This window comes from Exiguobacterium sp. s40 (assembly GCF_018617905.1).
Classification (GTDB): domain Bacteria; phylum Bacillota; class Bacilli; order Exiguobacteriales; family Exiguobacteriaceae; genus Exiguobacterium; species Exiguobacterium mexicanum_A.
On record NZ_JACSLC010000007.1, the window covers coordinates 1 to 57147 of the forward strand.

The 57147-nt window shown below is 50.2% G+C and carries 60 protein-coding genes and 1 rRNA gene (1 of these 61 only partly in view); 42 read left to right on the forward strand and 19 right to left on the reverse strand.

From position 1 onward, the window contains the following. From KNP02_RS08160 to dnaA, 8 genes are all read right to left on the reverse strand, one after another. Window positions 1–193, reverse strand: a 16S ribosomal RNA gene (locus KNP02_RS08160); the annotation flags it as partial. Window positions 194–418: 225 nt separating this feature from the next. Next, on the reverse strand, window positions 419–1408 hold the full coding sequence (locus KNP02_RS08165) for an HD-GYP domain-containing protein (protein WP_214708176.1): 990 nt from the start codon (window positions 1406–1408) through the stop codon (window positions 419–421). A gap of 62 nt (window positions 1409–1470) precedes the next feature. Then, window positions 1471–4041 carry a DNA gyrase subunit A gene (gene gyrA, locus KNP02_RS08170; RefSeq protein ID WP_034780292.1) on the reverse strand — a complete coding sequence of 857 codons (2571 nt, stop codon included), beginning with the start codon at window positions 4039–4041 and terminating at the stop codon, window positions 1471–1473. Between the two features lie 22 nt (window positions 4042–4063). Beyond that, entirely contained in the window at window positions 4064–5992 is a 1929-nt protein-coding gene (gyrB, locus tag KNP02_RS08175) for a DNA topoisomerase (ATP-hydrolyzing) subunit B (protein WP_034780293.1), read from the reverse strand. A gap of 54 nt (window positions 5993–6046) precedes the next feature. Beyond that, on the reverse strand, window positions 6047–7165 hold the full coding sequence (gene recF / locus KNP02_RS08180) for a DNA replication/repair protein RecF (RefSeq protein ID WP_034780294.1): 1119 nt from the start codon (window positions 7163–7165) through the stop codon (window positions 6047–6049). 1 nt (window position 7166) lies between these two features. Beyond that, window positions 7167–7382 carry a S4 domain-containing protein YaaA gene (gene yaaA / locus KNP02_RS08185; RefSeq protein WP_034780295.1) on the reverse strand — a complete coding sequence of 72 codons (216 nt, stop codon included), beginning with the start codon at window positions 7380–7382 and terminating at the stop codon, window positions 7167–7169. Between the two features lie 135 nt (window positions 7383–7517). Beyond that, the gene (gene dnaN, locus KNP02_RS08190) at window positions 7518–8657 is read right to left on the reverse strand and encodes a DNA polymerase III subunit beta (protein WP_034780296.1); all 1140 of its coding nucleotides are present in this window, start codon (window positions 8655–8657) and stop codon (window positions 7518–7520) included. Window positions 8658–8854: 197 nt separating this feature from the next. Continuing rightward, window positions 8855–10228, reverse strand: coding sequence for a chromosomal replication initiator protein DnaA (gene dnaA, locus KNP02_RS08195; RefSeq protein ID WP_214708178.1), 1374 nt, complete (start codon window positions 10226–10228; stop codon window positions 8855–8857). A gap of 771 nt (window positions 10229–10999) precedes the next feature. Between dnaA and rpmH the strand changes: the two genes are divergently transcribed. The 4 genes from rpmH (at window position 11000) to KNP02_RS08215 (ending at window position 13282) form a co-directional block, all read left to right on the forward strand. After that, complete coding sequence (rpmH, locus tag KNP02_RS08200) at window positions 11000–11134, forward strand: 50S ribosomal protein L34 (protein ID WP_015880216.1); 135 nt, start codon at window positions 11000–11002, stop codon at window positions 11132–11134. A gap of 167 nt (window positions 11135–11301) precedes the next feature. Continuing rightward, the gene (rnpA, locus tag KNP02_RS08205; protein ID WP_034780297.1) at window positions 11302–11655 is read left to right on the forward strand and encodes a ribonuclease P protein component; all 354 of its coding nucleotides are present in this window, start codon (window positions 11302–11304) and stop codon (window positions 11653–11655) included. 102 nt (window positions 11656–11757) lie between these two features. After that, complete coding sequence (gene yidC, locus KNP02_RS08210) at window positions 11758–12618, forward strand: membrane protein insertase YidC (protein ID WP_034780298.1); 861 nt, start codon at window positions 11758–11760, stop codon at window positions 12616–12618. Window positions 12619–12739: 121 nt separating this feature from the next. Beyond that, on the forward strand, window positions 12740–13282 hold the full coding sequence (locus KNP02_RS08215; protein ID WP_214708180.1) for an HdeD family acid-resistance protein: 543 nt from the start codon (window positions 12740–12742) through the stop codon (window positions 13280–13282). Window positions 13283–13298: 16 nt separating this feature from the next. Here the strand turns inward: KNP02_RS08215 and KNP02_RS08220 are convergent, their stop codons facing one another. Next, window positions 13299–14051, reverse strand: coding sequence for a nucleotidyltransferase domain-containing protein (locus KNP02_RS08220; RefSeq protein ID WP_214708182.1), 753 nt, complete (start codon window positions 14049–14051; stop codon window positions 13299–13301). 170 nt (window positions 14052–14221) lie between these two features. On the opposite strand from KNP02_RS08220, the gene mnmE reads away from it, so the two are divergent. The 5 genes from mnmE to KNP02_RS08245 all read left to right on the forward strand — a co-directional run bounded on the left by mnmE (window position 14222) and on the right by KNP02_RS08245 (window position 20014). Then, complete coding sequence (gene mnmE / locus KNP02_RS08225) at window positions 14222–15601, forward strand: tRNA uridine-5-carboxymethylaminomethyl(34) synthesis GTPase MnmE (RefSeq protein ID WP_214708184.1); 1380 nt, start codon at window positions 14222–14224, stop codon at window positions 15599–15601. A gap of 15 nt (window positions 15602–15616) precedes the next feature. Continuing rightward, entirely contained in the window at window positions 15617–17503 is a 1887-nt protein-coding gene (mnmG, locus tag KNP02_RS08230; protein WP_214708186.1) for a tRNA uridine-5-carboxymethylaminomethyl(34) synthesis enzyme MnmG, read from the forward strand. 4 nt (window positions 17504–17507) lie between these two features. After that, a complete protein-coding gene (gene rsmG / locus KNP02_RS08235; protein ID WP_214708187.1) occupies window positions 17508–18224 on the forward strand; it encodes a 16S rRNA (guanine(527)-N(7))-methyltransferase RsmG in 717 nt (238 codons plus the stop codon). 79 nt (window positions 18225–18303) lie between these two features. Beyond that, on the forward strand, window positions 18304–19182 hold the full coding sequence (gene noc / locus KNP02_RS08240; RefSeq protein WP_034780308.1) for a nucleoid occlusion protein: 879 nt from the start codon (window positions 18304–18306) through the stop codon (window positions 19180–19182). A gap of 49 nt (window positions 19183–19231) precedes the next feature. Then, entirely contained in the window at window positions 19232–20014 is a 783-nt protein-coding gene (locus KNP02_RS08245; protein ID WP_034780310.1) for a ParB/RepB/Spo0J family partition protein, read from the forward strand. Here the strand turns inward: KNP02_RS08245 and yyaC are convergent. After that, window positions 19987–20613 carry a spore protease YyaC gene (gene yyaC / locus KNP02_RS08250; protein WP_138860245.1) on the reverse strand — a complete coding sequence of 209 codons (627 nt, stop codon included), beginning with the start codon at window positions 20611–20613 and terminating at the stop codon, window positions 19987–19989. The two genes, KNP02_RS08245 and yyaC, sit on opposite strands and share 28 nt — an antisense overlap. A 169-nt stretch (window positions 20614–20782) precedes the next feature. Here yyaC and KNP02_RS08255 point away from each other — a divergent pair, with 169 nt between their 5' ends. The 19 genes from KNP02_RS08255 (at window position 20783) to KNP02_RS08345 (ending at window position 38641) form a co-directional block, all read left to right on the forward strand. Continuing rightward, on the forward strand, window positions 20783–21721 hold the full coding sequence (locus KNP02_RS08255) for a mechanosensitive ion channel family protein (protein WP_214708189.1): 939 nt from the start codon (window positions 20783–20785) through the stop codon (window positions 21719–21721). After that, a complete protein-coding gene (locus tag KNP02_RS08260) occupies window positions 21711–21914 on the forward strand; it encodes a DUF951 domain-containing protein (RefSeq protein ID WP_034780313.1) in 204 nt (67 codons plus the stop codon). Before KNP02_RS08255 ends, KNP02_RS08260 begins: the two co-directional genes overlap by 11 nt. Window positions 21915–22066: 152 nt before the next feature. Continuing rightward, window positions 22067–23167, forward strand: a complete 1101-nt coding sequence (gene ychF / locus KNP02_RS08265; RefSeq protein WP_034780315.1) for a redox-regulated ATPase YchF — start codon at window positions 22067–22069, stop codon at window positions 23165–23167. Between the two features lie 130 nt (window positions 23168–23297). Further along, a complete protein-coding gene (gene rpsF / locus KNP02_RS08270) occupies window positions 23298–23585 on the forward strand; it encodes a 30S ribosomal protein S6 (RefSeq protein ID WP_021067861.1) in 288 nt (95 codons plus the stop codon). A gap of 37 nt (window positions 23586–23622) precedes the next feature. After that, window positions 23623–24132, forward strand: coding sequence for a single-stranded DNA-binding protein (ssb, locus tag KNP02_RS08275; RefSeq protein WP_024371077.1), 510 nt, complete (start codon window positions 23623–23625; stop codon window positions 24130–24132). 40 nt (window positions 24133–24172) lie between these two features. After that, window positions 24173–24403 carry a 30S ribosomal protein S18 gene (gene rpsR, locus KNP02_RS08280; RefSeq protein ID WP_015880232.1) on the forward strand — a complete coding sequence of 77 codons (231 nt, stop codon included), beginning with the start codon at window positions 24173–24175 and terminating at the stop codon, window positions 24401–24403. A 150-nt stretch (window positions 24404–24553) separates the two neighbouring features. Then, a complete protein-coding gene (locus KNP02_RS08285; protein WP_214708191.1) occupies window positions 24554–26545 on the forward strand; it encodes a DHH family phosphoesterase in 1992 nt (663 codons plus the stop codon). Next, window positions 26542–26985, forward strand: a complete 444-nt coding sequence (rplI, locus tag KNP02_RS08290; protein WP_214708193.1) for a 50S ribosomal protein L9 — start codon at window positions 26542–26544, stop codon at window positions 26983–26985. The genes KNP02_RS08285 and rplI overlap by 4 nt, the downstream gene beginning before the upstream one ends. A gap of 17 nt (window positions 26986–27002) precedes the next feature. Beyond that, window positions 27003–28355, forward strand: coding sequence for a replicative DNA helicase (gene dnaB, locus KNP02_RS08295; protein ID WP_021067865.1), 1353 nt, complete (start codon window positions 27003–27005; stop codon window positions 28353–28355). Between the two features lie 236 nt (window positions 28356–28591). Beyond that, window positions 28592–29881 (forward strand): adenylosuccinate synthase, encoded by a 1290-nt coding sequence (locus KNP02_RS08300; RefSeq protein ID WP_214708195.1) that lies wholly within the window; start codon window positions 28592–28594, stop codon window positions 29879–29881. A gap of 120 nt (window positions 29882–30001) precedes the next feature. Beyond that, window positions 30002–30712 (forward strand): response regulator YycF, encoded by a 711-nt coding sequence (gene yycF, locus KNP02_RS08305; protein ID WP_034780323.1) that lies wholly within the window; start codon window positions 30002–30004, stop codon window positions 30710–30712. A gap of 3 nt (window positions 30713–30715) precedes the next feature. Beyond that, window positions 30716–32557 carry a cell wall metabolism sensor histidine kinase WalK gene (walK, locus tag KNP02_RS08310; protein WP_214708197.1) on the forward strand — a complete coding sequence of 614 codons (1842 nt, stop codon included), beginning with the start codon at window positions 30716–30718 and terminating at the stop codon, window positions 32555–32557. Continuing rightward, a complete protein-coding gene (gene yycH / locus KNP02_RS08315; protein WP_214708199.1) occupies window positions 32557–33942 on the forward strand; it encodes a two-component system activity regulator YycH in 1386 nt (461 codons plus the stop codon). Before walK ends, yycH begins: the two co-directional genes overlap by 1 nt. Beyond that, entirely contained in the window at window positions 33929–34753 is an 825-nt protein-coding gene (locus KNP02_RS08320) for a two-component system regulatory protein YycI (protein WP_214708201.1), read from the forward strand. The genes yycH and KNP02_RS08320 overlap by 14 nt, the downstream gene beginning before the upstream one ends. A gap of 13 nt (window positions 34754–34766) precedes the next feature. Then, window positions 34767–35558, forward strand: a complete 792-nt coding sequence (locus KNP02_RS08325) for an MBL fold metallo-hydrolase (protein ID WP_034780331.1) — start codon at window positions 34767–34769, stop codon at window positions 35556–35558. A 51-nt stretch (window positions 35559–35609) separates the two neighbouring features. Beyond that, the gene (locus KNP02_RS08330; protein WP_214708203.1) at window positions 35610–36878 is read left to right on the forward strand and encodes a S1C family serine protease; all 1269 of its coding nucleotides are present in this window, start codon (window positions 35610–35612) and stop codon (window positions 36876–36878) included. A gap of 37 nt (window positions 36879–36915) precedes the next feature. Further along, window positions 36916–37077 carry a CxxH/CxxC protein gene (locus tag KNP02_RS08335; RefSeq protein WP_021067873.1) on the forward strand — a complete coding sequence of 54 codons (162 nt, stop codon included), beginning with the start codon at window positions 36916–36918 and terminating at the stop codon, window positions 37075–37077. Window positions 37078–37160: 83 nt separating this feature from the next. Further along, window positions 37161–37640, forward strand: a complete 480-nt coding sequence (gene rlmH, locus KNP02_RS08340) for a 23S rRNA (pseudouridine(1915)-N(3))-methyltransferase RlmH (protein WP_029596433.1) — start codon at window positions 37161–37163, stop codon at window positions 37638–37640. Between the two features lie 338 nt (window positions 37641–37978). Further along, the gene (locus KNP02_RS08345) at window positions 37979–38641 is read left to right on the forward strand and encodes a DUF4230 domain-containing protein (protein ID WP_214708205.1); all 663 of its coding nucleotides are present in this window, start codon (window positions 37979–37981) and stop codon (window positions 38639–38641) included. Between the two features lie 58 nt (window positions 38642–38699). On the opposite strand, the gene KNP02_RS08350 is transcribed toward KNP02_RS08345, so the two are convergent. Together KNP02_RS08350 and KNP02_RS08355 are read right to left on the reverse strand one after the other, a co-directional pair. Then, entirely contained in the window at window positions 38700–39071 is a 372-nt protein-coding gene (locus tag KNP02_RS08350; protein WP_214708207.1) for a VOC family protein, read from the reverse strand. Window positions 39072–39124: 53 nt separating this feature from the next. Then, window positions 39125–39388 carry a hypothetical protein gene (locus KNP02_RS08355; protein ID WP_214708209.1) on the reverse strand — a complete coding sequence of 88 codons (264 nt, stop codon included), beginning with the start codon at window positions 39386–39388 and terminating at the stop codon, window positions 39125–39127. A gap of 84 nt (window positions 39389–39472) precedes the next feature. On the opposite strand from KNP02_RS08355, the gene KNP02_RS08360 reads away from it, so the two are divergent. Continuing rightward, complete coding sequence (locus tag KNP02_RS08360) at window positions 39473–39946, forward strand: peptide-methionine (S)-S-oxide reductase (RefSeq protein WP_214708336.1); 474 nt, start codon at window positions 39473–39475, stop codon at window positions 39944–39946. Window positions 39947–39975: 29 nt separating this feature from the next. On the opposite strand, the gene KNP02_RS08365 is transcribed toward KNP02_RS08360, so the two are convergent. Continuing rightward, entirely contained in the window at window positions 39976–40218 is a 243-nt protein-coding gene (locus KNP02_RS08365; protein WP_214708211.1) for a hypothetical protein, read from the reverse strand. A gap of 18 nt (window positions 40219–40236) precedes the next feature. Next, window positions 40237–40869, reverse strand: a complete 633-nt coding sequence (locus KNP02_RS08370; protein ID WP_034780347.1) for an HNH endonuclease family protein — start codon at window positions 40867–40869, stop codon at window positions 40237–40239. Between the two features lie 255 nt (window positions 40870–41124). Between KNP02_RS08370 and KNP02_RS08375 the strand changes: the two genes are divergently transcribed. Continuing rightward, window positions 41125–42318 carry a DUF4317 domain-containing protein gene (locus KNP02_RS08375; protein WP_214708213.1) on the forward strand — a complete coding sequence of 398 codons (1194 nt, stop codon included), beginning with the start codon at window positions 41125–41127 and terminating at the stop codon, window positions 42316–42318. A gap of 24 nt (window positions 42319–42342) precedes the next feature. Beyond that, window positions 42343–42762: a hypothetical protein gene (locus tag KNP02_RS08380; protein ID WP_214708215.1), complete on the forward strand. Its 420-nt coding sequence runs from the start codon at window positions 42343–42345 to the stop codon at window positions 42760–42762. Between the two features lie 209 nt (window positions 42763–42971). Here the strand turns inward: KNP02_RS08380 and KNP02_RS08385 are convergent, their stop codons facing one another. Both KNP02_RS08385 and KNP02_RS08390 read right to left on the reverse strand, forming a co-directional pair. Further along, entirely contained in the window at window positions 42972–44417 is a 1446-nt protein-coding gene (locus KNP02_RS08385) for a DEAD/DEAH box helicase (RefSeq protein ID WP_214708217.1), read from the reverse strand. 188 nt (window positions 44418–44605) lie between these two features. Beyond that, a complete protein-coding gene (locus KNP02_RS08390; RefSeq protein ID WP_214708219.1) occupies window positions 44606–45379 on the reverse strand; it encodes an aminoglycoside 6-adenylyltransferase in 774 nt (257 codons plus the stop codon). A gap of 556 nt (window positions 45380–45935) precedes the next feature. On the opposite strand from KNP02_RS08390, the gene KNP02_RS08395 reads away from it, so the two are divergent. From KNP02_RS08395 to KNP02_RS14910, 3 genes are all read left to right on the forward strand, one after another. Beyond that, complete coding sequence (locus KNP02_RS08395; protein WP_128123832.1) at window positions 45936–46202, forward strand: CD3324 family protein; 267 nt, start codon at window positions 45936–45938, stop codon at window positions 46200–46202. A gap of 131 nt (window positions 46203–46333) precedes the next feature. Continuing rightward, window positions 46334–46531: a hypothetical protein gene (locus KNP02_RS14905; RefSeq protein WP_251129221.1), complete on the forward strand. Its 198-nt coding sequence runs from the start codon at window positions 46334–46336 to the stop codon at window positions 46529–46531. An 18-nt stretch (window positions 46532–46549) separates the two neighbouring features. Next, entirely contained in the window at window positions 46550–46987 is a 438-nt protein-coding gene (locus KNP02_RS14910; RefSeq protein ID WP_256441044.1) for a FusB/FusC family EF-G-binding protein, read from the forward strand. Window positions 46988–47065: 78 nt separating this feature from the next. Here the strand turns inward: KNP02_RS14910 and KNP02_RS08405 are convergent, their stop codons facing one another. Continuing rightward, window positions 47066–47371, reverse strand: coding sequence for a hypothetical protein (locus KNP02_RS08405; protein ID WP_251129217.1), 306 nt, complete (start codon window positions 47369–47371; stop codon window positions 47066–47068). A 249-nt stretch (window positions 47372–47620) separates the two neighbouring features. On the opposite strand from KNP02_RS08405, the gene KNP02_RS08410 reads away from it, so the two are divergent. From KNP02_RS08410 to KNP02_RS08420, 3 genes are read left to right on the forward strand one after another with little or no spacing between them, the layout of a single operon-like run. After that, window positions 47621–48115, forward strand: a complete 495-nt coding sequence (locus KNP02_RS08410; protein ID WP_214708221.1) for an LURP-one-related/scramblase family protein — start codon at window positions 47621–47623, stop codon at window positions 48113–48115. A gap of 13 nt (window positions 48116–48128) precedes the next feature. After that, window positions 48129–48659, forward strand: coding sequence for an NUDIX hydrolase (locus KNP02_RS08415; protein WP_214708223.1), 531 nt, complete (start codon window positions 48129–48131; stop codon window positions 48657–48659). Next, window positions 48643–49215, forward strand: a complete 573-nt coding sequence (locus tag KNP02_RS08420) for a DUF1349 domain-containing protein (protein ID WP_214708225.1) — start codon at window positions 48643–48645, stop codon at window positions 49213–49215. The genes KNP02_RS08415 and KNP02_RS08420 overlap by 17 nt, the downstream gene beginning before the upstream one ends. A gap of 148 nt (window positions 49216–49363) precedes the next feature. On the opposite strand, the gene mprF is transcribed toward KNP02_RS08420, so the two are convergent. Then, window positions 49364–51862 carry a bifunctional lysylphosphatidylglycerol flippase/synthetase MprF gene (mprF, locus tag KNP02_RS08425; RefSeq protein WP_214708227.1) on the reverse strand — a complete coding sequence of 833 codons (2499 nt, stop codon included), beginning with the start codon at window positions 51860–51862 and terminating at the stop codon, window positions 49364–49366. Between the two features lie 193 nt (window positions 51863–52055). Between mprF and KNP02_RS08430 the strand changes: the two genes are divergently transcribed. The 4 genes from KNP02_RS08430 to KNP02_RS08445 all read left to right on the forward strand — a co-directional run bounded on the left by KNP02_RS08430 (window position 52056) and on the right by KNP02_RS08445 (window position 54951). Then, on the forward strand, window positions 52056–52643 hold the full coding sequence (locus tag KNP02_RS08430; protein WP_214708229.1) for a bifunctional transcriptional activator/DNA repair enzyme AdaA: 588 nt from the start codon (window positions 52056–52058) through the stop codon (window positions 52641–52643). Beyond that, window positions 52600–53499: a DNA-3-methyladenine glycosylase family protein gene (locus KNP02_RS08435; RefSeq protein WP_214708231.1), complete on the forward strand. Its 900-nt coding sequence runs from the start codon at window positions 52600–52602 to the stop codon at window positions 53497–53499. Before KNP02_RS08430 ends, KNP02_RS08435 begins: the two co-directional genes overlap by 44 nt. Continuing rightward, a complete protein-coding gene (locus KNP02_RS08440) occupies window positions 53486–53998 on the forward strand; it encodes a methylated-DNA--[protein]-cysteine S-methyltransferase (RefSeq protein ID WP_214708233.1) in 513 nt (170 codons plus the stop codon). Before KNP02_RS08435 ends, KNP02_RS08440 begins: the two co-directional genes overlap by 14 nt. 89 nt (window positions 53999–54087) lie before the next feature. Next, window positions 54088–54951, forward strand: a complete 864-nt coding sequence (locus KNP02_RS08445; RefSeq protein ID WP_214708235.1) for a DegV family protein — start codon at window positions 54088–54090, stop codon at window positions 54949–54951. 49 nt (window positions 54952–55000) lie between these two features. On the opposite strand, the gene KNP02_RS08450 is transcribed toward KNP02_RS08445, so the two are convergent. Beyond that, entirely contained in the window at window positions 55001–55552 is a 552-nt protein-coding gene (locus KNP02_RS08450; RefSeq protein ID WP_214708237.1) for a histidine phosphatase family protein, read from the reverse strand. A gap of 111 nt (window positions 55553–55663) precedes the next feature. Between KNP02_RS08450 and KNP02_RS08455 the strand changes: the two genes are divergently transcribed. Further along, window positions 55664–57147, forward strand: partial view of a DEAD/DEAH box helicase gene (locus KNP02_RS08455; protein ID WP_214708239.1) — the 5' portion only. 1396 nt of this gene lie beyond the right edge of the window; the window shows 1484 of its 2880 coding nt (coding positions 1–1484); the start codon lies at window positions 55664–55666; its stop codon lies beyond the right edge, outside the window.

Sequence of the window (57147 nt, forward strand, 5' to 3'; positions counted from 1 at the left end):
CCATCCGGTATTAGCCCCGATTTCTCGTGGTTATCCCAGACCTGAGGGCAGGTTCTTTACGTGTTACTCACCCGTCCGCCGCTCATTCCATCGACTTCCCCCCGAAGGGTTCCGTCGACTTCCTGCGCTCGACTTGCATGTATTAGGCACGCCGCCAGCGTTCGTCCTGAGCCAGGATCAAACTCTCCAAAGAATTTGATATAGCTCTTTAAAAATGACGAAGCTTGCGCTTCATTCAAAAATTGTAAAACTTTTTTTGCCTCATCGTTCAGTTTTCAAAGTTCGTCTGCCGCTCTTAGCGACTCATTAATAATAGCACCTGCTCTACTATTCGTCAACTATAAAAATAAAATATTTTAAAAGAATAAAAATGTGGTGTGTTCTCGGTCGCCACTATATAGAAGAAACACACCACAGATCATTGGAATGCAATGATTCGAACTTCATCTAAACAAGTCAAATCGTACATTTCTTGCGTCGGTTCAGATATGACAATCGGTTGTTCGACGTTCGGTGTATAGTTACAGATTGTACCTCGAACCCCACTACTCAACAACACGGTTCGACCAACTTCATAAAATCCAAGCAATGTCGCCAAAAGGGTAAGTGCTTCCCCATCGTAAGCTTCATTTTGCCACATATAGAAATATGCCTCTTCCGGTGTCAAAGCGTCTCGAAATGTTCGTGGGGCTGTCAACTGACAAAATCGATCTGCCACAATGAACAGCGGCGAGGCCGGATGGAGCGACCGCTCCTCGAGACGATTCGGAAAGCCAGAACCATCAAGACGCTCATGGTGTTCCGCAACCAATTTACTGACGCGCTGGCGCAACGTCTGATCTTGAGGCAACATCACCATCGATACGAGTGGATGTTGATACAATAACTCTCGTTCCATTTTTGTGAAATAACGCATATGCGACCATTTTCGAATTTTTGCGTAGCTGGCGTCTGCAAAATACGAGGCGATGCCGTAGTCGAACTGGAGTCGATGTTCATCCCCCCGATACTTGGACAAGGTCCTTGCAACGAGTGCACGATAAATCGCATGATGAATGACGTGATTTTTTCGGAGTGGTTGTTTCGTGAAAAATGTAACGATAGCTGATAATGGATAATCACGACGAAACAATTGATGGATAAACTCTAAGGCTTCATAGGGATTCGGAGCAATCCGTTCCTCCCATTGATTATAGTGACGTTCATATTGGAGGATCTTCTCACACAAATCGCGTTCTTCTTCTTGCGTGAAGCGACGACGTTCCACAGGAGCAACTTCAATCGTCTCCACTTTTAAAAACCGAAGCAAGCGTAAATGTTCATTCGTCAGTCTAATGCCAGCCTCTAATGAAGAGACCGATGTTTTTAGGACCATCCCTACGTGAACGTTTGAAATAGCGAGTCGCATGCTCATCCCTCCTGATCGTATGAAAACAGGTCGAACGGAAGCTCCGTTCGACCTGTTTCGCCTTATTCGGTCACTTCAGACGATAGGTCGGTTTCTGGTGCTTCACCATCAAATCCATTCTCCATCTCATCTGCTGATTCCTCTTCTAGCTCATCTTTTTTCAATTTTGCGATGGTCGCTAAGCGATCGCCGTCCTCGATGTTCATGACTTTCACACCGCGCGTACTGCGACCCATTTGTGAAATCGTCTGTGCGTCAATTCGAATGGCGACACCGAGCTCGGTCATGAGCATGATATCGTCGTCCTCATCCACGACTCGCATACCGACGACGGTACCGCGGTCGGTCTTGATTCCGATGATTCCAGAACCACCTCGACCTTGCGTACGGAATTGCTCCATTGCGGTACGTTTTCCGTAACCTTTTTCCGTGATGATCAATACGTCTTGTGTCGGTCGTACGATTTCCATCGAGACAACTTGATCATCGTCCTTTTTCAATCGGATGGCACGAACGCCGCGAGCTGTACGGCCCATCGAACGCACTTCCCCTTCAAGTGGGAAACGAATCGACATCCCTTCACGCGTCACAATCAACATTTCGTCGTCGCTCTTCGCGAGACGAACGGTGACGAGTTCATCGGTGTCATTCAAACTGATGGCACGAAGTCCATTTTTATTGATGCGGGCATACGCCGAGAGCGGTGAACGTTTAACGAGTCCTTGTTTCGTAATGAATACGAGCGACAATTGCTCATCCGCCACTTCCGCTTCCGAGTCTTCAGTGCCATCCTCGACGATGGCCTTGTCCGCCAAGTAACTCTGGAAATCGACCGGAATCATCGTTTCGACTTTCTCGCCTTTATCGACTTGGAGCAAGTTGATAATCGGCATCCCTTTCGCTGTACGACTCATCTCAGGAATCTCATAGCCTTTCAAGCGGAAGACACGGCCGAAATTCGTAAAGAAGAGAATCGTATCATGCGTAGATGCAGACAAAAGACGTAACACGAAGTCTTCATCGTTCGTGCCCATTCCTTGTTTCCCTCGTCCACCACGGCGTTGCGTACGATATGAGTCACTCGGGATCGACTTGATGTATCCTTCACTCGTAAGTGTGATCATCATGTCACGGACCGGAATCAAATCTTCATCTTCGAGTTCGATGATGTCCGTACGGATTACCGTCCGACGTGGATCGCCGTAACGCTCTTTGATTTCTGTCAACTCGTTGCGGATGATTTGGAGCAAGAGCTCTTCGTCCCCTAAAATGGCACGAAGTTCTTCGATCAAGGCACGAATCTCACGATACTCGCCTTCGATTTTCTCACGCTCAAGTCCAGTCAAACGTTGAAGACGCATGTCGAGAATGGCTTGTGTCTGTTCAGTCGACAATCCAAAACGAGCGATCAACTTCTCGCGAGCCTCGTCACCGGTCCGTGTACTACGGATGATGGCGATGACTTCGTCCAAATGATCGAGTGCCACGCGCAATCCTTCAAGGATGTGAGCACGTGCCTCAGCCTTGTCGAGGTCGAATTGTGTCCGACGACGAACGACCTCTTTTTGGTGCTCGATATAGTAATAAATTGCCTGCTTCAAGTTGAGTGTCTTCGGTCGACCGCCGACGAGGGCGAGCATGTTGACCCCAAACGTCGTTTGCATCGGCGTCTGTTTGTACAAGTTGTTCAAAATGACGCTGGCATTCGCATCGCGGCGTACTTCGATGACGACACGCATCCCGTTACGGTCTGATTCGTCACGAAGGTCGGTGATGCCTTCGATTTTCTTGTCGCGTACCAAATCGGCAATCTTTTCGACGAGGCGCGCTTTGTTCACTTGATACGGGATTTCATGAACGAGAATGCGCTCACGGCCATTTTTCAACACTTCGATCTCAGCTTTGGCACGCATCGTGATCGATCCACGACCCGTCTCATAGGCGCGGCGAATTCCGCTACGTCCTAAAATCTCACCAGCTGTCGGGAAATCAGGACCAGGAATATGCTGCATCAACTCAGAAATCGTGATATCCGGATTATGCGTCAATGCAAGCACCCCATCAATCACTTCGTTCAAGTTATGCGGCGGTACGTTCGTGGCCATCCCGACTGCAATCCCGCTCGTTCCATTAACCAAGAAGTTCGGGAACCGGGCAGGCATGACGACCGGTTCTTTTTCTTCCCCGTCAAAGTTCGGTTGGTAATCGATTGTATTCTTCCCGATATCACGGACGAGTTCCATCGCAATTTTCGACATCCGCGCTTCTGTGTAACGCATCGCTGCCGCCGAGTCACCGTCGACAGAACCAAAGTTTCCGTGGCCATCTACGAGTTCGTAACGGTAACTAAAGTCTTGCGCCATCCGAACCATCGTCTCGTAAACGGCAGAGTCACCGTGTGGGTGATACTTACCGATAACGTCACCGACAACACGCGCCGATTTCTTATGGGGCTTGTCAGCACGAATTCCAAGTTCGTTCATCGCATAAAGAATGCGGCGGTGAACCGGCTTCAAACCGTCTCGTACATCTGGGAGGGCACGTGACACGATTACGCTCATCGCATAGTCCATGAACGAGGTGCGCATCTCTTGGCTAATATTTATATCCTTGATATTTTCTTGTTCTGCCATTCGTTATTGCCTACCCTTCTTTTTAAATATCGAGGTTTTTCACGTAATGCGCATGTGATTGGATGAAGTCACGTCGCGGCTCGACATTGTCACCCATGAGTGTTTCAAAGATCTCATCCGCCTCAATGGCGTCTTGAAGGTCGACACGAAGCATCGAGCGTGTCTCTGGATTCATCGTCGTGCTCCACAGCTGTTCAGGGTCCATCTCACCGAGACCTTTGTAACGCTGTACACTGTAACGAGCATTTTCTGGAAGCTGTTTAATCGCTTCTTGCAGTTCCCGTTCATTTTGGACGTAGGTGACGTCTTTTCCGTGCTTCAAGCCGTAAAGTGGCGGTTGCGCGATATACACATAGCCGCTTTCAACGAGCGGACGCATGTAACGGTAGAAGAACGTCAAGAGCAGTGTCCGAATGTGGGCTCCATCGACGTCGGCATCGGTCATGATAATCAATTTATGGTACCGCGCCTTCGCGAGATCGAACTCTTCCGCGATCCCAGTCCCGAGCGCCGTAATAATTGTACGAACTTCTTGGTTGGCTAAAATCTTATCGAGTCTCGCTTTTTCGACGTTGATGATTTTACCTCGAATCGGCAAGATCGCTTGGAAGTGACGATCGCGACCTGATTTTGCAGAGCCACCGGCCGAGTCACCCTCGACGATGTACAATTCAGACTTCGATGCATCTTTCGATGAACAGTCTGCTAGTTTCCCAGGCAATGAACTGACTTCGAGGATTCCTTTTCGGCGAGTCATTTCACGAGCACGTTTCGCTGCAAGACGAGCACGTGCCGCCATTAAACCTTTGTCGACAATCAATCGCCCGACAGACGGGTTCTCAAGCAAGAACTGCTCAAACGTGTCTGTGAAGAGCGAGTCTGTCGCTGTACGAGCGTCAGCGTTGCCGAGCTTTGTCTTCGTTTGACCCTCGAACTGTGGCGATGGGTGTTTGACCGAGACAATCGCCGTCAATCCTTCACGTACGTCATCCCCTGACAAGCTACCATCGGCTTCTTTCATGAGACCGAAGCGTTTTGCATAGTCGTTGATCGAACGAGTCAGTGCCGTTTTGAACCCTGTCTCGTGCGTTCCGCCCTCGTGGGTCGGAATGTTGTTCGTGAATGAATAGATGTTGCTCGCAAATCCTTCGTTGTACTGAAGCGCGATCTCAACTTCAATCCCATCCTTCGTGCCATGTACATAGACAGGCTCATCGTGGATTGAGGCTTTTGAGCGGTTCAAGTGTTCAACGTATGACTTGATTCCGCCCTCGTAATGATAGTTGCGTTCAATCGTCTCATCACTGCGCTCGTCTTTTGCGACGATGCGAAGCCCTTTGTTCAGGAAGGCAAGTTCGCGCAGACGTGTGGCGAGTAAATCAAAGTCGTATTCGAGCGTCTCCTCAAAGATATCGCCGTCCGGGAAGAAACGGACAGTCGTACCCGTCGTATCAGTCGTACCAACGATTTCGAGTTCTCCTTGTGGAACACCGCGTTTGAATGATTGGTAGTAGACGTTGCCGTTACGGCGAACGAACACTTCAAGTTTCGTCGACAAGGCGTTAACGACCGAGGCTCCGACGCCGTGCAGACCGCCTGAGACTTTATATCCGCCACCACCGAATTTACCTCCGGCGTGAAGGACCGTGAAAATGACTTCAACGGCTGGACGTCCCGTTTTCTTTTGAACATCGACCGGGATGCCTCGCCCGTTGTCTTCAACGACGACTGAGTTACCCGGCTCGACCGTGACCGTAATCGTGTCACAGTGTCCCGCGAGTGCTTCGTCAATCGAGTTATCGACGATTTCCCATACTAAGTGATGGAGTCCTCGTGAGCTCGTCGAACCGATATACATCCCCGGGCGTTTGCGAACAGCTTCTAACCCTTCAAGTACTTGAATCTGATCGGCACCATAATCTTGCATTTGTTTTTCGTTTTCGTTACTCATCGGTTTCATTCACCTACTATACATGAATTGGTGTTCATATGGATTGGTCTTACTTCATACAGATTCTGTTTCAACTTCGCCCTGTTTCACGTGAAACACCTTTGCTTGTTGAATCGTTTCGTGAGCGATCCCATCAATATTGGTTGTCGTGATAATCGTTTGGACTTTTTGGCCCATCGTATCGAGCAGATGGGTTTGGCGATGGTCGTCTAATTCAGATAACACGTCATCTAACAAGAGTAGCGGATATTCCCCGACCTCTTCGTGAATCAGTTCAATCTCCGCTAGCTTTAAAGACAAAGCCGCTGTGCGCTGCTGACCTTGCGAACCGAACGTTTGGACATTGCGATTGTTGACGTACAACTCAAAATCATCTCGATGCGGACCAAATAACGTCACACCTCGTCTTCGTTCGTTCTCTCTTATTTTATCAAACTTTCGACGATACGTTTCAAACATCGCATCTTTTGGGTAACGTTCTTTTTGGAATGTATCCGATACGTACTGAATCGTCAGTGTCTCCAAGTTTCGCGTGATGCCGGCGTGAATCGGCCCGGCCCATTTTTCGAGTTGATCGATGAAATGATGGCGCCGTGAAACGATTTTCACCGCAAGTTCAATCATTTGATCGGTGAGTACCTCGAGCAGTGTCTCATCCCCGCCTTTGATTGAGAGCTGTTTCAACAGGGCGTTTCGTTGCTTTAGCGTCTTCAAGTACTGGTTTAATTCATGTAGATAAACAGGACTCACTTGCCCGATCTCCATATCTAAAAACCGACGTCGTCCTTGCGGGCTCCCTTTGACGATGGCGAGGTCTTCTGGTGCGAACAGTACGACGTTGAAGGCCCCGACGTAGTCGCTGAGACGACGTTGTTCGAGATGGTTCAATTTCGCTTTTTTCCCTTTCGGTGAAAACGTGAGCGATTGGACCGTCTCACCGGTCCGTTTATGAATCCGCCCTTCGACCATCGCAGCATCCGCTTCCCAGCCGATCAGTTCACGGTCTTGCGTCGTCCGATGTGACTTCGCGAGCGCAAGTACGTAAATCGATTCGAGTAGATTCGTTTTCCCTTGGGCATTTTCCCCGATGAGAACGTTCGTCTGTTCTGAAAAATCTAGCTCGAGGGTTTCGTAGTTGCGGTAGTTTTGCAATCGGATCGACTTTAAGTGCACGTTAGTTCCCCTCGATTTGGAAGTCTCCGAAGCCTTCGACTTCGATCGTATCCCCATCCCGTAGTTTCCGTCCGCGACGTTGATCGACCTCGCCGTTCACTTTAATCTGAACGTCCTCTAAAAAGAACTTCGCTTGGCCTCCGCTTGAAATAATATCAGCCAACTTCAAAAATTGTCCGAGTGTTACATACTCGGTTGTAATCGACACTTTTTGCATGTCGTCACTTCCTTTCTTTCATACTTAGTACAAAAAATCGCCATACTTATTAGTTTATCGAAAAACGTCGAATAAGGCAAAAACGGGGATGATAAGGTGAAACACCTCATCATCCCCGAATCCGCTCCGTCAGATTTAAGACGTACGGACTGGCAAGATCAACTGAAGGACGCTATCCTGTTCGACCGGACGCAAGATGAACGGTCGCATCGAACCCGTAAACTGGATTTCGATTTCTGAAGCATCAAGCGCACGGAGTGCATCCATCACAAATTTAGAGTTGAATGAAATTTTTAACTCTTCTCCTTCAAGCGACAGGATGCTGACGCGTTCTGACACTTTCCCGACTTCTGGAGAGTGGGACGAAACTTCAACCGTCGTCGCTTCTTCCGCGACAAATTTAATGACGTTGTTGCGATCGGCCCGGGCGAGCAGCGAGGCTCGGTCAATTGCCTGCAAGAAATCTTTAGCGTTCAAACGGACCGCTGTCCGGTATTCTTCCGGAATCAAACGTGATGTGTCCGGGTACGCCCCGTCTAAGAGACGTGAGAAGAACGAGATGTTTTTCATTCGGAATAAAATTTGTTGATCCGTCAAAACAATCTCGACTGGCAATTCTTCGCGGTCGAGCAATTTAGCGAGCTCGTTCAATGAGCGGCCCGGTACGACAACGTTTTGGAACGTCAAATCGTTGTCGGTCTCGAACCGTGCCCGACGGAGGGCTAAACGGTGGCTATCCGTGGCGACACAAGTCAAAAATCCTTTTTCAGCTGAGAAGTTAACCCCTGTAAGAACGGGACGTGTCTCTTGAGCTGATACAGCGAAGCTCGTCTGGCGGATGATTGTCTTCAACAAATCAGCCGGCAAGTAAAAACGACGCTCGCTTGAAAGCTCAGGAAGACGTGGGTATTCATCTGGGTCGAGTCCGTTCAAGTGGAATTCGGCTTGTCCTGACTCAATCCGCGTCATAAAGTTTGGAGACACTTCAAGTGTCACTTCATTCGTCGGCAACTTTTTAACAATTTCGCCAAGGAAGCGTGCATTGAGCACGACGCTGCCTGCTCGTTGGATTTGAATGAGTTCGATTCCGCCTTCTTCAATCGGGATTAAGCGTTCGATTGAAATCTCGGTATCACTTCCTGTGAGTGTCAACCCATCGGCATGAGCCTCAAGCTTTAAACCTGTGAGGATTGGAATCGTCGTTCTAGAAGCAACGGCTTTCGATACGTCTTGTACGGCTTGCATGAATACATCTCGCTGAATCGTTAAGTGCATGTGGATAATTCCTCCTAAGTGAACTGAGTCATATAGTTTAATAATAATAGTATTATTTAAGTCATAATAGTAATAAGGGCTGTGGATACTGGGGATAAGTCACTTGAACCACTCGTACTAAGCCATTCTGCCTGTGAATAACATGTGGATAACTATGTGGGATTATCCACAGGATATCCACAGCGAAACACAAGACGTTAGGACAAAGCCTTCTTTAGTGTCTGAATCGTCTCTTGCATCTCTGGATCATGCTTGAGTAACGTACTAATTTTCTCATGAGCGTGGATAACTGTCGTGTGATCACGTCCGCCGAACTCTTCTCCTATCTTAGGAAGCGAGCTTTCCGTCATCTCACGGGACAAGTACATCGCGATTTGACGAGGGAATGCTAGCGTCTTCGTCCGTTTCTTCGCTTTCAGCTCGTCTACTTCAATATTAAAGTGACGACCGACAATCTCTTGAATGTCACGAATGACGATCTTCTTCGCTTCTTGGACCGGCATGATATTGTGCAACGCTTCGGCAGCGACATCCGGATCAATCGGACGACCGACGAGTTTGGCGTAGGCGACGACGCGCGTCAACGCCCCTTCGAGCTCACGAATGTTCGTGTCGATTTGATTGGCGATGTACAGCATGACGTCGTTCGCGATATCAAGCCCTTCTGCTGTCGCCTTCTTACGTAAGATGGCAATCCGCGTTTCGAGGTCAGGCGGTGTGATATCTGTGATAAGACCCCATTCGAACCGCGAACGAAGGCGATCTTCGAGCGTCGGGATCTCTTTAGGCGGTCGGTCGCTAGAAATCACAATCTGTTTTTGGTCGTTATGAAGCGCATTGAACGTATGGAAGAACTCTTCCTGCGTCTGCTCTTTACCGGCCAAGAACTGAATGTCATCAATCAAGAGGACATCGATGTTCCGATAACGGTTACGGAACTCTTCGGTCTTGTTGTCACGAATCGAGTTAATGAACTCATTTGTGAACTTTTCAGATGATACGTAAGCAATTCGTGCGCCAGGCTTTTGCCCTTTCACGTAATGCCCAATCGCATGCATCAAATGTGTCTTGCCGAGTCCGACTCCCCCATAAATGAAGAGCGGGTTATAGGCGCGGGCCGGAGCTTCCGCCACGGCGAGCGAGGCGGCATGGGCAAACCGGTTTCCGGAGCCGATGACAAATGTCTCGAAAATGTATTTGTCATTCAGTTGTCCGAGGTTCCCTTCCTCTTTTGGCAGTACTGGAAGCGGCTGTTCTTTCATTTCTGTGGCAGCAATCGTTTCTTTCGATCCATCCGCAGGTGCATACTTGTGTGCTTGCGACTCCTCGATAAAATGAATCTCAAGCTTGTTGTTTGTCACTTCTTCAATCGTATCTTGTAACAATGACAAGTACTGACGTTCAAGCCAAGTCACAATGAAACTGGCTGGCGCGGCTACGACGAGCGTCGTCCCCATCAACGAAATTCCTTCTGTTGATTTCAACCACATATCAAAGCTGGCTTTTGGCGTTCGTTCCTCTTCTTCAATCAGAGATAAAACATTTCTCCAAATCTCGCGAGCATTCTTCAATGAAAGACCTCCTTTACTCACATGTTGGCGAAACTTATTCACATGATATACACATTCACTATTCTATAGTAGATACTAGGGTTATCCCCAGAGAATAAAAACTGTGGATAACGTTATCCACATGGTGTTGATGTTGGGGATAACAGTTATCCACAGCCTGTGTATATCTTGGAATTGCTAAAAGTTCATCCACAAGTTTGTGCACATTCAGTTTATCAAAATAAAATAGACGTGGCAACGGTTTTTGATATTTATCCACAGACGACCAAAAGAATCCACAGGCAGTTATCCACATGCTGTGTACAGTGTGGATAAACTGTGGATATGTTGTGGATAACTGTTAGTAAGCAAAGTTGTGGTCAGAAAAGTTATACACAAAAGAGGAAGAAGGAATGGAGAAGAATATTTTTTTAAGAGAAGAAAATGAAAAATTAAAAAACGGCATACTTAATTTGTTGAAAAAGAAGGAGTTATTCACATATATGTGTGGATAATTCTTAGGATATGTGGATAAAATGGCTTAAGACAGCTGTTTGTAAAAAAGTCACTGTAAGATTGTTAATTCTCGATGCTACTTAACGCTTCCGTTTCTTCTAAATCGTGCCATCCAGAGATCGTCTCCCCCTCCCCTGGCAATTGATTTCGCCCTAATGGAAAACCTAACGAAAATTCATTGACAATCTGGGGAACTGTTTATATAATCTTAAAGACTGCCTTAAATGAAACTATAACTTGCTAATAGAGCGTTAACCTTGAGGAGGTGCTTTAACCATGAAACCAACTTTCAATCCTAACAACCGTAAGCGTAAGAAAGTCCACGGATTCCGTGCTCGCATGGCGACTAAAAACGGCCGCAACATTCTTGCAGCTCGCCGTCGTAAAGGCCGCAAAGCCTTGACTGTCTAATAAAGATCATGAGATTGCCCGAGGATTTTTCCTTGGGCAATCTTTTTTTATATCGTCACAGAAGTCACACAAACAGACGGAAAAAGCTGATTCGCCCTCGTTGAAATGAATGGGATATGGTATGATGTTAGTTGACGATTTTTGAAGTGAAGGATGGAGTGAGAATTTTGAAAAAAGAATACCGCCTGCAAAAGAATGAAGAGTTCCAAGCGGTGTTTCGTGAAGGACGCTCCGTGGCCAATCGTCAGTTTGTCGTCTACACGCAAAAAGCGGATCAAGCGCACTTCCGGGTCGGACTTTCGGTCAGTAAAAAGCTTGGAAATGCCGTGGAACGAAACCGGATGAAACGATTGATGCGTGAATCACTTCGCTTGCTCGAACCAAACGTGGCTCCGCACAATTACGTCATCATTGCGCGCAAACCTGCGACGTCCCTTACACAAGATGAAGTGACGGAAAGCTTGAAACACGTCTTTAAACGGGCTAAAGTTTGGAAGCAGAGACAAGTCGATCGATCGTAACAATCCGAGCTCGTTCTTTCATATATAACGCGAACTAATTAGGATTGACCGATAGACGTGTGATGAAACAAAAGAATCGATAAAGAAAGCGTAGGAGGAACTATGAGCAAAAAGCTAAAATTAGGATTGTTGGCCGTCATGACCGGCGTCATCATGTTGATGGCTGGTTGTGTCGACCCATCGACGATCCAAGGAGAGCCGATCACGGCTGAGACGGAAGGCTTCTGGTCGAAATACTTTGTTTGGCCATTGGCATGGTTGTTGAAAGAAGCGGCTTACTTAATCGGTGGGACGTGGCAGTACGGGTACTCGATCATCGTTGCAACGATTATCGTTCGTCTCTTGATTTTACCGCTTATGATCAAGCAGACGAAGAGCATGGGTGCGATGCAAGTGTTGCAACCGGAAATGCTCAAGCTTCGTGAGAAGTACAGCTCGAAAGACCAAGAGACGCAACGCAAGCTTCAAGAAGAAATGATGAAGATGTATCAAGAGTATCAAATCAACCCGCTCGCGGGCTGCTTGCCAATCTTGATTCAAATGCCGATCCTCTTCGCGTTCTACGATGCGATCCGTCGGACACCTGAAATCTTTGAAGCGCAGTTCCTTTGGTTCGACCTCGGGGCACCAGATCCGACGTTCATCTTGCCGATTCTCGCGGCAATCTTGACGTTTGCACAGCAAAAAATTTCAATGGCGGGTCAAGAACAAAACCCACAATTGAAAATGATGCTCTACATCTTCCCGGTGATGATCTTCGTCATGTCGATCACCCTTCCGGCCGCCCTCTCGATGTACTGGGTCGTCGGTTACATCATCTCGATCATCGTGACGATGGCAATCATGCTCCCGATGCGTGAGAAGATGAAAGTCCAAGCTGAAGCGAAGATTGCGGCGAAAGAAGCAGAACGTGCCGCGCTTGCTGAAGAAGAGAAGAAGACGAAAAAGAAAAAACGTAAATAAATCCTAAGGCTGTGGATAACCAATCCACAGCCTTTTTTTGTCGCTTCGGATGGATAAAGGCCGAATACGGGAATAAAGGAAGAAGTGGTCTACTTCGTTACATCGGAAAGGGGTCTTTCAAATGGAGACGCTTATCAAACGGTTGGAACGGTCGACATTCATTCAGGCAGCACTTTATGTCATCATCGGTTTACTCATCATCTTATATCCACGTTTCTTTTTTGATGCGATTGTCTATGTGGTCGCGGCTTATTTTGCCATCATCGGTCTAATCGCCATCGTTCAAGGGTTGCGCCACAAACGAAACGGCCTCCCACCCGGCTTTTTTATGGGAATCATCTATCTATTGATCGCCTTGATCGTCTTTTTCTTCGCCGAGACGTTAGCGAGCCTGCTTCCAATCTTCATCGGTGCCCTCTTCTTGTTCGGGGGGATCATCCGGTTGATTCAAGCCGTCGGATTTCGCCGGACGATCGCCAATCGGTGGATGTACTTCATGCTGAGCAGTTTATTGTGGATTGGGATTGGCCTGCTCATGTTGGCGAACCCGTTTGACAGCCTGCTCGTCTTGTTCCAATTGTTCGGCGGTTTTCTCATCGCCGTCGGGGTGATCGAATGGGTGCTCTATTTCACGCTCCGCTCGTCGAGACGTCAGCAAGGATAACGAAAAGCCGCTCACATCAGGAGCGGCTTTTTTCACGGGTGACGAGTCGGTCCAAAAACGGACGAATCATTTCGAACGCAACGGTCGTCTCGAAGAAGGGACGCTCGGCTTCGAGACGGGAGATATACCAGCGAGCGGCTGTCGCATGATGGCCGGGTGTCAACGCTTCATAAAAGGTCCGGATTTCAATCCGCTGCCGGGCGGCCACGTCTTTCAACCCGAGCGCGGCCCGTTCAGGTTCATAGTGAGCGGCAAGTGCGTAAGCGAAATGACTCATGCCTTGCCGGAGCATCTCGACGGCCCAGACATCGTTGCCGCGGTCACGGGCTTTCGTATATTGGAAAAAGAACCAAATCGCATCAAACACGTGTCCGCTCAAATTTTCAACAGATAAAGTGAGCGAACTCGGGTGATGTTGCAGTCGGTGTTCCGGATCGTACAGCACCGTAATTGTGTCTTGATGGTTCAACGTGTCCGCCGTCACCGTGAAGAAGTCGAGATGTAAGAAATCATCATAGACGACGATCAGTTGCGGGGCCACGATATCGATTTCGTCCTCGAGCAGGATCGGGCGATATGTGGCCAGATGGTCGAGGCGGCGCGGCAAGAACTCATTCAGGCTGTCAGAGGCGACCATGACGTACAAGTCGACATCGGAATGTTCGTCCGCTTCACCACGTCCGAACGATCCTTTCAAGAAAATGGCCTGCACATCCTTGTCGGAGATGAGGCTGTCGGTCAATGTGGCGATGGCATCTTGCTGTCGCATTTCATCACGTCCTCCATGGAAATATATTCCTTTATTGTACTAAAGTAATTCCTTGAAATGCAACCGTTGCTCGAGAGGTCGGACTCTTTCGTTCGAGACAAATATCGTGTATAGTAGGTGCGTTATGCATAAGATAGAGGAAGTAGTAAGAAGTATGGGAGGGAAAGATGATGCTAGAGTTTGACACGATTACGGCGATTTCGACGCCGATGGGTGAAGGGGCAATCGGAATCGTCCGCTTGTCCGGTGACCGCGCCGTCGAGACGGTGGGCCGTGTGTTTTCTGGAAAAGATTTGACGAAAGTGGAGTCACATACGATCCATTACGGAAAATTGAAACGTCCTGGCACGGACGAGGTCGTCGATGAAGTCATGGTGAGCATCATGCGCGCACCGAAGACGTTCACGCGAGAAGACGTCGTCGAAATCAATTGCCACGGAGGAATCGTCGCGGTCAATCGTGTCCTCGAACTGATTCTTGAACAACCGGACATCCGCTTGGCAGAACCGGGCGAGTTCACGAAACGCGCCTTTTTAAATGGACGCATCGATTTGTCGCAAGCCGAGGCCGTCATGGATTTGATTCGTGCCAAAACGGATCGGGCCATGAACGTCGCTATGTCACAAATGGAAGGACGTTTGTCACGGCTTGTCCGCGAGTTGCGTCAATTGTTGCTTGAGACGATTGCGGCGGTCGAGGTCAATATCGACTACCCGGAATACGACGCCGAAGAGATGACCCAGGCCATCGTCGAAGACAAGGCGGGCGAAGTGAAACGTGTGCTCGAGCAACTGCTTGAGACGGCGCGACAAGGCAAGATTTTACGAGAAGGGCTCGCGACAGCGATTATCGGTCGGCCGAACGTCGGCAAGTCATCGCTCATGAACACGCTCGTTCAAGAGACGAAAGCGATTGTCACGGAAATCGCCGGCACGACGCGCGATACGATTGAAGAGTATGTGAACGTCAAAGGCGTTCCGCTCAAATTGATTGATACGGCAGGGATTCGCGAGACGGAAGACATCGTCGAGCGGATTGGTGTCGAGAAATCGCGCAAGGCGCTCACGGGCGCGGACTTGATTTTGCTCGTCTTGAACGGGCACGAAGGTCTGACTGTCGAGGATGAGGCCTTGTTTGAGGCGATTGTTGGTATGAATGCGATCATCATCATCAATAAGACGGACTTGCCACAAAGTATGGATTCTTCTAAGCTGGAGAAACTAGCGGCAGGTCGCCCGATCGTGGCGACGTCTCTCTTATTAGAAGAGGGAATCGACGCATTGGAGAAGGCGATCTCGAACTTGTTCTTCGCTAAAGGCGTCGAATCACAGGATATGACATATATCTCGAACGCACGACACATTCAACTCATCAAACGGACGATCGAACAAATCGATGAGGCGCTCGGAAGTGCCGTCATGAATTTGCCGATCGATATGGTCCAAATCGATTTACGACGGGCGTGGGACACGCTCGGCGAGATCAACGGGGACACCGTTCAAGAAAGTTTGATTGATCAACTCTTTTCACAGTTTTGTCTTGGGAAATAATAAGGAGGAACAACTATGGCTTACACGGCAGGCGAGTTTGATGTCATCATCATCGGAGCCGGTCATGCAGGGATCGAGGCCGCACTGGCGTCGGCACGCATGGGCGCGAAAACGGCGATGCTCACGATGAATCCGGACATGGTCGGATTCATGTACTGCAACCCATCGATCGGTGGTCCCGCGAAAGGGATCGTCGTTCGCGAAATCGATGCCCTCGGCGGCGAGATGGCGAAGGCGATCGATGCGACATACATTCAAATGAAGATGCTCAACACATCAAAAGGTCCAGCAGTGCGCGCATTACGAGCGCAAGCGGACAAATTCCAATACCAAAATCATATGAAGAAAGTGCTTGAAGACGAACCGAACCTATTGCTTCGTCAAGCGCTCGTCGAACGACTTCTCATCGAAGACGGGAAAGTCGCCGGTGTCGTCACGAATACCGGTTCGGAGTACCGCTCGAAAGCGGTCATCGTCACGACGGGTACGTTCATGCGCGGTCAAATCATCATCGGCGAATTGTCGTATGAGAGCGGTCCGAACAACCAGATGCCTTCGGTCGAATTGTCGAAGCATTTAGAAGAGCTCGGGCTCGAACTCGTCCGTTTCAAAACGGGGACACCACCACGAATCGACGGCAAGACGATCGATTACTCGAAGACGGAGATTCAACCAGGGGACGACAATCCGTCGCTCTTCTCTTACACGTCGCAAGACCTCGACCCGATCGAGCAAATCCCGTGCTGGCTCACCTACACGAGCGAGCGGACACACCAATTGATCGACGAGAACTTGCACCGTTCGCCGATGTACTCGGGTGCCATTAAAGGGACGGGCCCGCGTTACTGCCCATCAATTGAAGATAAAGTCGTCCGGTTTAACGATAAACCGCGTCACCAAATCTTCCTCGAGCCAGAAGGTCGCGACACGGAAGAGATTTACGTTCAAGGCTTCTCGACGAGTATGCCGGAAGACGTTCAGCATCAAATGCTCCGGACGATTCCAGGGCTTGAGAACTCAGAGATGATGCGCCCTGGATACGCGATTGAGTACGATGCAGTCGTACCGACGCAACTTTGGCCGACACTCGAGACGAAGACGGTCGGCGGATTGTTCACGGCAGGTCAAATCAACGGGACGAGCGGCTATGAAGAAGCGGCCGGACAAGGAATCATGGCCGGAATCAACGCCGCATGCCAAGTGCTCGGCAAAGATCCGGTCATCTTGGACCGCTCACAGGCGTATATCGGCGTCTTGATTGACGACCTCGTGACGAAAGGGACGAACGAGCCGTATCGCTTGCTCACATCCCGTGCCGAGTATCGGTTGCTCCTGCGTCACGACAATGCGGACCTTCGCTTGAGCGACATCGGTCATGAAGTCGGTCTATTGTCACCAGAGCGTCATGCCCATCTTGAAGACAAACGAGTCGCGATTGCGGCAGAAGTAAAACGTCTCAACGGACTCGTCATCAAACCGTCGGCTGACGTGAACGCCGTGCTCGAAGAAGTTGGCGCGAACCCGCTCAAAGAAGCGACGCATGCCAGTATTCTTTTGAAGCGGCCAGAAGTGACGTACGCGACGCTCATGCGCTTTGCACCGGCACCGATCGAAGTGCCGTTTGAAGTGGCGGAGCAAGTCGAGATTCAAGTGAAATACGAAGGCTACATCTCGAAGCAGCTCGAGCAAGTCGAGAAGATGCGTCGGATGGAAGAAAAACGGATTCCGGAGAAACTCGATTACGATGCAATCGGTGGTCTTGCGACGGAAGCGAAACAAAAACTAAAACAAGTTCGTCCGCTCTCGATTGGACAAGCGTCACGTATTTCCGGGGTAAACCCGGCGGACGTTTCGATTCTTCTTGTCTATATCGAGCAAGGACAATACGCGACAGTGGAGTGAAACGATGAACCAATCCCAATTTATTGAGGCGCTGCAGGCAGAAGGGTTTGAATTGAGCGAGAAACAACTCGCTCAGTTCGAACTGTATTTCGAGATGCTCGTCGAGTGGAATGAGAAGATGAATTTGACGGCGATCACGGACAAGGAAGAAGTGTATTTGAAGCATTTCTATGACTCGCTCAGTGCGGCGTTCCATTTCGACTTCGCAAACGTGGATACCATATGTGATGTCGGTGCCGGGGCTGGATTCCCGAGTTTGCCGCTCAAAATTCTATTCCCGCACCTTCACGTGACGATTATCGACTCGCTTAACAAGCGGATCACGTTCTTGAACGAACTCGCGCTCGCGCTCAGGTTAGAAGGTGTGGCATTCCATCACGGACGCGCCGAAGAGTTTGGAAAAAATAAAAAATTTCGTGAGCAATTTGATGTCGTAACCGCCCGTGCTGTTGCCCGGATGACGGTGCTCGCCGAGTACTGTTTACCGCTCGCAAAAGTCGGTGGAACGTTCGTAGCGCTCAAAGCAGCGAAGGTTTCCGACGAGCTGGTCGATGCGAAAAACGCCTTGGCCGTGCTCGGTGGGAAAGTAAAAACGACACACCAGTTCCTATTGCCAGGAGAGATGAGTGAGCGTAATATCGTAATTGTAGATAAATTACGAAAAACGCCTGGGAAATATCCACGTAAAGCGGGTATCCCAGCGAAAGAGCCGCTAATCTGAGCAATAGTGTTTCACGTGAAACTAAAAGCAGATTCCGGTAGTGGAATCTGCTTATTTTTTACATAGAGGGGTGCCGACGTTGAAGAAAACATTTGCTAAACTGTTCGGAAGTCGTCCGGAAGTAGCCGTCGCGGAACTGGCAGAAGTCAAATCGAATGATGCTGTCCAAGAAATTGCCTTATCGTTGCTTTTACCGAACCGTTATCAACCGCGTAAAGTATTCGAGCCGGCTAAAATTGACGAATTGGCCGTCACGATTGACGAACATGGTCTTTTGCAGCCAATCGTCGTCCGAAAAGCAGAAGAGGGACGCTACGAGATTATCGCTGGGGAACGCCGCTTCCGCGCCGTTAAATCGCTCGGCTGGTCGGTCATTCCGGCCATCGTCCGGGAGATGGATGACGATACGACAGCTGCCTTGGCGCTGATTGAGAACTTGCAACGCGAACAGCTCAGTCCAATCGAGGAAGCGGAAGCATATGATCGTCTGCTCGCCATGAAAGGTCTGACACAAGACGCGCTCGCGAAGAGTCTCGGCAAGAGTCAGTCGACGATTGCCAATAAACTACGCCTGTTGAAATTGCCGAACGACGTCAAGCAATGTTTGCGCGACCGCCAAATCAATGAACGTCACGCTCGGGCGCTTTTGCCGCTCAAAGAGGAAGGACTCCAGCTCCAAGTGCTCATGGAGATTATAGAGCAGGACTTTAACGTCAAAGAGACGGAAGAACGCGTCGCCTTCTTGACGACACCGATTGAAGAAGAGAAGCGGAAACCGAAAAAGCAACGCCGTCGGACGAAAAGTTTCGCACGTGACACGCGAATCGCCCTCAATACGATCCGGGACTCGGTCAGTTTGATCGGCAAAACCGGAATCGAAGTCCAGACCGAGGAAGTCGAAGAAGACGAATTTGTTGAAATTCGAATTCGAATCCCGAAAGCACGGCCACAAAAGTGAGCCTGTGCTTTTTTTATAGCTATCAGTCAGAAGGAATGGAGGAATCATGATGGAACGGTTACCGATTAAACACATTCGTCCCAACCCGAACCAGCCCCGTAAGCAGTTCGAACCAGAAAAGCTAGACGAGCTCAGGCAATCGATTGAGCGTTACGGTGTGTTGCAACCAATCGTCGTCCGTAAAGCGAGTGGGTTTTATGAAATCATCGCCGGCGAGCGCAGGTTTCAAGCTGCGAAGTTAGCCGGCAAGACGGATATCCCGGCATTGATTGTCACGGCCGACTCGGACCGCGTCATGGAACTCGCCTTGATTGAGAATATTCAACGTGCCGACTTGAACGCGATCGAAGAGGCGCTCGCCTACGAACAGTTGATGCAAACGCTCGGATTGACCCAGCAACAACTGGCCGAACGCGTCGGCAAGAGTCGGAGCCATGTGACGAACAGCCTGAGACTGCTTCGGTTACCGAGTGCGGTCCAGCATGCGGTCATGGTCGGTGAGTTGACGATGGGCCACGCCCGGGCCATCACCGGCATGAAATCGGTTCAGGCGATGGAACAGATTGCCCGTCGCGTCATCGCCGAGCAATGGACGGTCCGCCGACTCGAGCGCTATTTACAAAAAGAGCGCATTGAAAAAAAGACGCTCAAACGCTCGGACGCCGACGTGGAAGCCGTCGAGGCGGTGCTAGCGGAACGTCTTCAAATGGATGTATCGATTCGCCCGCGTCGAAAAGGGGGCGTCCTCGAGCTGAAGTATTTCTCGCAAGACGATTTGGAGCATTTGTTGACGCTTTTATCGCCTCAAGATTTCGATTCGTCGCGAGATTGACGAAGCCGGGTAATGGCTGCCTCTTCTTGATGGAGCCGTCCGATTCGTAAGTCGAACTCGACGAACCCGTCGGTGATGAAACGGGCCAACTCGTAGACGAGATGTAAGCGTGTGTTCTGCAAAATCATCATCTCCATAAAGCCGCTCACGTTGACGACAGCTTTGATGTTGTATTCACCGACCGAAGGGAGCTCTTTTTGGACGCCGGCGCCAGGAGCGAGCGGCCCTTCCGAAAAGAAGATATACCCGACACTCGACAATCGGCCGAGACAGGCGTCGATTGCAATGATGAGGGGGCGGTGAAATCGTGTCTGAATCTCGTGGAGCGTCTCGACGAGGTTCAAGGCATGGACCGGTTTTGTCAGTGTCCCGTAAACATGGATATTGCGAACGGACCGTTCTTCGAGGAAGGTACCGACGAGCGGTCCGAGTGAATCCCCCGTGGAACGGTCGGAGCCGATACACACGAGGACGATGGGACGATGCGTCTCTTTCGCCAACTGGTCGTGCAGTTGATCAGCAAAGAGCTTGGATCCACTCCGTTCGGTATGTTCGATGAAGAAAGAGTATGGTTTATGAGGTTTTAGGCGAAACGGCATGAATCTCATCCTCTCTTCTAAGCTGCCTGCGTCTAGTTGCAATTGCGGAATGAAACCGTATTATCCCATTCCCGGAACACCGAAACTTATAACGTCCGGATGTAGGGTTTGAGAAAAGTCGTCAATTATGGTTTGATGAGTAAGAATCTATAACTTTAGAGGTGACAACATGGCTTCACAAAATACAGATACAGACTTGAGCACAGTGGCCGATGAGACGATTGATAACGTCAATCGGTTCGTCGCTTATTTCCAAGACACGGAGATGTGGATTGGGCTCGGCATTAAATTGACAGGTGTCGCGCTCATCATCTTGGCGCTTTATGTGGCGTCACGCATTTTGACGTCGATGGTGCAGCGCGTGTTCGCCTTGCGCAAAATCAAAGAAGATAATATCGTCGCCCAGCGCCAAAATGAGACGCTGTCAAAACTGGCTCAAAACACGATTCGGTACGTCCTTGGCTTGATTATGATTTTGACGGTGCTAGGCCAGTTCGGCGTCAACATCGCTGGTTTGATCGCATCGGCCGGGGTCGCCGGTCTCGCCATCTCGTTCGGGGCGCAGAACTTGGTGAAAGACGTCATCACGGGCGCCTTCATCATCTTTGAAAATCAATACAAGAACGGGGATTACGTCAATTTGAATCAACAAGTCGACGGGACCGTCATCGAAGTCGGGATTCGGACGACGAAGTTGAAGGGATTGAACGGGCAAGTGACGATCATCCCGAACGGACAGATTATGCAAGTGACGAACTACTCGCTCGAGAACAGCGTCGCGGTCGTCGATATCGGTGTCGCCTATGAAGAAGACATGGGCAAAGTCGAGAAGGCGTTGAAAGAGATCGCGAAGACGGTCGAAGAGAAGTATCACGACTTGTTCATCGAGCCGATCACGCTCGCCGGGGTCCAGTCGCTCGGACCATCGGAAGTCGTCTATCGTCTCATGGCCGAAGTGCCACCGACGCAACACTTCGCGGCCGGACGGATTTTGCATAAAGAGTTGAAAACCGGACTTGATGAGCGCGGAATCGAGATCCCGTATCCGCGGACCGTCATGATGTCGCCAACCACATCGACTAAAGGAGCGCCCGAAAATGCAGGCTAAATCGTATGAGTTGAACGATTTTGTAGAAATGAAGAAACCACACGCCTGTCAGACGAACCGTTGGCAGGTGACTCGGGTCGGGATGGACATTCGTATCAAGTGTCAAGGCTGCGGGGCGAGTGTACTCATGCCGCGCCGCGACTTTGATAAGCGATTGAAAAAAGTGCTTCCACAAGAGAACGCCGCTGAATAAGTGGCGTTCTTCTCTATGTTACAACCGTGAGTTGCGGTTTAATCGAGGACTAACTATAATTGTGAAGGATGTGACGGTGTGGTGTACTGAACGTACCCACTCCACAGACGGATCAACATTTCCCGGGAAAGCCGGATGAGGAGGAAATACAAGTGGGATTAACAGCAGGAATCGTCGGATTACCGAACGTCGGGAAATCGACATTATTTAACGCCATCACGCAAGCCGGTGTAGAGGCAGCCAACTATCCGTTCGCCACGATCGACCCGAACGTTGGGGTCGTCGAAGTACCGGACGCGCGTCTTGACCGGTTGACGGAACTCGTCAAACCGAAGAAGACCGTACCGACCGCATTTGAGTTTACAGACATCGCCGGAATCGTAAAAGGTGCATCAAAAGGGGAAGGGCTCGGAAACAAATTCCTGGCTAACATCCGTGAAGTCGACGCGATTTGCCAAGTCGTCCGTTGCTTTGAAGATGACAACATCACACACGTCGCGGGTAAAGTCTCACCGATCGATGACATCACGACCATCAACCTCGAATTGATTTTGGCCGACCTTGAATTGGTCGAGAAACGCATCACACGCGTTCAAAAAATGGTCAAGTCGAAAGACAAAGGCGCAGCTCAAGAGCTCGAAGCACTTGAAATCGTTCAAGCAGTCCTCGAATCGGAGCGCCCGGCTCGTGTTGCTGAATTGACAGAAGATCAACTCGCCATCGTCAAACATTTCCAGTTGCTCACGATGAAGCCGATGCTTTACGTCGCGAACGTGAGTGAGGACGAAGTGGCTGACGCGGACCAAAATCCTTACGTCCAAGCAGTTCGTGAACACGCCGCGACAGAAGAGGCGAAAGTAATCGTCATCTGTGCTCGCATCGAGGAAGAAATCTCAGAACTCGAGCCAGAAGAGCGCCTTGAGTTCTTGCAAGACCTCGGCATCGAAGAGTCGGGGCTCGATCAATTGATTCGTGCCGCCTACTCGACGCTCGGTCTCGCCACATACTTCACGGCTGGTGAGAAAGAAGTGCGCGCCTGGACGTTCAAGCAAGGCATGAAAGCTCCACAATGTGCGGGCGTCATCCACTCCGACTTTGAACGTGGGTTCATCCGTGCCGAAGTCGTATCGTATGAAGACTTGTCAGCTGCCGGCAACATGACGGCAGTTAAAGAACAAGGGAAACTTCGCTCAGAAGGAAAAGAATACGTCTTCCAAGACGGCGATGTTGTCACGTTCCGCTTCAACGTTTAAGCCATTTTCCGCAAACGTATTGTAAAATGAACAGAAGTTTGATAATATATTATGACGTGAGTAAAACAATTGTTTGCTCCTTGCTCCTACAACCGGTAGGAGCCGTTAGTCCAAGAGGAGGTGAAAGATAATGCGTAAATACGAACTTCTTTACATTATCCGTCCATCAGTTGATGAGGAAGCTAAGAAAGCTTTAATCGAACGCTTCAACAACGTCATCACTGAAAACGGTGGTACTGTTGATAAAACAACAGACATGGGTAAACGTCGTCTCGCTTACGAAATCAACAAGATGCGCGAAGGACACTACGTTCTTCTCAACATCACTGCTGAGCCTAAAGCGATTCAAGAAACAGAGCGTCTCATGAAGATCTCTGATGACGTTGTCCGTCAAATGACAACTAAAGACGAGCGTTAATTCTTAACGCTTCATATTGCGAAAGGGGAGCTTTGAGATGATTAACCGAGTTGTGTTAGTTGGTCGATTGACACGCGATCCAGAAATGCGTTATACGCAGAGCGGGATTGCCGTAACTCGCTTCACTCTCGCTTGCGATCGTCCATTCACTGGACAAGATGGGAAGCGCGAGGCGGACTTTATTGATTGTGTCGTTTGGCGCAAACAAGCAGAGAACGTAGCACAATATTTGAAAAAAGGCAGCATGGCCGGCGTAGACGGTCGCCTTCAAATCAGTAGTTACGAAGGTCAAGATGGCCAACGTCGTTACCGGGCAGAAGTCGTAGCCGATAGCGTACGCTTCCTTGAACCACGCGGTGCTTCAACGCAACGTGATACAGCACCGGCTGGAGATGTCTTCGGTGGTGGTGAGTCAAGTGGATCAGGATGGGGCGCAGCCGCTTCTTCGACTTCATCTCAGTCCTCGAACTCAAACAAAGGTTTTGAAGCTGACCCGTTCTCGGGTGGCGGAAAAATCGACTTATCGGATGACGATCTACCATTTTGATCGCGTCGATTCGAAACTAAACTAAAAAGGAGGTCTTCACATGGCACGTCGTCCAGGAGGTCGTCGTCGTCGTAAAGTATGTTTCTTTACGTCGAACAACATCACTCATATCGATTATAAAGACGTAGAATTGCTCAAACGCTTCGTTTCGGAGCGTGGTAAAATTCTTCCACGTCGTGTGACTGGTACTTCAGCGAAATACCAACGTCCACTTACTGTCGCTATCAAGCGCTCACGTCAAATGGCTTTGCTTCCATACGTTGCAGAGTAATTTTTGACACACGGCTTATCCCTCGGGATAGGTCGTTTTTTGTTTTCCGAGCCGATGTAGGAGTGTAAGTGAAACGGACGGATATGGTATGATAGAGCAGAAACCATTTAGATATCATGGGTGGAACACCACTCATTTTAGGAGGCACACATGCACAGTGGTGAAGCAATAACATCAGTGAAGAACCAGTACGCGCGTCACGCCGTTCCATATGTGATTGGACTGCTTGTCGCGTTAGGATTGGCGTTCTACAGCATTGTGGCGGCAATCACCCTGTTCGTGGGCACGCTGATTTTTTTCATCTATCAGCAAGTGACGATTCGACGAGAACGCAAGGCGTGGGAACAATACGTCCACTCCTTGTCGCATCGAATCGAAGACGTCGGGAAAGAAGCGCTCACCGGTATGCCGATTGGGATTCTCGTCTTTGACGAAACTCGTCGCATCAGCTGGTTCAATGAACAGTCTCGACTCATCTTTGAGCTCGAGATGGAACTCGGGATCTCGATCGATTCGATTCACTCGGCGTTCACCGAGTTGATTGAGGAAGAAGAGGACGAGGCGACCATCGAAGTGGGAGACCGCGTTTATCGGGTCCTCTACAATAAGGAGTATCAGACCCTTTACTTGTTCGACATGACGGATGAGGCAGAGATTGAACAAAAATACTCGGAAACGCAGACGGTGATCGGCGTCTTATACTTAGACAACTATGACGAGATGTCAACCGCTGTGGATGAACAGGTCCGGAGTGAAATCAATCGACGCGTGACCGTCCTCTTGAACCAATGGGCTCAAAAATACCACATCTATATGCGTCGAACGGCAGCCGATCGTTTCTTTCTCGTGATGAACGAACGGACGCTCTCCGAACTCGAGAACAATCGCTTCTCGATTCTCGATGAGGTCCGTGAGGCGACGAAAGAGCATAAAATTCCGCTCACACTCTCCATCGGGATCGGTTGTGGGGAGACGACGCTGACGGAACTGGGGAACTTGTCGCAATCGAGCCTTGATTTAGGGCTCGGACGCGGCGGGGACCAAGTCGTCGTCAAACGTCATAACGGGAAAGTCCGCTTTTTCGGCGGCAAGACGAACCCGACCGAGAAACGGACTCGGGTTCGCGCCCGCGTCATCTCGAACTCGATGCGTGATTTGATTCGCGAGTCGAGCCGTGTCCTGATCATGGGGCATAAAAACCCGGATATGGACTCGCTTGGAGCATCCATCGGCATCATGAAACTAGCTGAATTTGTCGGCCGTGAGGCGTACGTCGTCATCCCGGCCGGCGAGACGAGCGTTGGGATCCAACGTCTCGTCAATGAAGTCGAAAACGACGAAGAGCTGTATAGCCGTTTTTTGACCGAGTTCGAGGCTCAACCGCTCATCGACGAACAGACGCTCCTCGTCGTCGTCGATACGCACCGGCCGTCGCTCGTCATCTCGCGGGATATTCTAGACCGCGCGGAACGGGTCGTCGTTATCGACCACCATCGCCGCGGTGAAGAGTTCATTGAAGATCCGGTCCTCGTCTATATGGAACCGTATGCATCCTCGACGTGCGAACTCGTAACGGAGTTGATCGAGTATCAGGCCGGTACGCGCAAGCTATCGATTTTAGAAGCGACGTCGCTCCTTGCGGGTATGGTGGTCGACACGAAAGGATTTACCTTGCGGACCGGGTCGCGGACGTTCGATGCTGCTTCTTTCCTTCGGATTCAAGGGGCAGACACCGTGCTCGTCCAGCACTTCATGCGGCAAGACCTCGATTCGTATATCGAACAGTCTCATATTCTCGAAAACACGGACATCTATTCCGATGGCATGGCGATCGCCGTCGCCTCGGACGATGAAGTGCACCATCAAGTGTTGATCGCCCAATCCGCTGACCAGCTCCTTAATATGGAGGGCGTCAAAGCATCGTTCGTCATCGCCGTCTTACCCGACGGCCGAACTGGCATCAGTGCCCGTTCGCTCGGTGATGTCAACGTCCAAGTCATCATGGAGATGCTGGATGGGGGCGGTCATTTGACGAATGCGGCGACACAATTGAACGTGAGCCCGGAACAGGCGAAGACGTTATTACAAGAAGCGATCGATCATTATATGACAGATGAAACAGAGGGAGAGGATTCTGAATGAAAGTCATTTTAAAAGTAGATGTTAAAGGTCAAGGTAAAGCTGGTGACGTCAAAGATGTCGCGGACGCTTACGCGAAGAACGTACTCTTCAAAAAGAACTTGGCGGTCGAAGCGACACCGGGCAACTTGAAGGCGTTCGCCGCGAAAGAGCGACGCGCCGAAGAAGCGGCTGAAGCAGAATTGAAACAAGCCCAGCAGTTGAAGGACAAGATTGAAAAAGAGACGATCGTCGTCAAGACGAAGTCAGGTGAGGGCGGTCGCGTCTTTGGATCGGTCACGAGCAAACAAATCGGTGAAGCGTTGAAAGGGATGGGCTACAAAATCGACAAGCGTAAAATCGAGCTCGAACATCCAATCAAAGCGCTCGGGTTCACGAAAGTGCCGGTGAAGTTGCACCACGACGTCACGGCTATGTTAAACGTTCATGTTCAAGAAGCGTGAAGGTGAGGTAGACACGTATGAGTGATGCGATTCAAGTCAATACCCCGCCACATAGCGTCGAAGCGGAACAAGCTGTCCTCGGGGCCGTCATCCTCGATTCCGATCGGCTGATCACGGCCTCGGAACGGGTCGACCCGGACGACTTTTATCGTGTCAGCCATCAACGAATCTTTGAGGCGATGCTGAAAATCAATGACCGGGGCGAACTCGTCGATTTGGTCACGCTCAGTTCGGAGCTTCAAGCCCAAGGTATTCTCGATGAGATCGGTGGATTGAACTATTTGGCGGAAATCGCCGAGGCGGTTCCAGCCATCGGGAACATCGGGTATTATTTGAACGTCGTCGATCAAAAGGCGGCACTCCGCCGCTTGATTCGGACTGCGACGAATATCGTCTCGGACGGCTATGAACGCCAAGACGAGGTCGATGCCGTCCTGTCAGATGCTGAGCGGAACATTTTGAAAGTCTCGCAACGAAAAGGGCAGTCGAGCTTTCATCCGATCGGTTCCGTCTTATCGGACGCCTACTCGACGATTGAAAAACTGCACCAATCGAGCGGCGAAATCACCGGCATCGCGACCGGGTTCAGCGATCTCGATAAGATGACGGCTGGGTTTCAACGTAACGACCTCATTATCGTCGCGGCCCGTCCTTCCGTCGGGAAGACGGCCTTCGCCTTGAATATCTCGCAAAACGTGGCCGTCCGTACCGGCGAGAACGTCGCCATCTTCAGTTTGGAGATGGGTGCCGAGCAGCTCGTCATGCGGATGCTCTGTGCGGAAGGCAATATCGATGCCCAGCGTCTGCGGACGGGTCGGCTCGAGGCCGAGGACTGGGGGCGTCTCTCGCTCGCCATGTCGTCGCTGTCACAAGCCGGTATCTATATCGATGATACGCCGGGTCTCCGGGTCAACGAGATCCGAGCCAAGTGCCGTCGCTTGAAACAAGAGCACGGCCTCGGCATGATTATGATTGACTACTTGCAGCTCATCGTCGGGAACGGCAAGCCGGGCGAGAACCGGCAACAAGAAGTCTCGGAAATCTCGCGTACGCTCAAAGCGATCGCGCGTGAGCTTCAAGTGCCGGTCATCGCCTTGTCCCAGCTCTCACGTGGTGTTGAGAGCCGTCAAGACAAGCGGCCGATGATGTCAGATATCCGGGAATCCGGGGCGATTGAGCAAGATGCCGATATCGTCGCGTTCCTCTACCGGGACGACTATTACGATAAAGAGAGTGAAGACGCCAACACGATCGAGATCATCATCGCCAAACAGCGTAATGGTCCGACCGGCACGGTCAAGCTCTCGTTCCGAAAAGAATATAACAAGTTCGTCAACATGGAGACGCAAGCTTTTGCGCCACCGATGTAGAACGAGTCATTACGCCAAAGGCGACGTCACGAGACGTCGCCTTTTTTGTCGGTCTTTGGACCTAAACGTATTCAATTTTTGAAGAATTCATTCGTTGGATGGGAAATGATGCGTCAATAACGAACGAAAGGTTACAACATAAAAATATCGTTCGGTATTAGGTTGACTTTCACGAGAAGCAAGTGTACACTTACGGATGGTTTGAATAGAACGTTTATCTACAAGGAGGATTCATTATGTCATCAGTAGTCGTAGTGGGAACGCAGTGGGGCGATGAAGGTAAAGGGAAAATCACGGACTTCTTATCGAAGCAGGCCGAGGTCGTCGCGCGTTATCAAGGGGGAGACAACGCTGGTCATACGATCGTCTTCAACGATACGAAGTATAAACTTCACTTGATTCCATCGGGGATCTTCTACTCGGACAAAACATGCGTCATCGGGAACGGGATGGTCGTCAATCCGAAATCGCTCGTCACGGAGCTCGCGTACTTGCACGAGCGTGGCGTGAGTACGGATAACCTCCGCATCTCGAACCGGGCCCACGTCATCTTGCCGTACCACCAGTTGCAAGACAAGCTCGAAGAGGACGCGAAAGGCGACTCCAAAGTCGGGACGACGCTCAAAGGGATCGGTCCTTGCTACATGGACAAAGCGGCGCGTATCGGGATTCGCATCGCTGACCTTCTCGACAAAGAAGTGTTCGCCGAGAAGCTCAAGACCGTCCTCGCGATTAAAAACCGCATGTTCGTGAAGATGTATGAAGTCGATGCGATCGAATTCGATGACATCTTCGAAGAATACTACGCGTACGGCCAACAGTTCGCCAAGTACGTATGTGATACATCGGTCGTGTTGAACAACGCGCTCGACGAAGAACAGAAAGTATTATTTGAAGGCGCACAAGGTGTCTTGCTCGACATCGACCATGGAACGTACCCGTTCGTCACATCATCGAACGCAGCTTCAGGCGGCGTATCGAGCGGTGCCGGAATCGGACCATCGAAGATCCATCACGTCGTCGGCGTCTGTAAGGCGTACACGTCACGTGTCGGAGACGGCCCGTTCCCGACCCAGCTTGACGATAAGATCGGTCACACGATCCGTGAGGTCGGAAAAGAGTACGGTACGACGACAGGACGTCCGCGTCGCGTCGGTTGGTTCGACTCGGTCGTCGTCCGTCACTCACGCCGCGTCAGCGGCATCACAGACCTTTGCCTCAACTCAATCGACGTGTTGACAGGTCTTGAGACGCTCAAGATTTGTACGGCATACGAGTTCGAAGGCAAGCTCCTCGACGAGTACCCGCCGAACTTCCGCGTGCTCGAACAGTGCAAACCGGTGTTTGAAGAGCTCCCAGGCTGGACAGAAGACATCACAGGCGTTCGCAAGTTCGAAGACTTGCCGGTGAACGCGCAGAACTATGTCAAGCGCATCGAAGCGTTGACAGGTATCGAATTGTTGACGTTCTCGGTCGGACCGGCACGTGAGCAAACGGTCATCTTACGTGATATTTACAAAGCATAAGACAGAGAGCCCTCGTGGCTCTCTTTTCATTTCCACGGAAATGGACCACGCTTTCTAACCTATAGAAAAAGAGTTACAATGTAGACATGTACGTTTAACGATAAGAGGAGGACTCACTGAATGGATCGTACGATTTTAGTGGTAGATGACGAACAACCAATCGCAGATATATTGAAGTTTAAGCTTGAAAAAGAAGGTTACCAAGTCCACGTCGCCTATGACGGGGAAGAAGCGCTCGTGAAAGTCGAAGAAGTCAAACCAGATTTGATTTTGCTCGACATCATGTTGCCGCTTAAAGACGGTATGGAAGTATGCCGTGAAGTCCGGAAGAAGTACGATATGCCGATCATCATGTTGACGGCGAAAGACTCTGAGATCGATAAAGTGCTCGGACTCGAGCTCGGTGCTGACGATTACGTCACGAAGCCGTTCAGCTCGCGCGAGCTCTTAGCCCGCGTCAAGGCGAACATGCGCCGTCATGCAACGGCCCCGGCCCCAGAAACGAAAGGTGCCAACGCCAATGATATCGTCATCGGTGACTTGACGATTCATCCGGATTCATACATGGTCACGAAACGGGAAGAGAAAATCGAACTGACACACCGTGAGTTCGAGCTCATCCATTATCTTGCCCAAAACATCGGGCAAGTCATGACGCGCGAGCATTTGCTCCAGACGGTATGGGGCTATGATTACTTCGGCGATGTCCGTACGGTCGATGTGACGGTCCGACGTTTGCGCGAGAAAGTCGAAGACAACCCATCGACGCCGACGTATATCATCACGCGCCGTGGTGTCGGTTACTATTTAAAAGCAGGAGAAGAAGACTAAACGATGAAACGGACGAACTTCTTTAAATCTATCCAGTGGAAGCTCGTCGTCATCTATGCGCTGCTCATTCTTGTTGCGATGCAAGTCATCGGAGTGTACTTTGTGCGCTCCCTCGAACGACAATACATCAACAACTTCTCGCAGTCGCTCGTCGATCGCGCCAACCTTCTGAGCTATAACGTCAGTGAAGGGATCGCATCGAACGGCGGTGACTCGACTTCGGACCAGCAGTTGAACCAGGTACTGGATCAACTGCTGTCTGAGTTTACGGAGAGCACGACGCTAGCTGATGACATTCGCGAAGTCCAGATTATCGACACGAACAGTGTCGTCCGGGCGACGTCGAATCCGAATAACCAAAGTCTCGTCGGACAACGGACGGCGAACTCGTTTATTCAAAAATCGTTTGCGACGAGCGGAGCGCAAGAGACGCTCGTCTATGAAGACTCGAACGAACGCATGCGTGTCGTCGCCGTCCCGGTCAAATCCGAGGTCGATGGGACGACGACCGGTATGATCTATATCGAGGCCTCGATGCAGTCCATCTATAACCAAATGGAACAAGTGACGAGGATTCTCGCGACCGGGACGCTCATCGCTCTCATCATCACATCGATCCTTGGGGTGTTGCTGTCACGGACGATCACGCGACCGATTGCGGATATGCGTCGTCAAGCCGTCGAGATGCGAAAAGGGAATTTCTCGCGGAAAGTTAAAGTCTATTCCGACGACGAGGTCGGGCAACTTGCTTACGCCTTCAACGAATTGACCGATGAACTCATGGAGGCGAACGCAACGACGGAAGCCGAACGGCGCCGCTTGACGAGCGTCCTCGAGAACATGTCGGACGGGGTCGTCGCGACGGATCGTTCGTTGCGCGTCATCTTGATGAACGACCAAGCCCGCGATATGATCGGGCTCGCTGAAGAAGAAGCGATGGGGGCGAACCTACAGAACTTGCTCGAATTCGATGACGAGATCGTCATCCCGGAAGACGGGACGATGCCGCCAAAACTGATCGACCTCAGTACGGACGAAGAACTATTCCTCGTCCGCGCCTACTTCTCACCGATTCAAAAGCATAGCGGACCAATCACCGGTCTCATCGTCGTTCTGCACGATGTGACCGAGCAAGAACAAGTCGAGCAAGACCGCCGTGAGTTCGTCGCGAACGTCAGCCACGAGTTGCGGACGCCGCTCACGACGATGCGGAGTTACCTCGAAGTGCTCGCGGAAGGCGCATACAAGGACGAGGAGCTCGCCCCGCGCTTCCTCGAGACGACCCAGAATGAGACGGAGCGGATGATTCGCCTCGTCAACGATCTGTTGCAGCTATCGAAGATGGACAGCAAAGAGTATACGATGCAAAAAGTGAAGTTCGATTTTATCCAGTTCTTCAACGACATCATCGACCGGCATGAGATGACGAAAGGCGAGACGATCCAGTTCCGCCGGAAGCTCATGAAACGCCGGGTATACGTCCACGCCGATCAAGATAAGATGACGCAGGTCATCGACAACATCATCACGAACGCCATCAAGTTCTCGCCAGAAGGCGGGACGATCACGTTCCGGACGATGCTCCGTGCCAAGCGACTCGTCATCGGTATTAAAGATGAAGGGGTCGGCATTCCGAAATCGAATTTGAAGAAAATCTTTGAACGGTTCTACCGGGTCGATAAGGCTCGGGCCCGCAATATCGGCGGGACCGGACTTGGTTTGTCGATTGCCAAAGAAGTCGTTTCCGCCCATGGCGGCGACATTTGGGCCGAGAGTGAGTTCGGACGCGGGACGACGATTTACTTCACCATCCCATTCGATACGATTGTGGAGGTGAATGACTGATGGAACGACCACGCTTCTTGGCGAAGCCAGAATTAGTGAAATCGCTCGTCTTGCTCACCTTGATCGTCACGTCCATCGTCCAAACGGTCATCCTCTGGGACTACCATCCGAAGTATCAGTCGGTCCAGTCAGAGACGCAAGTCGCGACGGTGGATGAGTCGCTGCAACGACAACCGCGCCAAGTCATCGTACCGGCCCAGACGGTCGTCCACGAGAACAACGCCGTCTTCGCCACGAAAAACTCACCGAAACAGATTATGCGTGTCATCCGGGAGTCGTTCGAGGCGAGCGAATTTAAACCGCTCGCCGTCAAGAACGTCCCGAGTTTGTATGCGGGTGTCGATGAGGCCGTCGAATTAATTTTACCGGAGCCGTATTATGCGGATACACTCAGCTACATGCTTCCGGGCTCATACAGCTTGTCCGAGAAAGTGCCACAGCGGGCCCTCATCTTCATGGAGGACGACACGTGGCGCATCCGCACGATCATGAGCGACCAATCACTTTGGGAAGGGCGTTTGTCGAAAGTCGGCCAAGGGGACGTCAACAGTCTGTTCTTGAAAGACTCAGACCGATCGATGCGTCGTGTCACGTACACGGATGAACGCGTCAACTACATCCCCGTTGTCGGACCGGAGATGAACGAGCTGTTCGCTTACGACGTATCTCAGATTCAAATCTCGGCCCGTCTCGATTGGATGCGCGATACGTTCTTCCCGGGCGACCCGAACGTGCAGGAAGTCGATCCGGCCAGCTCCGTGGGCGCACTAACGAACGGGATTAGCGTCGCCGAATATGATGCGAACCTGAACGCGAGCCGTTATCGAAACTTATCACGCAACAGTTCGGAACAGGAGTCGGTCATCGGACTCGACACGATCGTCGAGTTCGTCAACTTCCACGGAGGTTGGGTCGATGAGACGTCGGAGAGCCAAGGTTTGTCGCTTCGGTTTGATGCGATCACTCCGGCCAACAAAGGTTTTGAAACGACCGTGTTCCGGTTTCACGTGAAGGGTTTCCCGGTGTTCAGTCAACGGGAGGCGTTTATCAACAACGATGCCGTCGACTTATCGACGCTGCGTGTCGAGAACGACGGGACACAAGTCCGGTCGATCACTCGGCACCATCTCGAAATCGATCGCTTGATCTCGGTCGGGACGACACAGCTCGCGGATGGACAAGATGTGGTCGATACGCTCGTCAATGCCGGACGATTTGAAAACGTGACCGAGATTCGACTCGGCTATGAGATTGAATACAATGAAGACACGAGCCGTTACGTCACGTTCTCCCCGAACTGGTTCGTTCGGGAAGCCGGAAGATGGATCCCATTCGATCAACCGGATGACTGGACAGAAAGGATGATGTATCGTGGATTGGAGTAAAGCGAAAACGATTCTTCTCTTCGCCTTCCTCGCGCTGAACATCTACCTGTTGTTCCAGCTTTTGACGGAAACGTGGGCGACAGAGGTCGTGACGAACGACAATACGTCGATTGCGCAAATCTTGGACCAACGAAACGTCGATGCGTCGAAGTTGCCGCGGATGGGTCGGGATATCGGTTATTTGACGGGGTCGTCGGAACAGATGTCGGCCTCGATGATCACGAAGAACCGGGAAGCCCAACTGGCGACGACGCTCGACAATATGCAACTCGAAGTCGAGCTCAAACAGCCGGTCCCGCTCGATCAAGACGATTTACGGACGACTGCGTCGACGTTCGTCTCCGAGTATGTCCCGTTCGGTTCCGAGTATGCGTACTGGCGCTATGACGCCGAGACGCGTCAAGTCGCCTTCGTGCAGACGTATGAGAACAATAAGATCTTCTCGAACCCCGAGATCGATGGGGAGACCGAGCAGTACATCGGTCCGTCGCTCCTGTTACTTCAATTGAACGAAGCGCTTGAAGTGACCGACTATAAACAACGTCATTTGACGAACTTGTCCTCGAAGTCGCAAGACGATCTCGTCTTGACGGCGAGCGAGGCGATCTCGCAACTCGCGGCCCGGAAGTACTTCCAGCCGAACCAAGAGATGCGGGCCATCAATACGGGCTTCTATAGCCTGCCGCTCGACAGTTCCGGCAGCTTGATCATCATGCCGCCGCTCTGGTCGATCACGATTGACGAGGACGTCTACTTCGTCAATGCGATCGATGGGACCGTCGAACGGGTCGAATTTGATTCAGAAGAATGAAAGGAGTGATCGAGTGACTTTACGCTATAGTGTGCTTGCGAGCGGTTCGACCGGGAACGCCCTCTACATTGAGACGGAACGGGCGAAATTGCTCGTCGATGCCGGATTGACCGGGAAGGCGATGCAACAACGCATCACTGAGATTGGACGATCGTTTGATGGGATCGATGCACTGCTCGTCACGCATGAGCACTCCGACCATATTAAAGGTGTCGGGATTCTCGCTCGAAAATATAACTTACCGATTTATGCGAACGCGAAGACGTGGGATGCGATGGAATCGTTGATTGGAAAAGTCGACCCGGCCTTGAAGTTTCACTTCGAGGTAGGGGAGATTAAACAGTTCGGGGATATCGAAATCGAGTCGTTCAATGTCAGCCATGACGCGGCCGACCCGATGTTCTACCAGTTCGCGCATGACGGCAGACGCCTCGCCCACATCACCGATACGGGCTATGTGTCCGATCGAATGAAAGGCGTCATCCGTGGGGCCGATGATTTTATTTTCGAATCAAACCATGACGTCTCGATGCTCCAAATGGGACGGTACCCGTGGAGCGTCAAGCGACGGATTCTTGGGGACTACGGTCACGTCTCGAACGAAGACGCGGCCATCGCGATGAGCGAGGTCATCGGAGACCAGACGAAACGGATTTATTTGGCCCACCTCAGTAAAGACAACAATATGAAAGAACTCGCTCAAATGAGCGTGTCCCAAACACTCGGGATGCGCGATGTCGACCTCGGTCGCATCAAATTGTGCGATACCGACCCATCGACCCCCACTTCGCTCGTTTCTTTATAAGCGAACTTGGGAAAAGACAGATAACACACTGTCTTGAAGGGGGGACGCGTCGTGAATGAAGAGAGACACCATGAGTATGAACCTCAAGACGTCGAACCTTTAGAGCACGAAGCAGATACAATGAACGATGTAAAACCGACGTACCCATCTCGCAGCGAATGGCGCCCGAAACAAGAAGAACATGTGCGCCATAAGCCGCGAATGAACTTAAAACCGTTGTTACTCGGAGGGGTTGGCGGATTCTTAGGAGCGGCTTTGTTCTTTTTGGCGATGATGCTCTGGGATTCCCCAACCTCTCGTTTTGTGACAAATGAACTGATTCGGACGGAACAAGCCGTCACCATCACGGAATCCGACATCACGAGCGCTGTGACGGGTGCTAAGACGTCCGTCGTCAGCATTACGAACATCCAGCGGGCGTTCACCTCGGACTCGCAGTGGGAGGCCGGAGCGGGCTCTGGTGTCATCTATAAGGTCGACGGCGACACGGCGTATATCGTCACGAACTTCCATGTCATCGAAGAAGCGGATGAGATCAACGTCGCGTTTTCTGATGGACAAGTCGCTTCGGCGACGATTCTCGGCGAGGACCCGCTCAACGATTTAGCTGTCGCATCGGTCGAACTGCCGGCCAATATCGATGTCGCTCCGATCACGCTCGGTGACTCGACCGTACTTCAAGCAGGCGAGACCGTCATGGCGATCGGCAATCCGCTCGGCGTCTTTTCAAACTCGGTCACCCGTGGTATCGTCAGTGGTGTCGAACGCACCGTGCCGGTCGATACGAACAGTGACGGACTCATGGATTATAACGCCGAGGTCATCCAGACCGACGCCGCCATCAACCCGGGGAACTCCGGCGGGGCACTCATCAACATCCGCGGCGAACTCGTCGGCATCAACTCGATGAAAATCGCCGAGGCGAGCGTCGAAGGGGTCGGCTTCTCGATTCCCGTCAACGTCGCGCTGCCGGTCATCGATATGCTCGAGCGTGATGGCAAAGTGACGCGGGCCCATCTCGGCGTCACGATTCAAGAAGTCATCGCCGTACCGGGTAACGTCCGGGAAGAGTATGGGATTAGTTTTGACAACGAAGACGGGGTGTTCGTCGAGGCAATCACGCCCGGCAGTCCGGCCGAAGAGGCGGGCCTCCGCGTCGGTGACGTCATCGTCAAAATCGGCGACCGCGACATCAAACGTTACGTCGATTTGCGGGACGCGCTGTATCGTGATGCCACGGTTGGCGATAACGTCACGATTGAATATACGCGACGCGGCAAGGCAGGCAAGACCGAGGCCACATTAACTGAAGCAACCTAAAGGAGCGGCGACGCTTCTTTTTTAAGGAGGAAACATTGTGGAAAAAAAAGTATGCAAGGAACATGTTGAAATCGCTTTAGATATCATTGTGGATGAGACGGGGGAATACCCGTTGCTCGAAGAACTATCCACAAGTGGACAAGTGACATGTGAGTTCTGCGATGCCGACGCAACATATGTTGTGTCAAGCAAAAAATGATTATCAACATGTGGATTTGTGGATAACTCTGTGGATAACCCTATGGATAACTCCAAAAAAACTGTGGAAAAAGGAAGAATTGGATGAATATTTCAATTATCACGGTCGGCAAACTAAAAGAGAAGTATTTGAAACTAGGGATTGCCGAGTACACCAAACGCTTGTCGGCCTATGCGAAAGTGCAGGAAATCGAGGTCGCGGACGAGAAAGCGCCCGAGCATTTGAGTGAAGCGGACATGATTCTAGTAAAACAAAAAGAAGGCGAGCGGATTTTGGCGAAAATCAGTCCGGACACGCATGTGATCGCTTTGGCCATCGACGCCAAGCAACGGACGAGCGAAGAGTTCGCCCGTGAGCTCGATCAACTCGCAACGTACGGCAAGAGCAAAATCGCGTTCGTCATCGGCGGCTCGCTCGGGTTATCGGACGACGTCATGAAACGCTCGGATGATACGATCTCATTCTCGAAGATGACGTTCCCGCATCAATTGATGAAGCTCGTCTTGTGTGAACAGATTTATCGGGCATATCGGATCAATCGGAATGAACCGTACCATAAGTGAACTCAAATAAAAGGTTGGTGAGCGTCAGCTCATCAACCTTTTTGATTGCTTTGATAACATAGATGTTTTTCAATAGTATTCCAACAATCACTCTTTTTTTTATTACATAAACTAATTTAATTTTTTTGAAGAAAGATGCGAAAAACTAATTTTACTCTCCTTTTTTATATTAATAATAGTATGATTTATCCATAGATATTTAAGTGTTTACATATAAAGAGCGGTATTCAAATTTTAGATTAGGCAAAAGAATGACTGGTGTTTTCAAAACGAAGTGTTAAATGTTTTTACTACTTGAAAACGAGTTTATGAAACAACTCGTATAGGAGGAACATCGAATGGACAAGAAAAATGAAAAATCGTCACAATTTGCACGTACATCAAAGAATCAAGAACCAATTAAAAAAAGACGGTATGGAGTGATCTTGAGTGTTACGTTATTGACTGTGCTTCTTGGATCAATGGCAACTTGGTTTTTTGTTGGAAATGCATCTAAGGATAAAAGCTCTGTGACAGTTGATCAAGTTCGCGAAATTGCGACGCTTGCAACGGCTGAGGCGCATCTTTCGGCAACTATTGAAGAAGAGAGCAATGAATTGTTAGGCATAAAATTACCATTTAACTTAGCTGGAACAAAACAAAAAATCTTACTTGTTGTTCCTGGTACGGTTATAGCAGGAGTTGATTTAAAAGGAATAACTTCTGAAGACATTGACGTTAATGAAGAGACAAAGCAATTAACTATCGTCTTACCCAAAGCAAGCTTTCTTCAAGAGCCGGCAATCGATATGAGTGATGTGGCCCATGTTTCAGATGAAGGGGTGTTTCGTGGAGAAGTCACGTTTGACGAGGGAACAGTTTTAATGGAGAAGGCGCAACAAGATATTAAGGACATGGCTGTTGAAATTGGTTTGTTAGATACAGCAGAACAAAATGCTGAAAAATTCTTAATTGGTTTCTTTGATAACCTTGGTTATGAGGTAAGTGTAACCTTTGAATAATAAAGAAAAGGAGATCTACACAGCGATGCTACAGATCTCCTTTTTGCTTGGTGTCAAATCACGAAACAATCTCACTCATCAACGCATGCGTGTTACCCTCAGAATCCTTGAAAAAAGCCATCCACGTCTCGAGGTTCTCCATTTTCGCGACGAGGTGCGGCTCGTCGATAAACTGAACATCTTTCGCCAAAAGCTGTTCATACGCCTCGGTGAGATGGTTCACTTGGAGATATAGCACAGAGCTCGCTTTCGCAAAATCTTCATTTTCGGGACGCGGCAACATGAGCCGTACACCTCTGCATTCTAAAAAGGCGAGGTTGTCTGCCTGGAATAAGAGCGGAAGTTGAAGCGTGTCCCGATAGAAACGTACCGCGCGATCCAAGTCGTGCACCGGCACATAGATTTGTCTGATTTGCTGAATAAGATTCAAACGATATCCCTCCTAAAGTGGCGTCTGTGACCGTGTAACGCATGTATTCTTGGTTAATGCGTTTGGCGAATCCGTTGAGCGGTGAACATCCCAAGCGCCAGAAGGACGGCAAGACCAATCCATGTGAAGACGTAGATCAATGGCGACCCAGTCGTCCCGAGGGTCACCTCGTTTTGAAGCATGGTGACGTTATCCGCCTCGGCGATGATGTCGGGTTCATAATTGAGCGTGCGGATGAAGCCGATTCCGAACGTGGCGACAACATAAATCACATGGAGTGCTGCGGATAGAAGAAGAGCGAGTCTGATTGTTTTCAAAATGGTGCTCCTTTTTGGATATAATCATGTATAACGATAGTATAACTAGAATTACCTAAACCTGACAGACAAGGAGTGAGACTGATCGAAACCGTTTATTTAGCAGGTGGTTGCCTCTGGGGCGTCCAAGCGTTCATCAAGACGTTACCCGGTGTCATCGAAACAGAGGCCGGACGGGCGAACGGGGCGACGGATACGCTTGACGGAGAGTATGACGGCTACGCCGAATGCGTCAAAACGACGTTCGATTCGAGCATCGTCACGATGAAGGAGTTGATGAATTACTTATTTGAAGTCATCGACCCATACAGCGTCAATCGTCAAGGCGAAGATGTCGGCGAAAAGTATCGGACCGGCGTCTATAGCGAGGATCTTCGTCATGTGGATGCGGCCCGTGCGTTTATCCACAGACGGAACGATGTAGAAAGGATTGCGGTAGAAGTATTGCCACTCACGAACTACGTCCGAAGCGCGGACGAGCATCAAGATCGGCTCGCGCGATGTCCGGACGATTACTGCCATATCCCGAAGACGTTATTAGACAAGTACAAACAATGAGCCGACACGGCATCGTGTCGGCTCATTTGTTATGCCCGCTCGAGGACGTTCACGAGCAAGCGATGCACGACCTCGTGGTCACGCCCGTCATGCAGTTTGTAATCTTTCCCCGGTAACGTATACCACTCGGCCGCCCCGACGTACGTGATGGCGAGCTCGAGCGTGCCGTCTTCCTGACATGTCGTCCGTAATTCAAGTTCTCCACTGATGACGCCGACTTCCTCGGTCATGACGCCGTGGGAGGCTTTAAATACTGAAGATTGCTGGTTCATAGCGAACTCCTTTCTGAATCAATAGATGCAGGCGTTGATGGCCGTTTGCAAGGCCGTCTTTTCTGTGGATTGGAGGCTGAGGCCCCAACGGCTCTTCGTCTCGACCCACATCTTCGCGTAGGCACAGCGCGCACCGGTACGGGGAGGCTGCCATGTCGACGGGTCTTGGTCCCCTTTCGAACGGTTCGAGCTGGCCGAGACGGCGATGAGCTGTGGCCCATTTAAATCGTTGGCGAAGCTTTGGCGCTTCGTCGTCGTCCAGCTGCTTGCGCCTGAACGCCACGCTTCGGCCAAAGGTACGACATGATCGATGTCGATGTCAGACGCTGATGTGAATGTGATGCCGTCATAATAACTGTACCACTTACCTGTGGTGACCGGACACTCATCGACGACCGAGTCGGCGTCGCGTTTCAAGACGATGTGCCGCGTGTTACACCCGTTCCCTTGGCTGCTCCAATGCGGGAACAAGTCACGACTATAGCCGGTCATCGACCCTTCATTTTTCACCGTCAAGGCGTTTAATTTAGATAACGCCATTGACTTAGATGGGATACCTGGCGGGAGCGCCGAAGCGGTTGGCGTCGTGAAGTGAAGCGTTGTGATGACCAAGATGATGGCGAATAACGAACTGATGCATTTTTTAAGCATGTTTGTGCCTCCTATTATGTATGACGACTGGACGACGTGCATCGTAAACGCACGATGCACCTCGAATATACATGGCAAGGAAGTGAGAAATACGCAAATTTACGAAAAATGAATCTAACGATTATAAAACTTGAGGTCAGGGACATGATACATGACATCAGACGTCCCGGCTTTAGCACTACTGACATACGCGCAGGCACCAACTATTGGTATAATGAAGGCGGTTTGTAGTAAAGGACGAAGGAGTTGGGATGAATGAATCAAAAAGACATCGCGGCGATTCGCAAGCATTTCAAGTTGAATGCGGAAGCGGTCAAAATCGCTGACATTTATAATATTTATATTCGCCAAGACAGCAATGAGATTTTCCATGAGGAGTTGCGCTCGTTCCCGTTCGTCGAGCAGGAGCATCAAGAGCTGTTCCTCGCCAACTTCAAGAAAGTGCTCGGCGGCAAGATTGACGAGAAGTTGTTCGAAGTGAAGTTCCAGCATCCAGAAGCAGGTCAGACCGATCATACGCAAACGATATTGTATGAGGCACTCCGGACAGACGACATCGAAGAATGGGCCGGCATGATGCAGCGGGTCGCACTCAAGATGGTGCAGGACGCACCGTTCGAGAAAGACATGGTCATCACGTTCATCCGCTTCAAATACAATAAGCCGACGCGTCGTCATTCTGAAGAGACGGAAATCGATATGCGTGACGAGGTATGGACATCGCGGTTCATTCTCGGCAGCATCAACCAGACCGAGCTCCCGAAACAGTCACTCGTGTTCGACTATATCGAGCGAGAGTTCAAATCGAACATCTTTATCAACCCGGTCATCAAGCTCGACGCCCCGGTCGGCGGCTTCTTGTTCCCGTGCTTCACGGACAATGCGGCCGACGTCAACCATATCCTGTATGCGGCGCAGAAGGCACACCAACCGGACTTCGGTTTCATCGAGAACGTCTTGAACGGGACCGAGATTGTGACGGCCGTCGAGGAAAAGGCGATGTTCGAGGAGGTCGTCAAAACTGTCATCGGCGAAGAAGTGAACGTCGGGACGCTCGCCACCGTCTATGATGAAATCAATCAGATGATCCTAGCCGAAGCGGAACGCGAGGACGAGGACGAGAGCGTGCCGATGATTGACGCCCGTACCGTCGAAATCGTGTTGAAGGCGAGTGGGGTCGAGGATGTGACGACGGAGAAGGTCGAGCAGGCGTTCCAACAAGTTGTCGACGACCGGCAATATGAGATGAAGGCGAGCAGCGTCGTCCCGAAATACACGTCGAAGTCGATTAAAATCAATACGAAAGTCGCCAATATCTCGATCAGTCCGCAAGACCTGAAGTACGTGAAGCAAGTGAACGTGAAAGGGAAACGGTGCCTGTTGATTGAATTAGAAGAGGATACGGAGATTGAAGGATTCAAGTTGATCTCGGAAGAACTGCTCGACTAATAAATTCCGACTGGAGGACATCGAGTGCATCCGATAGAGCTGATTGAACATTTGATGGCAGCCGTTATGGTTATGCTGATTTTTGCGGCGTCTTATGTATTTCGCGGGAAATGGCGGACGATGATTCGTCTGTTGGCTGTAATCTGCATCATCACGTATGCGGTGTTTTATGCGATTCGTCCGTCTTTAATCGAGGGCTGGGTCGCGGCGGACGTTGTCATCCTTGAAGACGAACTCGAAGAACGGTACCCGAATGAAACGTTCACCACTACGACGATCCCGTTTCGGACAGAAGGATACGAGAGCACGGATCCATACACGATATATGTGACGTTTTCGAGTGAGCCGGATGCCGAATATTATTATAGGGTGACAGACCAAGGTGAAGTCGAGCAACGAGGGTATAGTTCGACAATCGAAGGGAAAATGGATTTTCTACATTGAAAAGACGAAGGCTCAGGCGCAACGCCTGAGCTATTTTTATGACAATCAGGTGAGGAAGGTTGAATTCAAGACTAGTTATCGGTATGATTTTGTTGAAAGCGTTCTCTCAACAACGTTATTTTTTTAACAGTTTCCGAAAGCGCTTTCGATAATGTTGGTTAAACACAAAAAAGGCCCGGAGAGATCATTCTCTCCGAAACCTGGATTGTTTATTTATGGGCTTTACTAACTTTTAGCTTTTTACCTTTAATCGGTGTCGATTCCATCGCCTGAAGGACGAGTGAGCCTTTGCCGTTCAAAATGTCGACGTACGTCATTTGGTCGTTGATTGTGATGATACCGATATCGTTTGCCGTCACACCAGGAATTTTGGCGATTGTACCGACGAAGTCGATGGCGCGGAGTTTTTTCTTCTTCCCGCCGCTGAAGTGAAGCTTCATGATGTCTTGGTTGATGCGGGCCGTCTTGTTGTTGCGAACGACGCGTCGTCCGCTCAACTTCTCTTCGAAAGCGGCTTGGTTGCGCGCGACTTCTCTTTCAGTCGGTGCATCCATTTCCGGGATGTCGAACTTGATGAACGCTTCGATGGCGCGTACGAACTTGCCTTCATGCGGCGTCGCGAGCGTGATCGCTTTTCCGGCGTTGCCGGCACGGCCTGTGCGTCCGGTCCGGTGCACGTAGCTCTCTTTTTCCATCGGTACGTCATAGTTGATGACGAGGTTGACGTTATCGACATCGATTCCGCGCGCTGCGACGTCGGTCGCGACGAGATAACGGAAGTTGCCCATCTTGAAGCCTTCCATGACGGCGAAGCGGTCTTCTTGCTCGAGGCCACCGTGGAGGCGTTCACACGAGTAACCGGCTTGATCGAGTTCGCTGTACACCGTGTCGACGTGTTCTTTCGTCCGGCAGAAGATGAGGCAGCTGTCTGGATTTTCGACGACCGTCAAATCTTTCAGTACGGCGAGCTTGTCTTCGCGGCGCACTTCAATCAAGCCATGTTCGATCGTCGAAGCGGTGACACCGCTCGATTCGATAGCCACACGGATTGGTTCGTTCATGTGCTTTTGGCATAAACGCTCGATGTCGTTCGGGAACGTCGCTGAGAACACCATCGTCACGCGGTCGCGCGGCAATTCTTGGAGGATCGCCTCGACGTCAGCGAGGAAACCGCGGTTCAACATCTCGTCGGCCTCATCGATGATCAAATAATCGATTTTATCGAGGACGAGCGTCTCCCGTTCGATGTGGTCCATGACGCGTCCTGGTGTCCCGACGACGACGTGCGTCTTCTGTTTCAATTCATCACGCTGCTTCGAGAACGGTTCTTTGCCGTAAACGGCAGTCGCCTTGATGCGCTTGAAACGACCGATGTTCGTCATATCCTCACGGACTTGGACGGCAAGTTCGCGCGTCGGTGTGAGAATCAGCACTTGCGGCTTGTTTTCTTCCCATTCGATGAGTTCCGTGACCGGAATACCGAACGCTGCGGTCTTCCCGCTGCCGGTTTGGGCTTTGACGACCAAGTCTTGACGCTCGAGGGCGAGCGGGATGACTTTCTGTTGGACTTCGGTCGGTGATTCGTATTTCATGATGCCTAGTGCGCGTTGGATATCTTCGCTTAGGCGATAGTCTAAAAAGCTTGGTTGATTCATAGGGTTACCTCATTTTCGTGTAAGAAACTTCTATTCGAGAAATTTTCATTAGCAATTTGGATTACGCTTCATTATACACGAAAGCAACCCATTCGTCGTTCATCCCAATAATCGTTTGAATGTAAAGCGGGACAAGTCGAAAGGACGTTCCATATTTAAAAACTGTTCTACAAAGACGCTTTTGATTGTCATTCTTCATAAAGCAACCGCTGCATATACGGTTCAAGTTTATATTGGGGATGGTCTTCCAAGCAGGCTGAGAATAAAGTGTGAATCGATTGTTTGGCACGTTGGATGGATATCGGGTCGATTGAATTAGGATATGTCTGTAAATAATCCTCGATGAACGAACGGTTCAATGTGTGATAAGCCTTGAATTGATGCGCTTTTCGTCCCTCTTTCAATGTCTGGGCTGTCAACGTCAACTCACGCAACGTCTCAAGCATCTTCAAAGCATAAATGAGATTGTTTCGCTTCAACTCTTTCTCCAGTGCTAGCGAGGCATAGATAAACTCAAAGGGAACATCACTGGTCTCGTATCGAATCGGGCTCTCAACAAAACGCTCATGTTCAATCTCCATGTGTTGGAGGAGTTGCCCGTCCCGATCGACCACGACGTTCCAAAGTGGAGAACGGACCGGGAGTAGTTCGAGTGGGGCGATAGAGATGTTAAACTCCAAGCGATTCTCGAGTAGGACAATCAGCAAAAAGATGTCCGGTCCGAACTGCTTTTCTTTAACGGAAATAGGGGATAATCGGAGAAAGTAGTCGGTTAAATTCTGCTTGATTGATTGGGGGTCAACATCAGGGCGGGCAGCCACCATTAAATCGATATCGGAATAGCGGTCCTGATATCCTGCGGCACCGGAGCCGAGCTGAACAACCCCTTGAACGCCTGTGTCAGTTTGTAAGTGATTAAGAACGTGTTGGAACTGTGTGTCTCTTTCAACTGTACTGTACATAGAATGACCTCAATTTCGTAGATGATAAATCCTTATTCTACCAATCAAAGGCGAATCCTTTTAATTTATAAAAGGATGGAATAAAGGTATACATAACTAGTGAGCGTATAAGCCAACTTTGAACTATAAATTCAGAGACGAATCATCAGAACAGTATGTTAAGGGGCCAGTCATAAAAAGACTGGTGGCTAGTTGTCGATTGTCCAGATACAAAATCGTTTGGCGACAACGCCGGTGAAGTGCTCACAGACAGTTCTTGCACACATGATGATTCGTTAAGTGTGAAAATAGGTGATGACTTTATGTCGACCTACTTTTGTATCAAAAGTAACGAGTTATTTTGTATAATGGAATAGACATCTTGTGATTTGAAAGGGGGCGCATATACGTGGAAAATCATTTAAGATTTTCTAAGTCTTCAATCACTCATGCAAAGCCAGTTGTCACAAAGGCGATCGTTTGCATGGGGCAGAATGTATAAGTTGATCGCTATATAATTTTTACAACAATGGCTTTGCTTCCTTATTGTCGAAATTCTTATAAGGAGCGAGCAGATATGAAGTACGTAAATGCGCAACACATTCTTCCAGAGAAATTGCTTCAAGAGGTTCAACGATACGTCCAAGGGGAAACACTTTATGTGCCCCGGACAGTTCAAGAAAAGAAGCGTTGGGGAACGGTCAGTGGCGGGAAAAAGCTACTTGAAAAGCGTAACGAAGCGATTCGGATATCCTTTGCGAAAGGGACCGGGGTCGATCAATTGGCGGATGAATACCATTTGTCTGTCAGTACAATTCGCAAAATCATCTACACTTCAAAATAATTAGCGGCACAACGCATGTTTGCGATTGTGCCGTTTTTTATATAAAACAGTTCTAACTTAAAGTAGGTACATGTTTGTAGTGCAAAATCCTTTACACTAAAAGAAGTCAGGATTGGAAAGGATGACTGAACATGCTAGAGCGTTTTATTGAAAACCACCAATTTAATTACATTCGAGAACAAGTAGAAATCATTCGAGATAGTCGAAAGAAAAGTTTACCGGTCTCCGTATTACAAGCTGTCATTGATTTGGCCAATGCCAAAATTTCATATCTATTTCCAGAAGCGACGCCATCTCAGCTCGCAATGATCGACGTGTCAACCTTATAAACAGAGGAATCATATGACATGTTTATAGATGGATTAAGACCCCATGTCCGGTCGTTTCCACACGTTTCGGAACAACAAGTGAAAAAACTGTTTCCAAAACAGAAAAAGCTGAAACTTCCAGACGTAGCGGATCTCAATGTGAATCGGATGTCCTATATGAGTTGGAATGACTTGCGTTCTAATCGAAAATATATCCTTTGCGAAAAGGAAGATCATCAGCTGATTGGGATTGAGTGTAAGCCAAGCCCGAATTCGAAGAAAAACATTTGTGCCTTCTGTAATCAGTTGGCAGAAGTCTCATATTGTGTGACTATCACGAAAGCAAAACAAGCCAAAAATCCTGACTATTATAAAGCGATTGGGACATATATCTGTACAGATAGTGCCACGTGCAACGAAAAAATGACAAATCTTAACGGCTTAATGACGTTCGTCGAAACAGCTTTGACAGAGTGAGTAAAAGATCGACTGTCCGTCGATCTTTTTTGCATAGAGCCTAATAGATCGCTAGCTATGCTAATGCTTAGTTCTCTATTAGTATGCCTGAAGTGATTTGACGGCATGACGTAGCTGGTCGATCTCCTCGTTTTTCCATCCGTTTCGGTCTGCGGCGTTAATTAACTGCCGGCTCGTTTTGATGAGTGCCTTTGTTAATTCCACAAGTGTTACCGTTCCCATGATTGTTTGGGGACGATCCTCTTCTATCAATGTGAGCTCAACTTCTGTGCCGGTCACTTTTTTAGCAGCTATTTGAATTGGACCGTCCATGAATTGGAATGAGTAGGTTTCCTGCAACGGGGCGAATAAGAGGGCGCGGCCATTGTCAATCCACCATGTCAACACGATAGCAACGAAATCTGACCAGCCTTGTCCCGGGAAATAATCATGAAAATCGATGACGAAAGTGATGTTCCCAACGATTTGATTCGAGTACGTTAATGAATGTACACCAAGTGGACTACATTGTTAATGAGTTGACAGACATTCTAGAACTCCTTAGTCCACCTCACGTTGCGTGTTGAAAGATTCTGAATCGATTTCGGGTACGGTTTCGTATATAAGGTACCACATACAATCGGAGGGATGACGATGAACACGCTCTACATGAAACAAAAGGTTTTCAGCCTACGTGGCCGGTTCAGTATCAAAGATGCAGATGAGAACGATCTTTATTTTGTAGAAGGTAGTTTTATGAAGTTACCGAAGTCGTTCACGATTTCTGACAAGAATGGATACGAGATTACGACGATTACGAAAAAGACATTCAGCTTTTTGCCGACATTTTACGTCGATGTCGAGGGGGAGGAGACGTTAACGATTTCAAAAGAGTTCACGTTCTTCAAGCCGCGCTACACAATTGATGCAGCCGGGATTGAAGTCGAGGGCAACTGGTGGGATATGAACTTCGAAGTACGCCAAAACGGACATGTCATCGGTAGTGTCCAAAAGAAGTGGCTAACGTGGGGCGATACGTACGAAATTCGAGTAGTCGATGATACGATGGAACACTTACTCATCTCAATCGTCGTCGCCATCGACTGCGTCAAAGCAGATCAAGCGGCATCTTCGAGCGCCGCGACGTAAAGGGGATGGAACGATGGAGTTTTGGGATGTGTATGATGTAGACCGCAAGAAAACAGGGCGAACGTGGCAACGAGGGATACGCCTTCCTCAAGATGATTATCATCTCGTCATCCACGTCTGCATTTTCAACAAGGATGGACAGATGTTGATTCAGCAGCGCCAACCGTTCAAAGACGGTTGGGCGAACATGTGGGACATCACCGTCGGTGGCAGCGCCACGGTAGGTGATACGAGCCAACAGGCGGCGATGCGCGAGCTCGAAGAAGAGATCGGGCTGAGAATCGATTTATCCCACACAAGGCCTCATTTGACGGTCAACTTTGACGAGGGGTTCGATGATATCTATCTTGTCGAGGCAGAAGTCGACTTCGACGAGTTGACGTTACAGGAATCAGAAGTGCAGGCCGTAAAGTGGGCGGATGAGGCGACGATTCTCGACATGATCCGTTCAGGTGAATTCATCCCGTATCACGAACCGATGATTCCGTTGCTGTTCGCGATGCGAGGACAATGGGGAGGTATCAATCATGTGGAAGTCATATAAGTGGATCAATGAACCAGACGAAGTGAGTCTCGGTGAAAGCTTGACGTTCCAGACAGCACCCGACACCGACTTTTGGCGGAACACCCATTACGGGTTCAACCGGATGACGGCCCACGCTTTGGTGACGGATGTGTCGTCTAAGCGGTTCACATGTCGCGCGACGATTGAGATGGATCCGAGCCATACATATGACCAGGCCGGCATCCTGTTATACGTTAACGACGAGCATTGGCTTAAGACGTCCGTCGAATATATTCCGGACGGACCGTCACACCTTGGGGCCGTCGTCACGTCCTTTGGCTACTCGGATTGGTCGACACGTGATTTCCCGAACGACGCCATCCGTGAACCGTTGACGTTTGAACTCGCCTACACCGATGGCGATGTTGAGGTGTTCTTCGAATACGAGGGGGGCACGCGTGAACAGTTGCGAATCGCTCACCTCCATGACGTCTCGACGTTACGCATCGGACCGTACGCCTGTAGTCCGGATTCGAAGGCGCCAGGATTCAACGTCACAATTTCAGATTGGACAGTTACGGAAGCATCGACTTGATATAAGGTCGGTGCTACCATATTGTTAAAAGAAGAGTTGAACACAGAAATGCATCTTATTAAAGAGAATGTATCAGTTTTAGATGCCCGACATTTCACTCATGACGTAACACGAAAGAGCGCCTCGCATGTGAGACGCTCTTTCGTGTTTAAGACTCTCGTTTCCGGCTGATCAACCGTGCCATCCGGAGCAAGGACGGGAGCAGTTTCCGACGCTTGCGGATGGCCAAATATCTGGCTTCCCACGTCGGTGTGAACTTACGTTTGAATTGACGGAGCCCGCTGAACGGATAGATATAACTGATGTTTTCGAAAATATCGGCTGCAATCCGTTCCGGCCAGTACGCGAACGTGTGCTCACCGACCGATGCGAGTGGCGCCATGCCAAGACCGACGTAGGCGTAGTTGTTGGCTCGTGCCCACTCGATTACATGGAGAACCAGCACCTCAATCGAGCCGGGCAGAGCATCATTCTTAGAGCGCATTAAATCGATGGAGACGGTATCACTGCCGCGGAGAAGCGTGATGAAGGCGACGACTTGTCCCGTCTCGTCACGAAGGAGGGCGACCGGATAATGGGTCAAAGCCTGTTCGTTGAAAAACCCGAGCGAGAATCCTTTCTCGCTTCGATTGCCGAGCCAGTCGTCCGAGATGCCGCGCAATGATGTGATCAACTCAGGCGACGGATTCATGACGATGTCGGCCGTGTAGCCTCGCTTCGTGAATTGATTATGGAGCGAGCGCATGTTGGCGCGTTTTTTACCGGTGAGCGAGAACGTGGCGACATCGACCGTCGCTTCTTCGCCAAGCTTGAAAAACGTGAAACCGGCATCGTGCAGACGTGGCATCCAGTCTGGCGTGACTTGATAAAAGAGTGGGATATAGCCGAGGCGGTCCGTCTCTTCGATAAAGGCGAGCAACAGGTGTGATGCGGCGTCCCACGCTCCTTGCACATCCCCGAGGACGATGGCGTGATTGCCGGATTTAGCAAACAAGAGACATGCCTCGTCGTCTGGCCCATAGTAGACGAGCTTGTCGTTCATATAGGCCAAATCGAACGCGCTCGTCGTCGCATGCGTAGCTTGAAATGCCGCGAAGCGGGACAGTTCAAACGACGAGCCGAGCTTCGGACGTTTCAAGCGGTTGAACAGCATGAAGATGCCAATCATCAGCAACCCGGCCAAAACGACGGCGGCGATGCTCAACCCGGCGGCAGCTTCCGGATTGAAGAAAATCGTGTCGGTCTGACTGAACGACTGCAGCAGGAACGCATGCGTGCCGACATAGAGGCCGACATAGAAGACGTTGCGGACAAAGCGGCTGACGGTCACGATGGAGCGATAGCGTTTGTGCTGGGTCCGGGTCAACCAGACGAACAAAGCGAACCCACCGACGACGAACGCTTCAAACAGATTGAAGCCGCGCGCGATGACACCGATACTGGCAATGAAAACTGCGACCCCGACGAGCCAGAGCACACGCTTCGTCCGAATGTACATCCCGAACGTGGTCAGTAGTGTCAACAGACCGGCGCTGAACAGCGCGAGCGTACCGATCCACTGTAACCAAAGGGCAGTCGAATAGAGCGGTGACACGCTCGGCAACAACGTCTGAAACCACAGGACGAGGCTCGTCATCAGTGCAATCAGGCTTCCGGCGAGCCGTCCGGTCTTGGCAAGTGTACGCGACACGATGCGCCAGACGACGGTCCCAATTTCATAAGACGACCCGATCATCGGTTTATACTCAATCTGTTTGACGACCTGGTCTCCGAAGACGAGCGCCGCCAAAAACAGCCCGATCATGAACGGGACGATGAAATAGACGAAGCGATAGACGATCAAGGAAGACAGGACAATCTCTTGGTCGATGCCGAGCTGGGTCATCCCGACGAGGTATAATAGATCAAACGAACCGACACCACCCGGGACGAGCGAGACGACCCCGACGATGGACGCGACGATGAAGACACCCATCATAGCCGCGAGCGGCGCTTCGCCTCCAAGTAAATGCAGGGCATACAAGGCGACGAGTCCAGCCGTCACCCATTCGGCGAGCGACGTCGCGATATAGCCGAGCAAGGTCGGCCAATCTAAGTTCGAGCGCTTCCGCGTCACATATATGTAGAGCGGCAGGACGGCGAGTGTCGCGACGAGCACCGGCCAAATCCACTGTTTCGTTCCGGTGAGCGCACCAGCCGGGAAGAGCCCGAGCAGCACCCCTGCGGCAAGTAGCGACAAGCCGCTGATGAGCGTCGGGGTCATCCAGCCGATGGCCCGGAGCAAACGCTTCGTGTCCGTATACGGTCGATACAGCGATGTCCGGAGCGCGATGCCGATGACGCCGCCAAACCCGATCATGCCGTTCATCGCGTTGGTGATCCATGCCGCGCGGAGCAGCTTCGCGAGCGGGAGCTGGACGTCGAGCGAGCGCAGTAAAAAGTAGTCGTAGCCGGTCATTGTCAAAACGGCGACGAGTCCGAGGGAGATCAAGGCGATCTGCTCGAAGCCTGTCAACGCCTCTAACGTCTGAAACGCCGCGGCGAGCGACAGGTTTTGGAGCTCTCGGCCACTCTGATATAGAATCAATCCAATCAATAGGAATGGAAGCAACCATTTCAGTTGTTTCCAGGAAAACCGCTTTTGCATCGTATGTACCCCTTCTGACTTGATTAGCTAAAGTGTACTCAATTGAGCCGTGTAATCCTAGTACGAGTCAGACGGGAAGACGGATTCAAAATAAATGAGATTCGTGAATCGCGGGAATGTAGACTGTAAGCGCAAGAAACAGGACGAGTGAACGAAAATCAATCTGATACAGTAAAACAAAGGGGGGACCGAGATGCTGACGTTTGAAGAGAAGTGGGAGAAAGTGCTCGCCTGTGACGCGGCGTATGACGGACAGTTTTATACCGCGGTCAAGACGACCGGGATTTACTGTCGGCCCTCGTGCCGCTCGCGGAAGCCGAAGCGGGAGAATGTCGATTTTTATGAGACGAAAGCGGAAGCGGAGTCGTCCGGCTTTCGGCCGTGCAAACGATGTCAGCCCGAGGTCGACCGTAGTCCGGCGAGCGCGCTCGTCCATGACGTAACGGCGTTCGTCCTCATGCATTACAAACGGCCAATCAAGCTCGAGGAAATCGCTGAGCACGTCAATTTGAGTCCATTCTACGTCGAGCGGACATTCACGCAAGCGACGGGCGAGACGCCGCGCCGTCTGCTCGAAAAGGTTCGCATCGACAAGGCGACCCATCTGTTGCGGACGACGGACATGAGCAATCTCGCCATCTGTTATGAGGTCGGCTTTCAAACCCCATCCAACTTTTATCGCGTCTTCCGACGGCTAAAGGGCTGTTCACCGAGCATGTATCGAAAGGGGGGAGCCGATGAGTCGCTCATCGTTCGAGATTCACGTCACCGCTCCGTTTGATTTTCAACAATGTCTGCAGTTTTTGCGACGCTCCGACGATGAAGTGATGCATGTCGCCCGTGAAACGTCCGTCTCCAAGCTGTTCGACGTCGACGGACGGTTGCTGCTCGGGGACATCACGGGGACGCCTCAGGGCCTCGTCATTGCGTTCCCGGAAGACGACATCACGAGCGCGGAACAAGAACACGTGGAACGCTACGTCCGCGACTGGTTCGACCTCGACCAAGACGTCGCGGCGTTTGTGCGAATGGCGGAGACGGATGAACTGTTGCGTCCGCTCGTCCGAGAGTACGCTGGGCTGCGACTGATCGGCTTCCCGGATTTGTTCGAGGCGCTCACGTGGGCCGTCATCGGCCAACAGATCACACTATCGTTCGCCTATACGCTGAAACGACGGTTCGTCGAGCAGTACGGACCATCCCGGGAAGTGGATGGCGTGACGTACTGGGCATTCCCAAATCCTGAGACGATTGCGCTGCTCGACCCGAGTGAACTGAGACCGCTCCAATTCAGTACCCGGAAAGCAGAATATATCATCGGCATCGCCCAGGAAATGACGGACGGACGATTGTCAAAACAACAGTTGCGTAGCGAGCCACCCGACGTGATGCATGAACGGTTGCTGAGCTTACGCGGTGTCGGGGAGTGGACGGCCGCGTATGTCCGGATGAAGTGTTTCCAAGATCCGACGGCGTTCCCGGCTGCGGACGCTGGTCTGCATCAAGCGTTGAAGCATCATCTTGGGCGAAGCGGCAAGTTAACGGCAGACGAAGTGAGGCAGTACGGGGAACGCTTTGCCGGATGGGAGGCGTACGCCACATTCTATTTATGGAGGTCATTGTATGGAGACGTATAGACTGGACTATGTGAGTCCGATTGGAATGATAGAAATAGTTAGCACAGAGACAGCCATCCAATCCATTCTTTTCATCGAACGTGAGAATGTTCAGTTCGAGACAGATGATGCGACGCCATACGTGTTGAATACGTGCTATCGAGAAATCGAGGAGTACTTCAACGGACGTCGCCAATCGTTCACGTTCCCGTATGAGGTGCAGGGGACGGTGTTTCAACAGGACGTGTGGCAGGCGTTGGCGACAATCCCATATGCCGAGACGACGTCCTATCGCGAACTGGCCGTGACACTCGGACGGGACCGCGCCGTCCGGGCCGTCGGCAGCGCCAACGGACGCAACCGATTGAGCATCGTCATCCCGTGTCATCGCGTCATCGGTTCGAACGGGACGTTGACAGGTTATGCGGGCGGGCTATGGCGGAAGGAATGGCTGCTCCGGCACGAACAAACACACACATATTCGAGCCTAGCAAAAAAACATCTACCCCTCCATATCTGATACAATGGAGAAGTCCTATCGTGACGTCTGAATCGACGTAGTGGTCTAGGACGATTCTCGTCACTCAGGAGCGATTTTTGGAGGGTACTATGATTAGATTATTGGCAGATTCAACTTGTGATTTATCCGATGAGATTTTAGCGAAATATGACATCGGCGTCGCGCCGCTCATCATTACGATTGACAATAAATCGTATGAGGACCGCGTCGACATCCAGCCCGATGCGTTTTACGGAATGTTGGAAGCGCTACCGGAATTCCCGACGACGGGGATGCCGAGTCCGGCGACATTTATGAAACTGATGGAAGAGGCCGTCGAGAGCGGACATGACGAGATTCTTTGCATCTGTATGTCGAGCGGGACGAGCGGATCGTATCAATCGGCCGTGCTCGGAAAAGAATACTTCGAAGAGGCGCATCCTGATTCGACGGCGAAGATTCATATCGTCGACTCACGCTCGATGAGCCACGGGAGCGGCTGGTTGTTGATGAAGAGCGCCCAGATGCGTGAAGCCGGGGCGACGTTTGAGGAGCTCGTCGACTTCAACGAGAAATATAAGCTGAAAGTGAAGCACTTCTTGTCGGTCGACGACTTGGATCACTTGATTAAGAGCGGTCGCATCTCGAACGCGAGCGCCATCATCGGCAAGCTGTTGATGGTCAAGCCGATTATGAGCATGAAGAACGGCAAAGGGGCCATCGTCGCGAAAGAGCGTGGAACGCGTAAAGTGCTCAAGCACTATACGGACGAGTTCATCAAACGCTGCGACAAAGACATCACCAACTTCGTCATCATCGGCTATACATCGGATCAAAAGATTGCCGAGAATTTGAAGTTGAAGATTCAAGCTGAATCCGACTTCAAAGGCGAGATTTACCTCATGCAGATGGGTGTCTCGGTCGGGACGCACGTCGGTCTCGGAGCCATCTCGATGTTCTTTGTGGAGAAATAAAAAAACGAAAGCCGTCTCGGGAAAGAGACGGCTTTTTCTGTGGATAACGTTATCCACAGGTAGGGACGGACCAGACACGTTCGACGGACCAAAAGTTATCCACAATATCGAGGCGATAGACGTCGGGATTGCTGAGATTGCGCCACGTGTCGAAGTCATAGCGGTTATCCACATGTTGAAGAAGCAACGCGAGCAGGTTTCCGTGCGTCACGAGGACGGTCGTGCCGTTTACGTCGTCGAGTGAAGTGATGACGCTCAAAATCCGGTCCGTCGCATCTTGACCTGACTCGGCACCTGGCACACGGAACGAGGCATCGGTGAACGAATGACGGAGCAACTCGAACCAATCGTCGCGCGGTTCGAGCGAGAGGATGCGTTCGCGTAACTTCGGCTCCGTCTCGATGGTCAGCTGTTTGGACGTGGCGAGTGGTGCAATCGAGGCGATGGCTCGCGTATAGTCGCTCGAGATGATGCGGTCGACAGGAACGTCTTGAAAGAAGTCAGCGAGGGCGAGTGCCTGCTGTTCGCCAGCCTCGGTGAGCGGGGCGTCCGGCTCTTGGCCAGTCGCCGAGCAATGACGGATGAGATAGAACGTAGACATAAAGTTCCTCCTTGATCATTTTTATGCAGAAGATAATAATGAAATATATGTAAAATAAAATACTGGTATTGAAATTATTTGAATTTAGTATAAATCATGTTGGAGGTACATATGACTCATTTTACAGAACAACTCAAAAATTCGTTAGAAAAGGGGTTCATTGATAAGCATCATCATCACGTGAGTCCATTTAAACCTGAGTTATTAATGAATGAAAAACATAAACGACAAGATGTACTCACTTCGCTTCTAGACGAACTAAAGGGATGCCAATCTTTCTTATTCTCTGTTGCGTTTATTACGGAAGCTGGCTTAGCTACGTTAAAATCTACGCTTTCCGACTTACATGACAAAGGTATCCGTGGAAAAATCATGACCTCAACGTACCAATACTTTAATCAACCTAAAGTCTTTAAAGAACTATTAAAACTGAAGAATGTAGATATTCGCATTTCAGAAGTTGAGGCATTCCACTCTAAGGGATACATTTTTCAACACGAAGAGTACTACTCATTAATTGTTGGAAGCTCTAATTTGACGTCTGGAGCGTTAAAGACAAATTACGAGTGGAATCTGAAGTTGACCTCTCACGAGAATGGAGAAATTGTCGGACACTTCCTCGATCAGTTTGAAGAAATGTGGAGTGTTTCAGTTCCATTGACACTTGAATGGATTTCAGCTTACGAACGTTCGTATCGTCCAGTCTTCGGAGAACGTGTAGCTGAATTTCCAGACTCGTATGGAGTCAATCGATTAAAAGAAGCGTTACAGGTAGAACCTAATTCGATGCAACTAGCAGCTTTAAGTGGGATTGAGGCCGTTCGTGCGCATGGAAATACAAGAGCGCTCGTCGTATCAGCGACGGGCACGGGAAAAACATATTTAGCCGCTTTTGATGTTCGTCGCTATCGACCGAAGCGAATGCTATTCGTAGTGCATCGCGAACAGATTTTGCAAAAAGCAAAGAATGATTTTCATCGAGTCATTGGTGGTGATGAAAGTGATTTTGGTATCCTGTCAGGTTCGAGCCGAGCAATGGGGGCCAGGTATGTCTTTGCAACGATCCAAACAATTTCTAAACAAGAAACATTAGATCAGTTTGACCGAGACGCATTTGACTACGTATTGATTGATGAGAGTCACCGAGCAGGAGCGGTTACATATCAACGAATTATAGAACATTTCACACCACAATTTTTATTAGGAATGACAGCAACTCCTGAACGTTCAGATGGATATGATTTATTTAAGTTGTTTGATTACAACATTGCATATGAGATTCGGTTACAAGAAGCGCTTGAAGAGGACATGTTGTGTCCTTTCCACTATTTTGGAGTGACAGATCTTGAAGTGAGTGGAAATCAAGTTGAGTTTGATGTATTCACTCAGCTCGTGTCAGAGGAACGTGTAGAACGGATTATCGAGAAGATTGATTACTATGGTTTTTCTGGAGAGCGTTTATGTGGTTTGATGTTCTGTAGTTCAAAACGAGAAGCGAAACGACTTTCTGAGGAATTGAATCATCGAGGTTTTAGAACATGTGCTTTAACGGGAGATGATTCGCAAGAAAAGAGACGAGTTGAAGTGACTAATTT

Excerpts from the sequence above, each read along its gene's own strand:
- KNP02_RS08450 (WP_214708237.1), bottom strand. The coding sequence starts at position 55,552 with ATGTCTACGTTCTATCTCATCCGTCATTGCTCGGCGACTGGCCAAGAG.
- rlmH (WP_029596433.1), top strand. The coding sequence starts at position 37,161 with ATGAATATTTCAATTATCACGGTCGGCAAACTAAAAGAGAAGTATTTG.
- mnmE (WP_214708184.1), top strand. The coding sequence starts at position 14,222 with ATGCTAGAGTTTGACACGATTACGGCGATTTCGACGCCGATGGGTGAA.
- KNP02_RS08385 (WP_214708217.1), bottom strand. The coding sequence starts at position 44,417 with ATGAATCAACCAAGCTTTTTAGACTATCGCCTAAGCGAAGATATCCAA.
- KNP02_RS08260 (WP_034780313.1), top strand. The coding sequence starts at position 21,711 with ATGCAGGCTAAATCGTATGAGTTGAACGATTTTGTAGAAATGAAGAAA.
- ssb (WP_024371077.1), top strand. The coding sequence starts at position 23,623 with ATGATTAACCGAGTTGTGTTAGTTGGTCGATTGACACGCGATCCAGAA.
- yyaC (WP_138860245.1), bottom strand. The coding sequence starts at position 20,613 with ATGCCGTTTCGCCTAAAACCTCATAAACCATACTCTTTCTTCATCGAA.
- rpsF (WP_021067861.1), top strand. The coding sequence starts at position 23,298 with ATGCGTAAATACGAACTTCTTTACATTATCCGTCCATCAGTTGATGAG.
- walK (WP_214708197.1), top strand. The coding sequence starts at position 30,716 with ATGAAACGGACGAACTTCTTTAAATCTATCCAGTGGAAGCTCGTCGTC.
- KNP02_RS08165 (WP_214708176.1), bottom strand. The coding sequence starts at position 1,408 with ATGCGACTCGCTATTTCAAACGTTCACGTAGGGATGGTCCTAAAAACA.
- KNP02_RS08410 (WP_214708221.1), top strand. The coding sequence starts at position 47,621 with ATGAACACGCTCTACATGAAACAAAAGGTTTTCAGCCTACGTGGCCGG.
- KNP02_RS08420 (WP_214708225.1), top strand. The coding sequence starts at position 48,643 with ATGTGGAAGTCATATAAGTGGATCAATGAACCAGACGAAGTGAGTCTC.
- KNP02_RS08390 (WP_214708219.1), bottom strand. The coding sequence starts at position 45,379 with ATGTACAGTACAGTTGAAAGAGACACACAGTTCCAACACGTTCTTAAT.
- KNP02_RS08415 (WP_214708223.1), top strand. The coding sequence starts at position 48,129 with ATGGAGTTTTGGGATGTGTATGATGTAGACCGCAAGAAAACAGGGCGA.
- KNP02_RS08245 (WP_034780310.1), top strand. The coding sequence starts at position 19,232 with ATGGAACGGTTACCGATTAAACACATTCGTCCCAACCCGAACCAGCCC.
- KNP02_RS08220 (WP_214708182.1), bottom strand. The coding sequence starts at position 14,051 with ATGCGACAGCAAGATGCCATCGCCACATTGACCGACAGCCTCATCTCC.
- KNP02_RS08365 (WP_214708211.1), bottom strand. The coding sequence starts at position 40,218 with ATGAACCAGCAATCTTCAGTATTTAAAGCCTCCCACGGCGTCATGACC.
- KNP02_RS08255 (WP_214708189.1), top strand. The coding sequence starts at position 20,783 with ATGGCTTCACAAAATACAGATACAGACTTGAGCACAGTGGCCGATGAG.
- KNP02_RS08345 (WP_214708205.1), top strand. The coding sequence starts at position 37,979 with ATGGACAAGAAAAATGAAAAATCGTCACAATTTGCACGTACATCAAAG.
- KNP02_RS08445 (WP_214708235.1), top strand. The coding sequence starts at position 54,088 with ATGATTAGATTATTGGCAGATTCAACTTGTGATTTATCCGATGAGATT.
- KNP02_RS08430 (WP_214708229.1), top strand. The coding sequence starts at position 52,056 with ATGCTGACGTTTGAAGAGAAGTGGGAGAAAGTGCTCGCCTGTGACGCG.
- KNP02_RS08300 (WP_214708195.1), top strand. The coding sequence starts at position 28,592 with ATGTCATCAGTAGTCGTAGTGGGAACGCAGTGGGGCGATGAAGGTAAA.
- rplI (WP_214708193.1), top strand. The coding sequence starts at position 26,542 with ATGAAAGTCATTTTAAAAGTAGATGTTAAAGGTCAAGGTAAAGCTGGT.
- mnmG (WP_214708186.1), top strand. The coding sequence starts at position 15,617 with ATGGCTTACACGGCAGGCGAGTTTGATGTCATCATCATCGGAGCCGGT.
- KNP02_RS08375 (WP_214708213.1), top strand. The coding sequence starts at position 41,125 with ATGAATCAAAAAGACATCGCGGCGATTCGCAAGCATTTCAAGTTGAAT.
- dnaB (WP_021067865.1), top strand. The coding sequence starts at position 27,003 with ATGAGTGATGCGATTCAAGTCAATACCCCGCCACATAGCGTCGAAGCG.
- rpsR (WP_015880232.1), top strand. The coding sequence starts at position 24,173 with ATGGCACGTCGTCCAGGAGGTCGTCGTCGTCGTAAAGTATGTTTCTTT.
- KNP02_RS08440 (WP_214708233.1), top strand. The coding sequence starts at position 53,486 with ATGGAGACGTATAGACTGGACTATGTGAGTCCGATTGGAATGATAGAA.
- yaaA (WP_034780295.1), bottom strand. The coding sequence starts at position 7,382 with ATGCAAAAAGTGTCGATTACAACCGAGTATGTAACACTCGGACAATTT.
- KNP02_RS14910 (WP_256441044.1), top strand. The coding sequence starts at position 46,550 with ATGTTTATAGATGGATTAAGACCCCATGTCCGGTCGTTTCCACACGTT.
- KNP02_RS08285 (WP_214708191.1), top strand. The coding sequence starts at position 24,554 with ATGCACAGTGGTGAAGCAATAACATCAGTGAAGAACCAGTACGCGCGT.
- gyrA (WP_034780292.1), bottom strand. The coding sequence starts at position 4,041 with ATGGCAGAACAAGAAAATATCAAGGATATAAATATTAGCCAAGAGATG.
- KNP02_RS08395 (WP_128123832.1), top strand. The coding sequence starts at position 45,936 with ATGAAGTACGTAAATGCGCAACACATTCTTCCAGAGAAATTGCTTCAA.
- KNP02_RS14905 (WP_251129221.1), top strand. The coding sequence starts at position 46,334 with ATGCTAGAGCGTTTTATTGAAAACCACCAATTTAATTACATTCGAGAA.
- KNP02_RS08370 (WP_034780347.1), bottom strand. The coding sequence starts at position 40,869 with ATGCTTAAAAAATGCATCAGTTCGTTATTCGCCATCATCTTGGTCATC.
- mprF (WP_214708227.1), bottom strand. The coding sequence starts at position 51,862 with ATGCAAAAGCGGTTTTCCTGGAAACAACTGAAATGGTTGCTTCCATTC.
- rsmG (WP_214708187.1), top strand. The coding sequence starts at position 17,508 with ATGAACCAATCCCAATTTATTGAGGCGCTGCAGGCAGAAGGGTTTGAA.
- KNP02_RS08435 (WP_214708231.1), top strand. The coding sequence starts at position 52,600 with ATGAGTCGCTCATCGTTCGAGATTCACGTCACCGCTCCGTTTGATTTT.
- rpmH (WP_015880216.1), top strand. The coding sequence starts at position 11,000 with ATGAAACCAACTTTCAATCCTAACAACCGTAAGCGTAAGAAAGTCCAC.
- KNP02_RS08215 (WP_214708180.1), top strand. The coding sequence starts at position 12,740 with ATGGAGACGCTTATCAAACGGTTGGAACGGTCGACATTCATTCAGGCA.
- yidC (WP_034780298.1), top strand. The coding sequence starts at position 11,758 with ATGAGCAAAAAGCTAAAATTAGGATTGTTGGCCGTCATGACCGGCGTC.
- gyrB (WP_034780293.1), bottom strand. The coding sequence starts at position 5,992 with ATGAGTAACGAAAACGAAAAACAAATGCAAGATTATGGTGCCGATCAG.
- yycF (WP_034780323.1), top strand. The coding sequence starts at position 30,002 with ATGGATCGTACGATTTTAGTGGTAGATGACGAACAACCAATCGCAGAT.
- dnaN (WP_034780296.1), bottom strand. The coding sequence starts at position 8,657 with ATGCACTTAACGATTCAGCGAGATGTATTCATGCAAGCCGTACAAGAC.
- yycH (WP_214708199.1), top strand. The coding sequence starts at position 32,557 with ATGGAACGACCACGCTTCTTGGCGAAGCCAGAATTAGTGAAATCGCTC.